Consider the following 56,051-nt stretch of genomic DNA (forward strand, 5'->3'; position numbering starts at 1 on the left):
CTCGTCAGGCTCATAACCTGAAGGTCGTAGGTTCAAATCCTACTCCCGCAACCAATATAAAACATACAAAACAAGCGATTACAGCCACCTGCGGGTGGCTTTCTGCATTTGCGCCAAACGCCCGGTGCTACGGTGGTGCTACAGCAGGGAGCAAACAACAGCACCATAGATAGGGCGTGAAAACACCGAATCTAACGGCTTTGGAATCCTGAGCTTCCTTAGATCCATACTCCCGACGCGTATTCACCGTCGGCACTGTCAGCACTGTCAGCCAACGGGACTTCAAGACAAACCGGTAATTGCGGTCACCTTCGGGTGGTCGTTTGCGTTTGGGCTGTCCGGATCTGTGGAAGCACTGTGGAAGCAAAGGGGCCGCCGTGAAGGTACTTTTGCCAGCAGGTAGTATGCCGAAATGAAAAGCGCCCGACCGTTGCCGGTCGAGCGCATGAGCAGTTTTTGCAATGGAGGATGTCTTAGCTATTGGTCAGCTCTATCATTCTCATTCCAGCTTTGCCGGTGCGGTTGAAGCTGATGTTCAGACCCTGACGGCGCAATACTGGCTGGACCCTACGCAGAGCCGCGCCAAATCGTGCATCAGACCTTGGGAAGCTCTGGCTGTCTTCAGTCATGGCAGGGAAGCGTTCCCGCAGGGTTTGCCGCAGGTCAGTTGCCGTGCCGCTCCAATGCGTACGGCCATCCAAAAGAGACAGGATCGCCAGCGCTACAGGGTTACCTTCAATCGCGGCTTGGTCGCTTCGGCTCCGATTTGCCCCGTAGGAGTCCAGAAACGCTCCCTGAGTCCATCCTAGCGATGGTTCGGCGGCTACCACCCATTTTGCGAAGTCCGCCATTCTGGGGGCTTCTGAGAGGCTCACAGAGTCAATCCGCCCTAAGGCGCAAGACACAGCGTCTAGCAAAGCGCCCAAAATGAAGGGTTTGGCCTTGGCAAAGTCGCGGTTGAAGGCTCCCAGGGTCTTGCGCTTAGCGGCTGGAATTACTGGCAGGTGAATGCCGATAGAACGGTCTGCCAAGTCAGGCCGTGCTGCCAGATCGGGAATGCCGTTCAGCAGGCAGGGCCGGGTAGCGTTGAATAGGACTTCGTCGCTGTCACTGTGTAGCTTGCGGGTGCCGAAGCCGCCACCGGTTGCGATCCGGCAAAAGGCATCGGCCATGGCGGGACGAACGGTTGAGAGGTTGTCAAAGCTTAAGACGTGGTTGTGCATCGCAGCAATCACCAAATCCTGTTCCGAATTTGGCGTGCTGCGGGTACTGGGCTGCGCTGGGTCGATCAGATCACGCAGGGTTTGCGCGGTGGTGCTTTTGGCGCTGCCTTGTTCACCGGACAGGATCAAAATGGGGTAGGGGCCTTTGGGATGGAAGCAGCCAAGCACCCATGCCACCAGCATGCGAAAATCATCCTCGCTGCCGACATTGAGAAACTCACGCAGCAGGTTGATCCCGTCGGGGTGACGTTCCGGTTTGGGGAGCCCTTGCATGGCTGGTGAGCGACGGAACCGGGCGGGCGAGTGGCTGACCACTTGCCAGCCTTCAGAAGTGATCGCGACGGATTGCCAATCATCATCACCGAGGTCGAGGTAGAGCGTACGTCCGATAGAGGCGACACGGCTAAAGACGGGGTGGGTCTCGCCCTCAAAGCGGGCCATGCCTTCCAGCATCCGGCGCTTGTCGTCCAGTGTGGCGTTCGAGGGGGCTTTGCCTTCGGTCTTGTAGTGAGCGTAGGCCAGATAATCCCGAAAGACCTTTGATCCTGTAGCCCAGTTCTCCAAATGCCCTTTCCTGCGTAGGGTTACGTAGGGCTCGCCCTGCGGGTTCTTCCACAGTTCGAGATCGTCCACTTGCGCGGCAGTATCTCCCGTACGTTTAGTTAAAGGGGGCTGCGTGTCATTCGCGGCTGGCTCGGTTCGTTTAGTTAAGTAAACGGCAGTGGCATCCGGCAGATTGCAGAAGGTCTTGTTGACGAGGGCGTCAATCTCACCATTCCCCCAGCCTGCGGCAATCGCGTCGGCAACGTCCCAGCCCTTAGGTAGGTAGTTAGGAATGATCCCGGTTTGATCATGCTCTTTAACAAGGCCTTCTGTGATCGGCAGGATTAGCGGAGTTGCGCTATGTAAGGTCACAAGATCTTCTGCCAGTTTAGCCGCGTAGGCATGTCCCGGCTCGTCGTGATCTGGCCAGATTATCACGGTTCGGCCCGCCAAAGGAGACAGGTCAGTTTTTGCCAGCGCTTTACTGCCGCCAAAACTGGTTGAGGTCAGATAACCCAAAGCTGCGAGCGCGTCGGCGCACTTCTCACCTTCTACCCAGATTACGGGTTGATCAGGTTGAGCCTGTGCAATCCGATCCAGATGATAGATTGGGCGGGATAGTGGTGCTTTCCACGCGTCCTTGGTCACATCATATGGCAGGAAGAATTTGCCCTTGCCGTTACCTTCGTACCGATTGGCGACCAGCATAGGCGCGCCAGTCGTATCAGTGTAGATGTGCCGTGTATCAGCGCGACCCGCAGAGGGGTGTCGTAGGTCTTGCAAGGTGTTCATGCCTGAACCCCCAGACGTTGTGCAAGTGCCCGTGCAGCCTGCCCCTGTTGCAACCCATTCAGGTAGGCAAAGAGGCTGATTGCATCACCGCCTTTGTCGTCCGTGGCAAAGTCAGCCCATAGGCAGTTGTCCATATTGATCCGAAACGAGCCGGGGGAGCGATCCGCACGGGTGGGGTTCAGTGCCACCCATTCGCGTCCGATGCGTCGCCCATCGGGCAGCCATTCGGCCAACAGGTCGATCAGATTTGTGAGGGTCATTCGCTTCTCCTTCGGTTGTGGACACACAAAAACCAACAACAAGATGAGATCGGTGGCCTGCTACGGTTGGTCGTTTACGCCCGCACAGAGAGGATCTGTGCGGGCGTCTCTGTTTGGGCGGCGCGCTGACATCTGTAGCAGCAGAAGGATCGCCAGCGCGCCTGACGCGGGGTGTCTAAGCCCGCGTGTCTCTGAAAATCAAAGGCTCTGACGCAACGCGTCCAAAGCCTCCTGCGCGTGCATCAGGTCGTGCACGGCTTGCAGGGTCTCGTAGAGCTCGAAGAACATAATCATTGCGCGGCCCAGCTCATCCGCCCGCGCTGTTGTGCGCGTCTCCTGCCAGCAGGCAGGTGCCGAAACGTTGCACTCATCATAGTCGCGGTGCTGATGCACAGTTGTGCCCTTGTCGATCTCCCGGGTGAGGAAATCCATCTGCACGTCCAGTTCCTCCAGGATCTCTGGCTTGAAGATCTGGCGGGCTTCGATGATCTTGATCAGCCGCTCAATGCCGACGCGTTCCAGCGGTTGAATGTTGTGCAGCACGTCCATCCTGATCGCCGTGATGCAGTCACGGGATTTGGCAAAAGCTGCCGCGGCGATGGCTTCGATATTGTCATATGTAATGGGCAGAAGTTGGTGGGTCATACGAGACCTCCTTTGAGTTTGGGGGTGATGGCTGCGCGAGATGCGCGGTTCCGCTCCAGGAAACCGCGCTCTTCGCGTAGCCTTCGCGCCTGTTCCTCCCGACGCTCCCGCCGGGCCTCGGCCTTGATGTCTGCCTCGGCCTGCAGGCGGGCGCGCACGTCGTTCATACGGTCCAACAGGGGCGGATCGAGCCGGCCAATGAGGGGGCTGCGCTCCTCGTCGCCCTCAAACCCGGGATGGTTGACACTGACGATCACGCGGCGGGCACAAACAAAGCGGGAGGGGCGATCCAGCCCCGCCGCGTGGCAGGAGGCAGTGTTTCCAACGCGGACCTCATATCCTCTGTTGGCCTTGGTGCGGGCGGAGGTGCCATAGGCGAGTTCGACAAACTTGGTGCCGTTCAGCTCAAAGACATCCAGCACGAGGCAGGGGCGCCGCTTGGGCTGCTCTGCCGGACCTTCGGCATCCTCGTTGGTCGGAAAGGCGAACAGAACAACCTCACCACGCTCGACGAGGTCTTTCCAGTCGAAGTCCGGCACGAAGGATTGGGGGGAGTAATACATCTGGGATCTCCATTGATGTGATTGAAAATCGACACCAGCTTTGGAAACCTAAAAGGCCTCCCGTTTTGCTGCGCGTCACAAAAAACGCGCAGCAAAACGGGAGGCTAAAAGAACAGGGAGAGCGGCGAGAGGGTGACCCTCTCGTCAAATTTGGAACGAGAGGAAGGAAGGGCGGATTCCGGACCTTCTCTGCGAGTGCGAGACAGACATGTCGGAAAGTCGGAAGCCGACATTCCGGCAGCGTCGAAATATGATCTCGTTCTGCGCTGCGGCAGGTCGTTTCAGAGCCCTAACCGAGAGTGTCGAGTCATTGCCGCGAGCGCTTACAGCGCCTACCTTGTCGAAACTGCGCCAAAATTCACGCTGCTCGGCAGGTCGCTATGCGGTCTTTGAGGCCGGGCGCAGCGGAGATTGGGCAAGCGTTGGCCCTATGGCGAACAATGCGGGCTTACGTCACCTGCGCTCCAATGACGTACATGCGACGCAGGCTTGCCGGTTCGCATCAACGTTTCGACGCGCAAAGAACGGCTGTCGTGACCCCGTGGAGGGCCACTCAGCCGCCCGCTTCGATAGAGCGGCGGAAGAGGAGGAGACTGACAACCAAGAACACGGCACCGAGCCCGGCGATTGTCACGATCTTTGGCCAGACCACATCAAGGCCGACGGTTCGCAACAGAACGCTTTCGGCGAGGGCGAGATAGTGCCGCGAGGGCAAGAATCAGGTGATGTTTTGCAGGTACCCAGGCTGGTTTTCGACCGGGCTGACACCGCCGGAGAGGATCAGTCGGGATTTCATGGGGGTTTCTCCTATTCTGGCGGGGAAGCGGGCGGCGAATACCGGGTTTGGCACCCGCCGCCCGAGATCTGTGCTATTCCACCACTGTACCATTCACATAAAACCCCGTTTCGATCGGGGTTTTGTTCTCAAATGCGTCCCCGGCAAAACAGGCTCGCAGGGACAGGCTGAAATACTCCTCCAGCGCCTCCCGGGGCTCAGAGCTGTTCACCACGATCCGCGTCTGCACGTTGTCGGTGAAGCCCGCCATATCCGCTGTCATAAACCCGTCCTGGCGATAGTTGAACTGGTGCTCGACCCGGTAGTCGTCAATATCTAGCTGCAAGGCCATGGGCACAGCAGCCAGCTGCGTCATCAGACAGTGTGAAGTTCCGGCGGTCAGGTAGTCGAGCGAGGTCGGCGCCTTGTCGGTGCGCGTCGCGCCATAACTGTCATCGGCAAAAAGTTCCCATCCGGTATAGCCCTGCTGCAAGGCCCGAACGTTGATTTTCTGAAGATAGGGCTGTTCGGCGTCACCAGCGGAAGTGACGATGGCCACGACCGAGAATTCCACGACATCAGGGGCGCTCTGGAAAATCAACATGTCCAGATCTTTGCCCAGCGTGAAACTTTCCGGGCTTGGAGTCGGGATCTTGTGCGACAGTGTCATGCCGTTGTCGACCGAGACCGGATCGGGGACGTTGCCGGGCACAGCGCCTTTGTGTTCCCAATGTGCACCGTTCACGGCGAGTGCGGTCTCGATCTCGGTATCATTGGCCAGCCCCTCACCAGCGACCCAGCCGCGCAGTGCCATCTCTTTTAGTTCGGTCAGTTTTTCGGGAGGCTCGTCGCTGACGATCAGGATATTGGCGATGACCTTATCGGTGAACCCGTCCCAGTCACGGGTTCCCGGGACGTCATAGCGATAGAACACTTGAACCTCGACCTTCATGTCGTCAATCGATAAATCCATCACCTCGGCTGCACGCTGCAGGCTTGTATAGAGGTTCGCGGAGATCCCAGAGGTCAGGTAGCTCAACGGATTAGGAGCAAGCTGCTCATGTTCGACGCCGCCTTCATCACTGGCAAGCTGCCAGGCGCTAAAGCCCTCGGCACCCACCGGCTGCACTGTGGTGTATTTCAGCATGGGGTTGTCGGGAACAAGAATGCGTTCTGACACCGACAGGACATTTTCGGTGATCGCGCCGTCGCGCGGGGCGGCGGCAGTCGGGACAAGCGCCGTCGGCGCTGCGCTGCCTTCGATCCGGGTTACGACCAGATGATCAACCAATGCTTCTTCGGCGAATGCGATCGTAGAAAGCGCGGCGAGGGAGGCGGCGCTCATCAGCGCAAGTGTCCGGGTTTTCATTGTCTTTTCCTTTTCATCTTACAGAAGGTGGTTGCATTTGTGGGCGCGGGCTGACCGCTCTCCTAGCCAAGCTGACTCACTGGGACGGCTCTGGTTTCCACGTGATATCAAGGTCTTCTCGGAAGGCAAAACGCTCCAGATGTCTTTGAACCACGTCTTGCATCTGCTCCAATTGCTCGGATGTTTGAGCTGTTAGCGACAAGGTCAGCGATGACCCGTTCGCCAGCAACTCCGCGCGCCCCATCGGCAGTTCGACCCAACCGCTTTGGTCGTCATAATCGGCTGGAACCTTGTGTTGAAAATGCTTGCAGAGCTGCTTGAGGTAGCGCTCCGACTTTGGCGTCTCGATATGTGCTTCTGACTTCATGATGACCTCTATGACCTCTCGCTCATCGTCTCACCTCCAGTATATTGACTTCCAGAGTAGTGAGAAATACGAATTGATGAACTTCATTGTTCTGGAATTCGAACAGTATGATTGACCAGATCCGCGCGATGGCCATCTTTGCCAAGGTTGCTGAAACCGGCTCCTTCCGAGGGGCTGCGCGCATTCTTGGCCTATCGCCTTCGGTGGTCAGCCAGCACGTCGCCAATCTGGAAACGAGACTTGACGCGGCGTTGATCTATCGCTCTACGCGCAGCTTTTCGCTAACCCCTGACGGGGTAAAGTTGCTGGGATCGGCGCAAAGAATGGTCGCCTCGGCTGAGGAGGGACTTGGAGCCTTTTCTGATATTTCCAGTGAACCGGTTGGTGTGATCCGCGTGGCTATGCCCGAGCTTCTGAACAATCCGATCATGATCCGCGAATTGACGTCCTTCGCCGATCTTTACCCGGGCATCGCCTTGCGCATCAGTTTCTCGGACATCCAGAGCAACTTGGTCCGAGATGGTATAGACTTGGCTTTTCGTATCGGACAATTCAGGGACAGCACCCTGAAATCCAGGAAAATTTCCGACGTTCCTAGGTGCCTTGTGGCCAGTCCCGGCTACGTCGCCCGCCACGGGAAACCCAAAGAGCCTGCTGATCTGGAGAGTTGGAAGTTCATCCGGCTGGACGCGATACCGGACGAGACGCTTGTGACCCATCCCAGCAAAGGGAAAGTCACCGTCCACGGAGAGGATCAGATTTCCGTGGATAGCTCTGCAGCTCTTGTCGCGTTCACTCTGGCCGGTTCCGGGGTCGCCGCCATGCTGGAATTCGCTGTACGGGAAGACATCGATGCAGGACGTCTGGTGAAACTTCTACCCGACTGGGAGATGAGCAAACCGGGCCTCTATGTCGTTTGGCATCCCAATGCATCCCGCCATGGCCTGGCCCGAAAGTTGCTTGATCACCTGGAACAGGAATTGCCCCCCCCTTAGGGTGCGTGCTCCGAGTTTCAGCGCGCAAATAACGTGCTGAATTCTCGCATGTCGGGCTTTCTCAAACATGCCATACTATCGCCGAGTGCGTCTCGTAGAGGCGAATGTGGCGTTGCGGACTTCGCTGGATCGGCTGCCACGGTGTGCCGATAGTTGCTATTCGGCGAATTCTCACTTCGTCCCGCTCAGTGTGAATTGACTAAACCCTCAGTTTTGCTGGCGCAGCGAATGTCGGCAATGCGGGCTGCTACCGCAGCATGACAGCACCACGTCGAGTGACTGGTATGGGCCGTTCGAGTTGATCGACACCATGGGCGGAGAGCTGCCGTTCGCCGCGAATGCCGCATGAATTCGCAATCCTCGATAAAGCGGACAACAAGAACTACGATTTCTGTGCAACCAAAGGCCTTTTGTCTTTTCGTAGAACGTGCGTTCCGCTTAACCCCGCATAAGTGCCCGGCCTTCGGCCTTGAGCTTCTTGTTCAGGATCTGGCGCACCTTTATGCCAGCTCCGTCAGCCCCCAGAGTGACTTCCAGGAAGTCCAGGCCCTTTGGGTCGGCCTCGACACTCGCCTGGAGTTTCTCCAGCAGGTGTTTGTCCTCGTCAAAGGCGGCGGTTACGCTCTTGCGGGTTTTCTCTGCCACCTCATCCGTCAGGCTGGGCACATCAAACGCCGCCATCCAGAAATAATGCGTTTTGCCCCGTTGTGCCGGTGTCACGATATGGCACCCACGCACGATGAAATCTGATTGCCGCCCCTCTTCCGGGGCGGGGTCGTGGACGTTCCAATCGGAAAAGGAAATCGCCAGCGATGGCATCCGGCCCTTCTGCACCCGTTTGATCGGCTTGTCCTCGGGCAGCCCCATTCCGGCACAAAACAGCGGCGACAGCGGCGCAAGGTCGAACTCTTGCTCGTAACAGATCGTCTCGCCATCCATGTAGGTGTCTGGCGCGGTGATCCAGTCATCCTGCTTGAAGGTATTCTTGTGCAGGAATGCGATATGGGTCAGATCCAGCACGTTCTCGCGGATCAGCACCCAGTTTGCGGCCACTTCATAATAGCCATGGACCGGCGTCCAGCCGGGATCGGTCTGGTAGCCCACCTCGGGCGGGTCGCAGTCAATCGCCTCCCTGTCGCCCATCCAGATCCAGATGTAGGCCCCGGCCTCGCGCACCGCGAAGGATGGGATTTCGGCCGTCTTCGGCTTCATATGCTGTGTCGGCGCCTTGGTGCAGCGCCCGGCGGTGTTGAACTCCATCCCGTGGTAGGGGCAGATGATCTTGTCACCCTCCACATGGCCCTCGCTGAGCGGCGCCCAGCGATGCGGACAGCGGTCATATAGCGCCGCAGGCGTGCCATCTTCGAGACGGTACAGAACGACGGGTGTCTCCAGCAGCCAACGGGCCAGTGGTTTTGTCGTCACCTCATCGCGGTGGGCGGCGACCCACCACATGTTGCGGGGATAGTTGTCCTCCAGCATCCCGTTGGGAATGGTCTGGCCATTTGTCCGCTTTGCATCGTCTTTCATGTCGCATCCTCCCTGTTCAACAGCGCGGCAAACCGCTCGATTTCTTCGGGTTTCATCCGATAGCTGTGGTCAGCGTCCGGAAAACGCCCTGACCGCACATCCTCGGCATAGGCCGCAAAGGCATCTGTCGCATCCTGGGCAAGGCTGGCATAGCGCTTGGCGAACTTTGGCTTGAAGGTGTCAAAAGCCCCAAGCAGGTCGTAGCCATTCAGCAGCTGACAGGTGCCCGCCGCGCCTGCGCCGATGGAAAAGGTAAAGATGTCCACGGCCTCATCCACGGCCTTGCCAACCTCGTAAGGCATGGCTTCGATCTCAAGGCCGATGGCGCCAGCCGCTTCTATCGCGCGCGCATTCTCGACGATCTCCATCGCGGCCTCAGCCGTGCGGCCCTGCATTCTGAAACCGCCCATCTGGTGGACCTTATGCGGCAACAGGCCGACATGGCTCATCACCGGTACGCCAGCATCTGCGACAGCGCCGATGATATGCGCGCCTTCGCGGCCCAGCTGCAGCTTCAGCGCGTCGGCGCCACTTTCTTTCATCATGCGCACCGCGTTTGTGACCGCCAGCTCGGGCGTCGCGTAGGAGCCGTAGGGCATAGACACGAGGCACAGCGTATTGGGCGCCCCGCGCCGGACCGCCTGCGTGTGCATGATCATCTGATCAACGGTCATCGCAAGGGTGTTTTCATGGCCATGTAACGTCATGCCCAGACTGTCGCCCACACCGACAATATCGACGCCTGCGCGCTCGGCCCATGTTGCGGTCAGCACTTCGCCGACGGCGACCATGACCAGCCGTTCGCCTGCGGCTTTCTTCTGCGCCAGCTCGGGCAGAGTTAGTTTTTGACGTGTCTCGGTCATCTGGCTCACTTGCGACAAGGGAGGGTCGTTTTTATTGTTCCATTTGGAACAACATGCGCTAAGAAGATGACCGCTGGCAATAGCAAATCCGGCAGGGAAAGAATCGACAGGCACAAAAATGACCGATGTAAATACCCCAGATCTGATGCAGATATTCGATACCATCGAATATCCCGAAGCCTATCGGATCACCTATCTGGCCAATGCCATTGTGTTCCCGGCCTATGCCGATATCAAAAAGGACTTCGGGCTTGTGCGCGCCGAATACATCCTGCTGGCCTGCCTGTCGCATTTTGATGTTTTGACGGCGCAGGAGGTTGCCCGCATATCTCGTCGCCCGCGCAACACGATCAGTCGTGCGGTACACAGGATGCTCGACGAGGGGTATCTTGACCGCGCGCCCGATCCGCATGATGGGCGTCAGGCACGGCTGCGCATTACCTCCTCGGGGCGCAAACTGCATGACAAGATATCCGGCTATCTCAGCCGCAGACAGGACGAGGTCTTGGGAAATCTCAACGCCGATGAACGTCAGTCTTTAACCCATCTTCTGAAAAAGGCGGCCCTCCATGCCGCCAATCTCGATAACTGAGGCTCTTGCTATGGCTGAAATCGGACCCAACACCCGTCTGCGCGTCTCGCCTTTCTACGAGGCCACAATTCAGGCGGGGGTCACCGCCTTTTCTCCTTACAACTCGATGCTCATGCCGGTGTCCTATGGCGCCCCGGATGCTGAATATGACCGGCTGATGAACGGCGTGTCCCAATGGGATGTCAGCGTTGAGCGCCAGGTGGAAATCAAGGGACCAGATGCCGCGCATCTGGTGCAGCTTATGTCCGTACGAGACCTTTCGACCATTGACGTTGGCAAGGGCAAATACATCCCGATGTGTGACCATCGCGGTGTGCTGATCAATGACCCCGTGGTCCTGAAACACGAGGACGGGACCTTTTGGCTCTCAATTGGGGACAACAATATCCTGATGTGGGCACGCGCCATTGCTGCTGAACGCGGCCTGAAGGTTCAGATTTGCGAGCCCGACGTTTCGCCCATGGCGGTGCAAGGCCCCAAAGCCGAGGACGTGGTTGCAGCGGTGTTCGGCGACTGGGTGCGCGCGCTGAAATACTTCTGGTTCGCCCCGGCGGAACTCAACGGCATCCCGCTGATCATCCAGCGGTCGGGCTATTCCAAGCAGGGCGGTTTTGAGATCTACCTGCGCGACGGCTCCCGCGGCACTGAACTGTGGAACATCGTCAAAGAAGCCGGCCAACCCTGGGGCATTGGCCCCGGCAACCCCAATCCGATTGAGCGGATCGAAAGCGGCTTGCTGTCCTATGGCGGCGACACGGACGATCAAACCAATCCGTTCGAGGTGCGGCTGGGGAAATACGTCGATCTTGACCTTGATGACGATGTGGTCGGCATCAAAGCCCTGCGACAGATCAAAGCCGAGGGGATCAAGCGTCAGCAATTGGGCATCGTGCTGGACAATTCGGAACGCCACCCCGGTCACGCGATTTGGTATGACCTGCTGAAAGACGGCCAGCGCATCGGGCATATGACCTGCGGAGCGTGGTCGCGCCGCGCGCAAACAATGATCGGCTTCGCTCTGGTGGACAGCAAATGCCGCGTAGGTGATGCCATCGACGTCAAACGGGGAGGCTATATGGATCACGCAAGCCTTTGCGAGCTACCCTTCTTTTAATGCTGAAAGAGCAATGTCTCCTTCGACGGGCCGCACCGCAGCACTTGAGCCCCCTATCGGAAGGCCGGTGTAGGCCGAAAGCGCTTATGATGCTCTCGGATTTACCGTCGGAGACGCGGGACAGGGTGCAGGGATAGACGGCGAGTGGTCCTTGCCTTGGAGTGTCCAGAGAGGGGAAGGCCCCTCTTTGGTCCCAGCTGGACAGGCTGCCAAGGGGTGCAGGGGGGGGCTCGGCGAGTGCCTACCTGCGAGTGGGGATGAAAGGGGTGGGCGAAACCTCCCTTTCTCGGGCTGAAAGCCCCGTGAGGGTTTGGGAGAGTTGGACGTCTCCTAAGGCCGCCGCAGGCGGCCAGGGTCCAGGGGCGCGTCCCTGGCGAACGCGCAGCTCGAACGGAGAACCGAAGGGCCGGAGTGCGAGCTGCTTAGTGAGTAAATGACCCGCGCTTTGAACAGGAATACAAGTCACTTACGGCCCGGATTTGCCGTTCGTGCTGAGTGAAAACAATGGCCGGTTTAGAGCCACTGTAGCCTGGTATGCCGGGCGCTGATCGTTATGTGTTCACCTTGCCTCCATCGACGTTCAACGTCTGGCCGGTGACGAAATCGCTGTCGGATGATGCAAGGTAAAGCAGGGTGCCCAGCAGGTCTTCGGGTAGCATGTCACGCTTGATTGACCGGCTTGCGACGGTGGGGCCGCGTGCCATGTCGAAACCGGAATTACCACGCAAGCCTTCGCTTTCGGTCAGACCGGGGGCGATGGCGTTGATCTGAATGTTCTTGTCGCCCAACTCGCGCGCGTGGCAGCGGGTCAGCGCGATGACCGCACCTTTTGAGGCTGTGTAGTGCGATAAGCCCGGAGGGCCGTAATAAAAGGTACCGGACGCGATATTGACGACCTTGCCGCCGCCCTGCGCAATCATGGTCGGAACGATGGCGCGCATGACCTGATGCACGCCCCGCGCATTGACCCGCATGATCGTGTCGAACTCTTCGTCGGTGATCTCGAAAAACGGTTTGGGCGTCAGCGTGGCAAAGATCGAGGCGTTGTTGACCATGATGTCCAGCCCGCCCATGGCCTTGGCTGCCTCGACCATAGCGGCAAGGTCATCATTGTTGGTAACGTCGACTTTCATACCCTGCGCGACTCCACCCGCATCAGTGATCGCCTGAACGGCGGCCCCCGTGTCCTGCACATCCGTCACCAGAACTTGCGCGCCGTGTTCCGCCATCGCTTTGGCCATCAATGCGCCGATGCCCTGTGCAGCACCGGTGATGACGGCGGTCTTTCCTGTCAGTCGTCCCATGGGTTCCTCCTCCTTTGGTGCCTTATCGCTTCGCAGCTTGAGGCCTTGTTCAAATTTCGATTTCAAGGATCTTTGCGACCTCGGGCCAGCTCTTGGCGCCGTTGTTTCGCAGATCGTTTGTCAGGTCTTCGGGCACCCAGTCGATCAGGCACCGTTGGAAATTCGGGCGTGCCCCAATCCGTGCGAACCATTTTTCGACATTGGGCATCCTTTCGCCCTCCCACAACCCACGCATAGACATCATGGCAAGGCGATTGACGTAGGGCGTCATGGCGATATCGGCGATCGAAAACCTGTTGCCAACCAGCCAGTCATTGCCGTCCAGCGCGTCCTCCATCTTGTGCAGATAGCTATCATAGAGCCGGACCTTATCCGCAGCCCCCGGAGCATCGAAACCGTAGCGGACGTAGCTGTCCTTGAGATCCTTCCAGTTCGACGTGACCGAGGCCTTGGGGGTGGACGCGAGGAACGTCTTCACGCCGTCTTCACCAAGATTTTTCAGCACCGTGTGACGGTGCGAACAGACAAAGGTGACCGCGCCGCAGGCCGGGTGCAGGTCCTCGTCCACGGCTTTGGTCCAATAGCGCGCTTGCGCCCTTTCCCACGGGTCGGTGGGGTGGACGGATGTCTCGGGTGCAATCTGGTCGAGGTATTCGATGATCACCGTGCTGTCGGGAATGACGGTGGTGTCATGCATCAGCGTCGGCACGACGCCCTTGGCGTTCAGCTTAAGGTATTCAGGCGTGAACTGCTCACCCTTGAGGATGTCGATATAGACTCCATCCCAAGGCAGCCCCTTTTCATCCATCGCGAACCGTACCTTGGCGGCGCAGACAGAGGACCCGTGGTGATAAAGTGTGAATGTCATAGCTGCACCGTGACCCATTTCAGTTCTGTCATCGCTTCCATGTCGGCATCCGTACCTTCGCGGCCCACGCCGGATTCGCCATTGCCGCCAAAGGGCACATGCGCCTCGTCATGGATGGTGGGGCCGTTGATGTGGCACATGCCGGCGCCGATGTTGCGGGCGAAATGGAAGGCGCGGTCGATGTCTTTGGTAAAGATCGCAGACGACAGACCGTATTCGGTGTCGTTGGCCTTTTCCAAACCTTCTTCATAGCTGTCGACGGGATAAATTGCAGTGACCGGTCCAAAGGTCTCGGTCCTGCAAAGTGTCATTTCTTCGGTCACGCCGGTCAAAAGTGTCGGTTGGCACCGATTGCCTTCCCATTCGCCGCCCGCAGTGACAGTCGCCCCCTTGGCGACTGCATCGGCGATATGATCCTTCACTCTTTGGCGTTGTCTATCCGAGATGATCGGCGCAATCACGGTATTCGGGTCGCGCAGGTTGCCCATACTGACCTTGCTTGCGATCATGGCAAACCGGTTGACGAACGCCTCGTAGATCGGGCGTTCGACGTAAAACCGGCTGGAGCCGATGCAGGCCTGCCCACCGAACATGAAGATCGACCGCGCCGCCAGCGGTACCGCCTTGTCCAGATCCGCATCGGCAAGGATCAGGGTGGGGCTTTTCCCGCCCAGTTCCAGCGTGTTGGGTGTCTTGTTGCGGGCGCAGATCTCGGCGATGTGTTGGCCGACCACCGTTGACCCCGTGAAAGTCACGAAATCCACATCCTCGTGGCCAGTCAGAGCATCACCGATCTCTGCCCCGTAACCTGTAACCACATTGTAGGCCCCCTTGGGGAAGCCAGCCTCTGCCACGATCTGGGCAAACAATACCGTCAGATGCGGTGCCATCTCTGACGGCAGATGCACGACGGTGTTGCCAACGGCCAATGCGTTGGCGACAAGGCGCGTCGTTTTGATCAGCGGCACGTTGAAAGGCGTGATGACCGCAACCACGCCCAGCGGTTCCCGTACCGACATGGAAAATGTGCCGGGCCGGTCCGAAGGAAAGGTTTCCCCCCGCACGTTACGACACATGCCAGCGGCCGCGCGCACCATGGTCAGACCCTTGTCAAATTCGAACATCGCCTTCTGGATGGGCGAACCAATCTCGTCGATCAGGCAATCCAACAGCTCCTGCTTACGGTCTTCCATGATCTCGGCCACGCGGAGCAGCCAGCGCTCGCGCTCTTTTGGCAGGGTGTCGCGAAAGTTGACAAATGCGGATTTCGCGGCGGCAACGGCGCGGTTCATGTCCTCTGCGCTGCCCCGCGCCGCACGGGCATAGGGGCTATCGTCCAGCGGGTTGAGCACCTCGAAGGTCTCACAGGCTGCGGCGTCTGCCCAATCTCCGCCGATGAAATGCTGCAATGATTTGATGTCTGTCTTGGTGTCCATTTCGAGTGTCCTGTGTTTTGCTATCCGCCAACGATCGTCTGCGGCAGGAAAAGCGCGATCTGAGGGAAGAGGATGAGAAGACCGATCATCGCCGCCATTGCGAACCAGAAAGGCCAGATCCCACGAAAGATCGTGCTCATCGGTACATCGGGCGCGATGGATTTCACGATGAAAACATTGATGCCGACCGGCGGGCTGATCATGCCCATTTCAAGCACGATCACGATGATGATCCCGAACCAGATCAGGTCCCAGTCAAGGCCGATGGCGATGGGGATCACGACCGGAATGGTCAGCACCAGCATCGCCATGCTTTCCAGGAACATGCCGAGAAACATATAGGCAAGGATGATGACCAGCAGCACGCCGACGTCCCCAATCGGCAGCGAGGTCAGAAGTATGACCAGATCCGCAGGCAGTTCGGTCAGCGACATGAAGGGGATAAAAACGAAGGCCCCGATGATGATCAGAAACACCGTTGCCGTGGCGTTCATGGTTTGCAGGATCACCGTCCGCGCTGCGCTGAGCGTCAGAGACCGGCGCCAGATGGCGATCAGCAGCGTGAAGAACGCGCCCACCGACGAAGCCTCTACCGGGGTGAAAAACCCGGTGTACATGCCTCCGATAGTGACCAGGACAACACCAAGGATTGGTGCGGCGCGCCCGAGGGAGGCCATGCGTTCGGCCCGGCCAGAGCGTTCGCCGCGCGGCCCGGCTTCTGGGTTGCGTGACACAACGATGTATATCGCACCGATGAACAGCAGCGTCAGGATGATGCCCGGAAAGACGCCCGCCATGAACAGCCGCCCGATGCTCTGCTCGGTCAGGACGGCGTAGATGATCATGCCACCCGACGGCGGGATCAGAAACCCAAGCGTGCCGCCCGCAGCGACCGCCCCCGTGGCAAGGCTGTCGGAATACTTGTACCGCTTCATTTCCGGCAGGGCGACGCGGCCCATGGTGACGGCAGAGGCGAGCGAAGATCCGGACAGAGCCGCGAAGCCCGCACAGGCCGCAATGGTGGCCGAGGCCAGCCCGCCGCGCAGATGCCCCATCCAGCGGTAGGCCGCGTTGAACAGATCATTCGACATGCCCGATACTCCGGCAAGGTTTCCCATAAGCACAAACATCGGGATCACGAGCAGATTGAAATTCGATGCGGCCTCGAAGGTTTCCCCGGCAAGGTTGGAATAGGCGATCTTCCACCCGCGCGCCCATGCCTGGTCCGCGCCCATGCCTACGTTGATGAACTTGTTGGCATTGGCAATGATGGTGCCGACGAAACCAACCCCCAGCATCGACAGGGCAACGGGCATCCTCAGAGCCAGAAGGACGAAGAGAGTGAGCAAGCCCAAAAGGCCAAGGACGGTCATGTCAATCATTGCAAGTCACCGTCGATCCGCAGCAGCGAGACCGCGCGACCGCTCATCAGTCGAACAATGTCCAGCACCAGCACCACGGCATAAAGGGCGATCGAAATCGCCAGCATGTAATAGAATGGCTGGTACGAGATCAGCAGTTGCTGTGTCGTCTCGCCAAACCGTTCGGCGCTGTCGCCCGCATGCCAAAGCTGCTGCGCCATGACGACCAGCAGCGCGAGGCCAAGCAGTTTGACGAAGATCATCGACCAGCGGGCAAAACCCTGCGACATGGCGCTTTCCAATACCTCGATCTCGATATGTGCACCGCTTCGTGCGCCAAACGGAATCGCCAGCGCGACGACCGCAACCAGCGACAGCACCAGTAGATCCTCGGCGCCGACGATGGGGTTGTTCAGCGCCTTGCGCATGATCAGCACGTTCCAGACCGAAAACAGTGTCATAAAGGCCAGCGTCAGTCCGCCGCCGATCAATGCGACCCAGGACAGGACTGCATCCAAAAGCCCGGTCACGCCGGGGGGCCTGTGGTTGAATATCATTGGATTCCCCTCTCTGAGGTGGCTCGGGGCCATGCGGCCCCGACGCCGGTCTTAGCGGTTGATGGCGTTGTAAATCGCTTCTGCATTGTCGATGCCGCGATCAGCGTAGTCGGCAAAGATCATCTTCAGGCCTTTGGTCACCGCTGCGTCCATCTTGGCGCGCTCTTCGGCAGATACCTCGACCAGTTCGTAATTCTTGCCGGTGGTGTCCCGCATCATAGACAGCGACTTTTCGTCCGCCCCGTCAAAGCCTTCTGCCAGCTTGAAGGACGCCGCTTCGCCAGCCAATTCATCGATGATGGAACGGTGTTCGTCGCTCAACCCTTCGTAGCGTTCGCGGTTCATCACGACAAAAATAACGGCGTGTTGCACCGGGACGTTGGTCACGAAATGCGAGGCGACATCCCAGAAATTCCACGGCGGCGTCATGTTGTTGTAGGTGGAATAGGCCCCGTCAACAGTGCCGGTTGACAGGCCGGTATACATCTCTGTCACCGGCATTTGTACCGGCACGCCCCCCATTGCCTCGATGATCGGAGTGGTCAGCGCGGCATAGGGGACCACTTTGGCCCCTTGCAGACCGTCCATGGTCGACACGTCACGGGTGGCGGCAATTCCGATTCCGGCGGCGGTGGTCAGGGCGATCACCTTTACGTCTTCGTATTCGTCTGCAAGGTGTTCATCGAAAACGGCCAGCAGCCGTTCCGTCGCCTCGTGCGAGGTTTCGGCCTTGCCCGGCGGGATCATCAACATGGTCTTGGGGAAAAGCGCTGGCGTATAGGCCGAGACGCCGAATGTTATGTCAGCCACGCCTTCGACGGCACGCTTGTATTGCTGAACAGGACCGGCACCCAGTTGACCCGCTGGGTATAGCTTCATTGTCAGATCTCCGCCCGAGCGTTTCTCAAGTTCCTCCCCGAACCATTTGAACATTACCGTGTTCGAATGGTGCTGCGGTGGCACAAAGGTCGCAACAGATAGCTCCTCTGCGCTGGCGGTTTGTGTAGAAATGGCAAGCCCGGCAGCAAGTGCCAAGGCGGAAGTAAAGCGTGCAAAAGTCATAGTGTCCTCCCTTGATGGATTTACGATGCGACGGTGCATTTGGGATCCCAACCTCGAAACAGCACCACCCACCGCGACCGATTCTCGTCGTGTCATCGGTAGGAAACACTCTTTTGGGATCCCAAATCAAGCAAATTCTGCAATTTTTTGGATCTCAATACTATAACGCCTTGACTTTGGGATCCCAAGTGGAGTGAATGCGTTCATGGATTCAATTGATACAGAACTCGCCGCGCGCATTCGGAACGACATCATCACCGGCACCTATGCCGAGGACGAACGCCTGTCCGAGGCGCAGCTTTGCAAAACACACAACGTCTCACGCACGCCAGTGCGGCTGGCCCTGCGTCTGCTTGAGCGCGAGGGCCTTATCCGAAGGAACGAAGGACGCGGGTATATCGTTCATAGTCCGAGCGTTGACGACATTCTTCAGGCCGTACAGGTTCGGGGACACCTCGAAAGCCTTGCAGCACGCCTGATGGCACAGGCGTCCGATCGTGCCGATCACCTGCCCGACATGGCCCAGGCCATCGAAACAATCGACGCGCTGATCGAGACTGGCAGCGTCAATGACGAGATGATCCGCAAGATGCAGGCGGCAAACCGTCAGTTCCACAGCACCATATTGAAAGCCTGCGGCAACAACTACGTCGGCTACACGTGCGAACAGATCAGTCATCTGCCCATGCTGGCAGTCGGCTCGATGGTCTTCGACCGCGCGGTGTTCGAGACCCCTGAACAGCTCGAACGTGGGTTGTTTCGCCTGCGGTTGGGCAACGCTCAACACAAGGTACTCTATGAGGCCATTGAGAAGGGTGATGCGGTGCGTGCCGAAGGAATGATGCGAGAACATTCGCATACCATGATCGAGTACATCCGAATTTTCGAAAAGCGCGACGCAAATCTGACCGTCGCCGATCTGATCGCCTTTTCCGGGGGCGCGCACTGATCGCCCCGTCATCATCATCCACAAGGAGGACACCCCATGCCACAGGGGCCAAATATTCTTGCCGAAAGCGGTAAGCCGCTTTTCTTCGAATTGCTCAACGCCGCGGACGTGGGCATCGTCCCGCCCGAGACCCGCATGGGGGACAGCCTGCGCACATGGGTGCGGTCCCTGTCGGTCTTCCAAAAAGAGGCACTGGTGGCGTCGTCCAGAACCGGCAAGGTCTGGCGGCTGGCATCTGATGAAGGCCCGTATCTGGACGGGCACGATGAAGCGCCTTGCCCATTGGCCTTCCTCAGCGCCGGGATGGTCGCCAGCTACATGAACGAGATCACCGCGCTGGCGAAGCAGCAGGGCGTTACGATCCGCAAGCTGAAGCTGACGCAAGACAATTATTACACCATGTCGGGTTCCATGCCGAAACGCACCATGGTGGGCGGCGCGCTGCCTGTGGAACTGCTGGTCGAGATCGATTGCGATCTGGACGATGCGGCTCTGAACCAGTTTCTCATGAATGCAGTCCACGCCTCACCGTTGAACGGATTGATGCGGGGGCACCTTGAAAGCCTTTTCTCCCTGTCCAAAAACGGGGTCGAACTGGAACCGGACAAAGCGCTACGCATCAAAGGGCCGGTGTACCCCGATCCCGGCGATCATTTTTCAAAAGCGCGCCCCGTTTCGGACCCCGCGATTGAGCGACTGTCCTGGCCCGAAGGGATCACTCCCAAAAAGCCAGTCACCGGCGGAACAGCGACCGCGGGATCATCATTGGCAAACGAGCAGAACAGGACGCTGAACATCGGCGCGACATGTACCCTGCGTGAGGACGGAATGAAGGAGATCGTCCAACTGCAGTATTCTCCACATGGGACTTCGTTCAATTTCATCTCGGAAGAGGCGCCGGAAAACGGAGGGCAAGGCCGCGCGCCGGATGCCAACACCTATATCAGCGCCGGGATCGGATTTTGCTTCATGACGCAGTTCGGGCGGTTCGTGAAGATGCTCAATCTTGATCTGAATGATTACCGGATTGTTCAAGACAGTCATTTTTCCCTCGGGGGAGCCTCGGGCGGAACCGGCGAGGCCGGTAAGGCGGATCCGCTTGAAACCCATGTCTACCTAGAGACAGGTGAGAGCGACGATGTCGCGCGCGAAATGCTGGATATATCGGAGCAAACCTGTTTCCTGCATGCTTTTTGCAAGACAGATCTGAAGACAAAACTGAAAGTCCAGCGCGTCTGAATAATCACGGGCGGCCCACGAGGGTCGCCCGGTCACTTTCGGTCACGTCGGTTGCACAGGCTTTGGGCGCAGGTACCAATACCAGACGCGGTAGGCCTCCAGCAGCCCGAGCGGGACAAAATGAACAAGCGCCGGGCCAAGCCCACCCCAGTCATGCAGTGCCGCCCAGTGCAGCAGCGTCAGAACCGCCGCGGCATAGGTCATGCGTTGAAGTGTCTTCCAGTTGCGGCCCATCTTCCGCACGAAGTAGTCCGACGAAGTGATAGCCAGCGGCACAAAGATCAGGAAGGCGACCCAACCGGTCCAGATGTAGAGTTTCGGCAGGTCCGCCATGACCTTCTGCACCGTGCCCAGGTCGATCAGGTACAACACCGTATGCGCCAGCGCGTAAAAGAAGGCGGCAACGCCAAAATAGCGGCGGTTCTTTTTCAGCCAACGCGGCCCACGCCAACCCCTGAAAACCAGCGCCAGTGGTGACGCCAGCATGGCAATGATCATGAACCGCGCGCCGAATTCACCGGTGGGATGCAGAGCAGCGTGAATGGCATCTGCATCGGTAGCGTTGTGAATGCCTGCAAAGACTCCAATGCCGGGCAGCGCCAATAGCGCCCACAGCCAATAGGGAGAGAGTCGTGGCAACATGTCGGTCACCTTTCGTAACGTTTACAGCAAAGAGATCCGGGTAGTTAGTTGTTGTACGCCGAGACGCAGTCTTTCCGTCGCGATCAGGCACCAAGCGACGTGAAATAATCCTCCCAGGATTGATGCGGGCGTCCGACAACTGTCTCGAAATCACCGGGACGGTCATAGACACCTTGCCGGATGCCTTCATAGATCCCACCGATGATCGGGCCGAGGAAGTCACCAAGCTCGGCGCTGCGGTCGGCGACGAAGGCTTCGGGCGTCATTTCGCGGTAGTTCAGGTCGGTGCCGAAGGTCTGGTTCATGTATGCGACCAGTTCTGACTGAGTGATCGACGTACCATTCAGATCAAACGTTCTTCCGTTCAGGTCGTCACGCGTCAGCAGGGTGGCATAGGCATGGGCCAGCTCCGACCTTGTGGTGTAGCCGCATTTGCCGTTACCGGCGCTATTGGCGATCTCGCCGCGTGCCTTATAGCTGTCGATATATTCGATATCGGGTTCGATATAGATGCCGTTGCGCCCGATGGCCCAGTCAAGACCGCTGGCCTTGATATCCTCTTCGGTCTGGCGATTGCTCTGCACCACGGGGGAAAAGCCTGTGCCCTCCTCGGGGCCGATGATGCTGGTATAGACCAGTTTTTGCACCCCCGCCGCACGGGCAGCATTGATCACGTTACGGTGCTGCTGGATGCGATCCTCGGGCGCCGCCATGCCGGAGACGATCAGCAGTGCGTCGACCCCGGCCAGCGAGGTCTGCAACTGCTCCGGTTGGTCATAATCGCCCGGGCGCACCTCGATGCCAAGGTCGGTGACCTTGCTGGGCCTGCGGGCCAGCCCGATGACGGGCGTGCCGTCCGGCAGGGCGATGAGTTTTTTGGCGATTGCGCGGCCAAGATGGCCCGAGACGGCGGTGACGGCATAGGTCATGGTCTGTCCTTTATCTGAAATGCGGGTGGACGGAGCCGCGGGATAGCGCGGCTCCGCCAAGGGTGGGCAGGTCAGCCGTGGTAGGCTTGGCTGACGGCAAAGCTGTCCTCGAACCAATGCCACAGGATCACCTTGCCATCTTTGACCTTGGCGCGCAGGGCAAAGGTGAATGGGCCGGTTTCCTTTCCGGAATGCGGGGTGATGCCGTTCATCTTGCCGAAGACGGCGACCGTATCGCCCGAGCCAAATGCATCGGTATTTTCCCATGCGGTGGTCTGGAAATTCTCGGAGAACGTGCCGAGAAAGGCGAAGACGTTTTCCTTGCCTTCCGCGCCGCCGATCCACGGCAGGGTGGCGTCGCCTTCGTTGTGCCAGACCATGTCATCGGCCATCAGCCTGCCCATGGTCTCCATGTCACCCGATCCCATCGCGCCCATGAAGGCCATGACGGTGTCAAAGCTGGCTTTTGTCTGTTCGTCCATTGTCTGTGCTCCTGCATGTTGTCCAACGATGATCGCGAGCGTCGCGCCCAGCGAGGTTTTCAGTAGGGTTCTGCGGTTCATGTCTTGCTCCGTGCTGGCACCCAGAACTGGCCCGGGTGCCGGGTTGCGATCAGAATTTGCCGGCTTCGTTATGCGGGGCATCGGGGGTGGGCATCGGCGCGATGACGTCCCAATGCTCGACGATCAGCCCGTCTTCGAGACGGAAGAGGTCGTAGAAGGCGGTCGGCTCACCCCCCAAAGCCCCTTCGGACAGGGTCAGCACAAAGTTTCCCTCGCCGATCACCTGGTGGATCTCGGTGTAATCCATGGTAATGCCTTGGCTGGCCATCTCGGCCATGAAGGCGCCGAAGCCTTCCAAACCGTCGGCCACCATCGGGTTATGCTGCGCGTAGTTGGCGGGGTTGATGTATTTGGTGTAATCGAGCTGTTCGTGCTCGATCAGCGCCTTGGTGATGAACTCTTCGACCTTGGCCTTGTTCGCCTCGGTCTTGTCCAGGTCGGAAATCGCGGTCGCGCCGTCGATCTGGGTGCGGCCTGAGGGGTTCGCGGGCTGCTCGGGGATCAGGTTGTCCCAGTGCTCGGCGATCTTGCCGTCCTCGACGCGGAACACGTCGAACGCGATCATCGGCGTTTCGCCAAAGCCCTCATAGCGGGCATGCACGGCGACGAGGTTATCATCCGCGATGACGCGCACATACTCGGCCTTGAAGCTGTCATTACCGGCGAGAAAGCCGATGACGCCTTTCTGCGCCGCGATGCCGTTGGCGAACAACTCGTTGTGCTGGATGATATCCTCGGCGAAATACTGATCGACCGCCGACACGTCGCCCGCCAGCAGAGTGTTTTCCAGTGCTTCGAGAACGAAGGCTTTGGTGTCTGCACTGTCGGCTTGCGCCGCAAATGGCAGGGTCGCGACGATTGCCGCCGATGCAAAGAGTTGGGTGAGTTTCATTGTGGTCTCCTCGGGTGTGTTCTGGACATGCCCTCTCTGGTCGCGCTCCGGGATGGGGCGCGTTCGGACATGTCCTGGGGTGAAAGGGTGTTAGCGGGCGGTCCTCAGGCCTTGGCGCCCTCGGTGAAGGTCCATGTCAGCTCGGGATTTTCGCGAAAGGCAAAGCGGTCGAGGTGGCTGGAAATGACGTCGATGATCCTGTCCAGCGTGGGACGGTCGCTGGCCGTGGCGGTCAGGCCCAGCCCCGTGGCATCCGCGCGCAGTTCGCACCGGCCGAAGGGCAGTTCGATGCGGCCTGCGCCGGGCTCCTGGGTGACCGGAACCTTGTGGCCGAAATGCTTGCAGAGGGTGCCCAGATAGCGTGGGGCGTTTTCGGTGGTGAAGAATGTGCTGGCCTTCATGGTGTCGTTCCTTCGTGTTGCAAAATACATCTATCCCCGCCGCATTGATCCGGGTATCCACCCTTTGCGGAAGTCATAATTCGGGCAGGCGGAACAATGATCGAGCATCTGCGCCACATGGCGATCTTTGCGCGGGTCGTCGACGAGGGGTCGTTCCGGGCGGCGGCCAAGGCCATCGGTCTGGCCCCGTCGCGTGTGAGCGAGACCCTGTCAGAGCTTGAGGCGTTCCTTGGCGTGACGCTGCTGTATCGAACGACACGCAAGATCGCACTGACCAACGAAGGGCGCATGTTTTATGCCCGCGTGGCGGAGATGCTGCGCAGCGCCGAAAACGGCTTGAACGAACTCAACGCCCTGTCGCTGGAACCGGTGGGCGCGCTGCGCGTGTCGATGCCGGCCTTCATGTCCTCATCTTCGCTGGCCACGGCCATGGCCGAATTCGTCCGGCGGCACCCGCAGGTCGCGCTTTCGGTCTGTTTCACCGACGGGCGCACGGATCTGCTGGAGGATGGGTATGACGTGAACATCCGGGCCGGGTGGCTGGACGACAGTTCGATGATGTCGCGCAAGCTGGGCGAAAGCCCCCGGGCGCTGGTGGTGGGGGCAGACTACGCCGCGACGCGCCCGCGACCCGCGCATCCGTCACGGATGGAGGATTGGGACTGGATCCGCTACCGGCATCGCTCCGAATACACCAAAATGGTTGGCCCTGACGGTACGGAGGTAAAAATCCTCGGTCAGACCCGTCTGGAGGTCGACAGCGTCGACGCGCTCTATCACTTCACCTGTCAGAATCTCGGCGCGACGGTCCTGCCCGAACACCTCGCCGCCCGGGGCGAGGCCGCGGGCGAACTGGTGCGCCTGTTCCCGGACTGGCGGTTGCTCCCGCTGGGCATCTTCGCCGTCTGGCCGGACACCTCCCGCCGCGAGAGCCTGACGCTGTTGTTTGTGCGCTTTGTCGCGGAATGGCAGGTAGGCATGGTGCCCCAATCAACGGGCAATTGATTGCCCGAGTGATCAAACCCGCATCGACATTGCGCATCCAATACGAGGTGTATGGATGAAACGGCATCAGCGTTTACCTCGTTCCTGACCAGATCTTGCGTCCTCGCATTGGAAGTTTGCCGAACATTCCAGACCTTCACACAAAATGCAGCGAACTTCAGCTTCCCGCCGAATCCACCTGCGTTTGACCGGCCCATGTCAGTCCATCTCTGAGGTGATTTCTTTCACCTGAAAGCTTCGACGTGTCCAAATTATGGTCTCGAAAACCGCATAACCATTTTTTCGTCTCCACCACCAAGGAGATGATAAAATGGATGGTTCACACTTCGAAACACGCTACCCGGTTGTCCTGTGCTTTGAGGGCATCGGGCCTGAACACCTCGCAGGCTATGAGAAACACCGCAAGCGGGTCGGCGGTGACATCGGCCACATTCTTGAACATCCGCCAGCGCCAAATCGCTTGCTGATCGGAGGCGAGGACTGGGCTGCCAATGCCTTGGCGGAGATCGCAGCTATTAAGGCGCAGAACTTTGCGGCAGAACTGGAAGCCCTGGAGCAGCGCAAGCGCAAAAAAGACATTCAGAAACGCTTGGCAGAAGGGCCGCACAACCCCTGGCGGCCAACGCGGCACGGGCCGATGCGCGAGATGATCTTGACGGTCAACAAGGCGTGGTTCGATGCTGACCCCGCAGCTGTATTTGGCGAAGGCGTCGAGCACAATCAACGGATTGCGGATTTTGAAGAGCGGTCCATCGCCTGGCTGAAGGATGCATTTGGCGATGATGTCATCCACGCCCGCGCAGACCTTGATGAAGAGGCCTACCACATTCACGCTGTGATCATGCCGCGCGTGCAGGTTGAGATGACACGAACGGACAAAAAGACCGGCGAGAAAAAAGTCATCGCCACCCGGCTGATGCTGCAGCCTTCCAAGTTTGATGTGATCGAAGATTATGAGCACGCCCAAGATAGCGTTGGCGAATGGTTCTCCGAGATAGGTCTTGACCGTGGGGAACGGCGTAAGGCGGCATACCGCGAGGCCATCGCCAAGGGCGAGACACCGCCTCCAAAGCGGATGCACAGTAAAACACGCGACTGGCGGCGCAAGAAGGACCTTGAGCTGGCCAAGCGTGAGCGTGACCTTGAGACCCGCTCGGCCGTCGTCGAAGAGAAAGCGGCGGAGGCAGAGACCATCATTGAAATCACCGAGGCAGTGGCGCAGGGCGCGGTCGATCCTGTTGCGCAAACCGCTGAGGGGGCGTTGGCTCCGGTCAAAGGGCGTGAGCAGGACGAAGTGTTCTTGCGGGCGCAGCGACATGCGCAACGTTCACCCAAAGGGGCATCGCGCATTGCAAAGGCGTTCCGCTGCGGATGGGGCGCGATGTTCGAGACGGCGCGCAAAGAAGCGCTTGCGCGGGTCAATGCAGACTTCCGCGCCGCCAATAAGACGCTTGAAGAGGTGAGGGGGCTATTGGCCAAGATTGGCGGGACTTTGGGAGCCGATCTGTCGGGCAATATCAGCAAGCTTCCAGACCTGGCCCGACGCCTGAAAATGACGATTTCGGCAGGAAATCTTTCACATGAAAGATCCACGGAGAGCCGACGGACAGTGCGGAAAAAATATTGACAATACAGAGGGTTGATCCGAACACAGCTGATTTTCTCGGAGAAAAACGATTACCCGCAGAAAATCGTTTTTATCTAATTGTTACGCCGCCGGGCAACCCCGCCCCAAGGTGAAAACACCAAACCAAAGGACCCTAAAATGAGCAAACGTATGTTCCGCAAGCCCGTCAAATCTACCCGTAAGAACCGCGCTGCGGCTCCGATGACCCCGGCGCTCCAAGCTGCCGTGTTCCAGGTCGCGAATGTCGCGGCGAATATGTCCAGAAAGGACGAGGCCACACAACAGGCCGCCCGCAAGGCGATCGCCGAGACGATCGAAGATTGGATCGGGTTTTTGGCCGAGGACCAGCCCGAAGTCGTTGAGGTTTTTTACTACGAGGTCTGCATGCTGGCGACCGCCGGCAATCGCCGCCGCATCGCAAAACACAGCCCTATGCCTGAGGGCGTCTTCGAGCGGGTTGAAGATGATCTGCGCGAGCAGAAGGAAGAAGCAAAACGCGAGGCTGAACAGCAGAAAGGCACTGAAGACGATACCAAAGAGCTGGTCTCGGAATAAGTCTCAGCCACCGATAGTCAGAAAAGTTCGCCAAAGTCCAACTCCACCTCCCGCAACCAAAAAATATAACAATATCAAATGCATAGAGCCCCAAGGGGCGCATTGTGCGTTTTGGGAACCAATTCCGTGGAAGCACTGTGGAAGCATTTGGAGGCAGCTCGCGTTGTGGTAACCCTGCCACATGGGGAAATAGTCGGATCAAGGGACGATCCTCGCTTTGCGGCCATCCGCCAAATTTTCAGAGAGCTTTAGCTCCTCTAGAGCTGCCGTTCAGGGGGCCTCAAACACTGGCCCCTCGAACCATTCATGCTGAACCAGCCCCAATTCAGCTTCTGGTCCTGTCGACAATCGCAGGAACAATCCGTTTCGGTATCGCAACTGCCAACATAGCGCACGAAGCTTAGCGTGGTCATGTTCATCACCGATGGGATTGGTGGATTTCTTCACCTCGATGACCAGGAGGTTGCGAAGGTTATGTCCTCGTTCATGCACTATGATGTCTGGAAGAACTCGACCGGTCGTCAATACGCCGTTCTCATCTGGCATTTCGATGTCCTTCGGCTCCAGGCCTAGGCCCTTGCGATTGTATTCAATGTCCACGCTATATAGAGGGAACATTGGGGCCATAAGCATTGCCAGTCGCCCGCATATTGCTTGCTCACCGATGTCTTGAGCTAGGATCTGCCCATCTTGATTGTAAAGCTCTTGCAAGCATTTTCTCACTATTTCATCGAGCTGATCACGGTTCAAATCTGTGTTTCCTGTGAATGCTTGTAAGGTGTTTGGGGGGAGAAGGGGCTAGTTCAATTGATCAAGTGGGAGTTCTTCAACCCCTTCTGGCCCAAATAGATGCGTCGCTGCCTTCAGCGCAATTTCAGACATAGTCTGGGTCGCAAGTACCGCTAGACGTTTCCTTGGGCGGGATATCGACACGTAGAACAGGTTTCGAGAGCGGTAGTAACTTTTGGATTTGTTTTTCGGTATCTTTTTTGTCTCCAAAAACTCGAGCAATTGGGGCCAGTTGTAGTGGTTCCATCCGCCCCCCAAGACAACGAGAACATTCTCGAACTCGGCACCTTTAACGCTGTGCTGGGTGGCGAAAGGAGTGGCCCCCTCAACGAACTTCGCAACTTCAAGGATCTCCGAATAGGGAACTTCTCGCAACGCGGCATGCCTTTGTAACGCCCCCATTTCTTGAGGGATCGATTCATCCTTAAGTACATCAAGATCGTTCTCCCTCCTTACTATGCGTGACGCGAGAACCGGTCGTCCTGTCTTCTTAAGATGATCAAGGACTTGGCCGATGCTTCCCTCTCTTCGCAGTTTGACGAGTTGATCCATATCGGCGCGCCAGGACAGTTTGTCTGCATGGCACTTAATGGATGGGGCGGCCCCTTGAATTTGGAACATTTCCCCATAATTTCCTGCCAAATAGGCTGCGCACATTGGCTCGATGACCTCGGCAGAGAACTTGACGACAGGATCCTCTTTCCTAACGAACTGATCATTCCTGCCCTTGAAGACTTCGGCAATGCCGGGATAGCCCTGCTCGGCGGCAAGCACGCTGTGGGTGAGCATCAAGACTTTTGTCTTTTCTGGCACCCAACCTTCGGCTTCCAAGCGCGCCATAAGCTTGATCCTTACAGCTCTTGCCATTTCGGAAGGCAAGTCCTTCTTAGAATGAGCGGAGTTAGTTCTCTCTCCTTTGTAGGCATTTGTGTGGAAAAACCGCGCCTCCCCAGGGAGTTCAGGGTGACTAACTACCTGAGGTAGCTCAGGGTCGAGATGACCCTCTCGGGATCATGATCATGCTTCGCATAACCCTGCCGGGCAGAGGATACATTGTGTGAAACAGCTCGGGCAGAGCGTCATGGCCCGGGACTTCGACCGGCAGGTCGCAGAAATCCAAGTCCGCATGGCCGTGCTCAACCGTTACACTGCTCTTGGAATACCCGTCACAGAGGCCGTAGGATAAGTCTGTCCGGGGAAAGGGGGAGTACGTTCAAAACCCGATTTGTGCTACAAAGCCGAGCGGTGACCTATTTCGGTCACCGCCAAACAAAGGATTGAACTGTCCCAAATCAGCGACCTATTTCAGTCGGTCAATAGAGCCGCAGAACCTGACCTGTTCCTGGTATTGGAAGCGAAACTTCAGCAACACAGGGTTTATGAAGTTTCTTGAAACGATGGGTCAAGGCCACAGGGGAGGGTGAGAAATGGCTTAGGCTGTTTTCACCATTGGCCCGTCATCGCCCAGAATGTACTCGTCATCAATGGTCTCCGCGATGGTCTCGTCAGTTGAAAAACCACTAGCCAGCTGATCGACGTGATCGTCTTGAACGTAGTCGGTTTCGGCGTTCAGTTCGTCATCAAAATCGTCGTGTTCAGTGCGCAGCACAAACTGTCCAACGAGCTGATTCAGACCGAGAGTTTCGCTGTTCATCGACTGAATTGCGCTGCTGGAGTCTTCGACCATTGTCGCATTTTGCTGAGTGACCTGATCCAGCTGAGAGACACCGATATTGACTTCGTTGATACCGTTAGCTTGCTCGACCGAGACGTTGGAAATGCCGGAAACCAGTTCTGAGATATGGGCGACCTGACGTACAACTGCCGAGAGTGCCTTACCGGCGCCATCTACCTGCTGAACCCCATCCTGAACGTGTTTAGAACTGGTGCTGATCAGGATCTTGATTTCGTTCGCGGCTTCAGAAGAGCGCTGTGCCAGCCCACGGACCTCCGAGGCTACAACTGCAAACCCTCGACCTACTTCTCCGGCACGTGCCGCCTCGACGCCTGCGTTGAGAGCCAGAAGGTTGGTTTGGAAGGCGATATCATCAATGACGCCGATGATCTGCGAGATGCGGCTAGAAGAGGCCTCAATTTCATTCATCGCTTCGATTGCGCCTTCGACAACCCGTCCGCTGTGTTCCACATCAGCCCGGGCTTCTATCACGGCTGCTTCGACGTCTTTGGTGTTCTGGGCGGCGGTATTGACACTGTTCGTCATCTGCTCCAACGCAGCCGCAGTTTCTTCGAGTGTAGCGGCTTGGCTGGCGGTGCGAACCGACAGGTTTTGCGAGGCTCCGTGAATTTCTCCGGACCGCGCCTGAATGCCGTTGCTGGACTGGACGACCTGTGACAGCAGCTCGTTCAGTTTGTCGACGGTTTCATTGTAGTCTACCCGCAGTGATTCATAGTCATCGTTGAAGGTTCCTGAGATCCGGTCGCTGAAATCACCTGCTGACAGTTTGCGAAGACCGGTTCCCAGCCGGGTGATCACACGCTCGCTTTCGCTCCGCAGTACATTCTGCTCTTCGAGGGTTTTGAGAACACGTTCCGAGATCATATCGATATCATGCGCAATCTCGCCAAAGTCATCAGCTCGCATGCGATCAGAGATCTTCAGGCCAAAGTCTCCTTCGGCGACGTCTCTCAGGGCAGTGCGCAGACGTTCAATTGGTCTTGTGATCGTCAAAGTCACTTTGCGGGCATTATGCAGAACTAGAGCAATTGTAACCACGGCGACTGCCAGCAAAAGGTAGAGCATTTGCATATCGTGGGCGCGAGCTGCAAGGGCAGATTCAGCAGCAAATTTTTTCAACTCACGGCCAAGCGGGTGCAGCATTTCATCCAGAGCTTGGAAAGTCCGGTCAAACTCGGGCAGCGCCTCGAGACCCTGATCCCGACCGGAGAAACCAATCAGCAGGGTCTTCTGGCTGGCAGCAATGAATTCCTCACCCAAGGGTATTGTCTGATCTACCAGCGCAGTGATTTCAGGAGATATATCCATGTTTCGCAGTGCGATCAAAGCGGAGCGGAAAACCTCGATGTCTTCTTCGAGGGCGGTCTGTATAGAGGCTCGCTTGGTCGCAGAAGCCCCCGGGCCCTTCAACAGCCCGTAGATGACCCGCGCGTCCATGGATTCGTGCTTCAAATCTGCAGTCAGTTCGTGGTGAGTCGCCTCGGTCATTTCGATCTGGCGCTCCAACTCCAATTCACTTTGCCAGAGGCTATATACCGAAATGGTCGCTAACGTGACAATTGCCAGAATTGAAATTACGCCGGAAAGAACCAGCCGCTTTTTGATGGGGAGAGTACGAAACATAACTAATTACACCATACAGTTGTTTTGAGTGACTCTATGGGTTGTTCATTAAAAAAGTGAAAATGGGATTTCTGAAAGAAAGTTTGCGGGGCGCCAGAGGGCTCTGGATCGGTTGGAACGGGCCGGACGAAAAGACACGAAAGTTGATGACGAAGCGCGTCGACAATTATTTTGATCCGGATAAGTCACTCGGATGCACAAGAAAATATGCACCGCGAGAGAGTGGACCTCTCGTGGAATACCACACCTCGACGGAACTGGAAGGCGCCCTTTCTCTCTTGGCCAAGCAAGATATGAGCATAGTTGCAGGTGGCACGGACCTACTCCTAAAGGAAGGGGGAACTCCGGCTGGAGGCTGCTCTTGCCAGTGTGCTGCCCAGGTGTACCGGTCATCAAATAGTTCTGGCGGTAGTATGGGTCGCAGGAGGGCCGAATGCGGGCCACAATCAGGTAGAAGAGAACCCGGTGCGGCCTTATACTTCGGGGCAGGTGGTATCTCCGTGATGGATGATGTACCCAAATTTTTTGCAGCGTCTTTGGGCTATGTGTCGGCGCAGGCCTTGGTCACTCCGATCGAACTCACCATGCGGGTCGGTGACTATACCGCTTGAGGGCCAAAGGGATGAACTCAGAGCCGTAGCGACGGTGACCTGCGAGCGAATTCGCATGGTGGTCCCTGACAGTGACCTTGGCGCAGGCCTCGCCACCCCCTATTGCCCGCTGCTTGCCGCTCTGGACATTGCGTCAGCCCTCGCAGTCGGAGGTCAGCGGGGGCAGTCTCTTGTTAGGGCTGGACATATCCATGCCGCTGCTCTTTTCCTGAAGGGAGAGACCCATGCCATTGGGTGTGCAGGGGTCACCGTAACAGATAGGACATGTCTACATGCCTGAGGTCATTGTTAGAAAAACGGTTTTCTCGCTTGAAGAGATCTTTCACGAAGGTGGTCCCGTTGCCAATCAGCCTTTGATGCGCGGCGCGGTGCTGGCGATCATCAAAAACCCATTTTCCGGAGGCTATGAGCCAAGTATTCAGGGGTTCATGGAAGATTTGAAACCGCTGGGGCTAGAGATGGCGCGGCGGTTGATCGATCTTTTGGGCGGTGCTGACCGGATTGAAGGTTACGGCAAAGGGGCGCTGGTTGGTGCGAGCGGCGAGCTGGAGCACGGCGCACTCTGGCACGCGCCGGGCGGCTATGCCATGCGCCAGCTATTGGGCGATGCCAATGCCATTGTGCCGTCGTCGAAAAAAGTTGGCGGTTTGGGCGTAAGACTTGATGTGCCGATCACCCATATCAACGCCTCCTATGTACGGGGTCATTTTGATTCCATGGAGGTGGGCTGCAACGATGCGCCACGGGCGGATGAGCTGGCATTTGTGCTGGTGATGACGACGGGCGCGCGTATCCATTCGCGGTCCGGTGGGCTGGAGCTGCAGGACGTGAAAGGTGAGGATGGTTTGCGATGAACGCGAGCAGCCGCAACGATCGCCGTCGTTGATAGTGGACGCCGATTGCCGCGTGTTGGCGAGATGACGACAGCACAAGCTGTCGGCAAAGACGGACAGAAAAAAGCATCCAACGTCTAACCGCCTGAGGTGCAACACCCAAGGGGCCAACAAGGAGAAATGAAAATGAGCATGCGTCGTTTGCTGCTCGGGTACTTTCCTGTCCAATATTGCCTTGCGGTGGCGGATTTTGCCAAACAGAAACAGGTGCTTTTCCTGGCATCAGAGCCGCTTTCGGATGCGATCTTCAACGTGACCTTTGGTGGTGATCTAGCCAAATTCGTGCGCGAAGGCTCGATCCGCTATCTGTTTGAAGACCGCGCCGTGGTCTCGCTGTTGACGGGGGAGCCGGAATACCTGACGCCGCTGGGCGCGGAAACACCCGATGGCTGGATCGTCACCGGCTATCCCGGCGCCGACATTGCAACCGAGACGCACGAACGTTTTGCCAGCGCCTATGTGGCAAAGTTTGGCGAAGATCCCAAAACAGGCTCAATCCTGGGCTATAACTCAGTGCTGACGATTGCAGCAGCCCTGTGCAAGGCGGGTTCGACTTAGACCGAAGCGCTGCTGGCTGCCATGGGCGGTTTGCAGATTGAAACCAGCCCAACCGGGCCTTTCATGTTCCGCGCGGCAGATCACCAATCCACTATGGTGGCCTATGTTGGCAAAACTGCCCTGGTCGATGGTAAGTCCAAAATGGTCGACTGGAGCTATGCCGATGGTGCCGCTTATCTGCCTTCAGAGGCTGAGGCGGCAAAACTGCGCCCGGCTGACTAAAACGACCCAAGAACAATAAAACAAAAAGCGTTGGAGCGGGGAGCCCGCTCTGACGCGGATTGCCAGCACAGCAGGGACAGCACGGCATGGGTTAATATTTCGCACAATTACTGACCGGGCTGGCGAATGCATCGTCGTTGTTTCTGATCGCCTCGGGTCTTTCGATCATCTTTGGCGTCACGCGGATCGTGAATTTCGCCCATGGCTCTTTTTACATGGTGGGGGCCTATCTGGCCTATTCCCTGGTCACCACGCTGAACCTTGGTGTTTTTGGCCTTTGGTTCTCTGTCCTTGCGGCGGCGCTTTTTGCGGTCTCGTTGCATTTCATGATGGGGATTGGTGGCATGGTCAGCTTTGGTCATGCCGCCTATTTTGGCGTCGGGGCCTATGGGGCTGCACTGGCCGTGAAGGTTCTTGGGCTGGGCATGCTACCCGCCCTGGCCCTAGCCCCGGTTGCGGCAGCCGCTGTGGCCCTGTTCTTTGGCTGGTTCTGCGTGCGGCTGTCAGGGGTCTATCTTGCGATGCTCACCATGGCGGCCGCGCAGATCCTGTGGGGAGTCACGTTCCAGTGGCAGGATTTCACCGGCGGCGATGATGGTATTCTGGGCGTCTGGCCTGCCCAATGGGCCAGATCGGATCAGGCCTATTTCTATGTGGCCATTGTTTTGTGTATCGGCGATACTTGGTTCTTACACCGTGTCGCTCATTCTCCCTTTGGCTACACCCTGCGCGGCATTCGCGACAGCAAGATCTGGCGCATGGGGGGCGGGCGCACCTTTCAGATCACCGAGACGTTTCAGTCGATGACAGTGCTGGAAAACATCCAGATGGCGCTGATCTCGCATCATCGCCGCAGCCTTGATCTGTTTGCCCGCGCCACCCGGCTCTATCTCCAGGAGGTCGAAGAGCTGTTGGCGCTGGTATCGATGCAGGAACACGCGGCACGCTCCTGTTCAGAGCTGGCTTATGGTGACCTGGAACGGCTGGAACTGGCCATTGCCCTGGCGCATGGGCCGGATCTTTTGCTGATGGACGAGCCAACTGTTGGTATGGCGTCCGCGGAACGGCTTGCCTTGATGGCCCTGACGGCAAAGATCGTCGCCAGTGGCAAGGTTAGCGCGGCCTTTTCCGAACGCGACATGGATGTGGTCTTTGCCCATTCCCACCGTACTCTGGTGCTCAACCGTGGTGAGTTGATTGCCGAAGGCATCAGCGCCGAAATCCGGGCCGATCCACTGGTGCAGGAGGTCCATCTTGGCGGTGGTTCGGTGTTTGAGGCCAAGCAGGAGGCGAGCTATGCTTGAGGTCGAAAATCTAACCTCTCGCTACGGACGAGCCCAGATTTTGCATGATATCTCGCTGACCGTTGGGGAAACCGAGGTGGTGGCCTTGTTGGGGCGCAAGGGCGCCGGGAAATCTACCACGATGAAATCGCTCATGGGGATAGTGCGACACAAAGCCGGGCGTATTCGCTATGATGGGCAGGATATCATCGACCGCTCCAGCCACGTGACTTGTCGCGCCGAGATCGGCTATGTGCCTGAGGGACGCCGCATCTTCAGTGGCCTCACGGTCGAAGAAAACCTCGAAGTGGGGCGACGCGACAAACGTGCGGACACGCCGGAATGGACGCTTGAACACCTGTTTGTGCTGTTCCCCAATCTGCGCGAGCGCCGCCGCAACCTTGGCAAACATCTCTCTGGTGGCGAGCAGCAGATGCTGACGATTGCCCGCACGTTGATGGGCAATCCAAAACTTGTGCTGCTGGATGAACCCTCCGAAGGGATCGCGCCGGTGATTGTCGAACAGATGGCCACTGTGATTGCGGAACTCAAACGCGAAGGTCTGTCGGTGCTGATTTCAGAGCAGAACCTGCATTTTGCCCGGCTGGTTTCAGATCGGGCCTATATCATCGAAAAAGGCGCGTTGCGCTATGACGACAGCTTTGCAGATCTTGATCACCACCCAGAGGTGAGCCAGAAATATCTGGCAGTTTAGGGGATCAAAGTCTCGCGAAATCGGCTTGGTTAAACCCCGTTTCCGGTCGCTGCCAAGTGTCCAGTTTCCGCAGCTTCCCTCTACGGGCCACATAGCCACTGGCGAAATTGACAGCGTATTCGTTTGAAGGGCGGGCGGTGTCAGGAAAAACTGGCTTTGAATAGCCACCGTTTTATCGGGATTCAGGTGCGCCACTTTGCAGGGTCATGGCGACAAACTGCAGGTGTGTCTGCATGGCATTGGTTGCGGCATGGCCGTCGCCGCGCAGAATGGCCTCTGCCAGGGCCCGGTGTTGTTGCCCCAGACGGGCGGTCACTTCAGGAGAATATGTGGCGGCGCGCTGCTGCGTCCAACCCGCTTGGGCACGGACAGATCGAATTGCCTCGTAGACGGTCAGAAACAGAGGGTTCTGTGCCATTTCTGCGATCATGTAGTGAAAGATGTCATCGGCGGCATCGTAGGCCGCCTGATCGGGCGCAGCCCATGTGGCGTCTGCAGCCTGTGCGAACTTGCGGCGGGCCTGATCATCTGCGCGCAGTGCGGCCAAACGGGCGAGGGCGGGTTCGATTTCTAGCCGAACTTCCATCACCTCCTGTGCGGTAACACGTCCCGCCAGGCTTTTGAGCCGAGCCGCATCGGTCGCGGGCGGTGGCTGGACGAATGTGCCCTGACCGCGACGACGAAACAGGCACCCGTCGCCTTCCAGCTGGTCCAGAGCCTGACGCAGGCGGGCGCGGCTGACGCCGAACTGAAGCGCCATTTCTCGTTCTGGCGGCAGGCGGTCGCCCCTTTTCAAGACCCCGGCAGCAATGTCGCGCCGCAAAATTGCAGCGAGATCATTCTGCGCCGAGACCGCATCAGACGGGGGCGACGCAGACTTGGAGGGCTTCTGTTTGGCTGGAGGCATCAGAAGGCTAAAACCCGATGAGATCGCTGAACATACGCAGGGAGGTTAGCATCAGGAACAGGCCAAAGGCCAGCCGCAAGGCGCGGCGGGGAATGCTATGGGCCAGCTTCACGCCGACGCGTGCAAAGCTGGTGCTAAGCGGGATGATCACAGCGGCGCAAAACAAGTTTACATACCCCAATGAAAACGGCGGCAGTCCTTCGGCGCCAAATCCCGTTGCCATGTAGATCAGCGCACCTGGCACGCCGATGACAAAGCCAATGGCGGCAGAGGTGCCGACGGCCTTGCGAATGTCATAGCCCAGAAAGTTAAGCAGGGGCACGCAGACGGTGCCGCCGCCAATGCCCATCATTGCTGAGATTGCGCCGGCAACAACGCCGAAGGCCGCCCAGACCGGCTTGGAAAAACTCTTTGGTGTGGCGCTGTCTGCGGCTTTGCGAAAGATCATGTCCAGCGCCACAAGGGCCGCGACGCTGGCAAAGACCGCGATCAGCACCTTGCCCGACACAATGCCACCGAGAATGCCGCCGATGACCACCCCAACCAGGATCGAAGGGGCCCAGAGTTTCAGCAGCGCCATGTCGATGGCGCCTTTGCGATAGTGACCGTAGCCTGATGACAGCGCAGTAAAGACGATTGTTGCCAGCGAGGTGCCGACCGCGACCTGCATGGTCAGCGCGGCCTCCATTCCGGTGAGCGAAAGCGCCAGATAAAGGGCGGGGACAATAACAATGCCACCACCAACGCCCAGCAGCCCGGCCAGAATGCCGCCCGCAATACCAGACCCAGCGGCGACGGCGGCCAGGGTGATCAGGGTCTCGGTCTCAAACATGCGGGTTTTTCCTTTTAGTCTGTTCTAGCGGCTTGTGAAAAACGGTCAACATCTAGCGTCCGACCGCATAGGCCTGCATCAGGCGCGGTGTTGCAGCCGCCTGCAGGCTGCCATCGGGGTGGCGTAGGGCAGCCGTGAGACGACCGACTGTCCAGTCATCCGCCACGGTGATGATATGCCCACGGGCGCGCAGATCGGCAATGACGTCCTTGCCTACTCCGCGTTCGATCATCATCTCGCCGGGCAGGGCGGCACGGGGGAAAAAGCTGCCCTGAAAGTGCATCGTATGAAACAGCGGCGCGTCCAGTCCTGCCTGCAGATCCAACCCGTGATGTACAAAGCGCAGGAACCAGATCAACTGCCATTGGTCCTGTTGATCCCCACCGGGTGTGCCAAATACCAGCTGTCTGCCGTCGGCGTGTTCCGCAAGGCTGGGCGTCAGGGTCGTGCGTGGACGTCGCCCCGGTGCTAGCGAGGTCGGCAGACCTTCCTCAAGCCAAAACATCTGCGCACGACTGTTCAGCGGAAAGCCGAGGCCGGGAACTACCGGATTGGACTGCAACCAGCCCCCCGAGGGTGTCGCTGAAACCATATTGCCCCAGCGGTCGATCACATCGAGATGCACGGTATCGCCGCGTTTTTCGGTCAGATGCGCCATTGTTGGCTCTTGAGGCGGGGCGTCGGTGATGCCGAAATCCCGCGCCGCGCGCGCCATATAGGCCTCTGCCTGCTGTTCAAATCCAGCTAGGCGCCCGGGGCGTTGTTCCAGCGAGGCCTGATCTGTGATCAACCCGGCGCGCTGGGCGTTGTAGTCATCCGACAGTAGCTGCTCCATTGGCACCGCGCTGTGATCGGGGTCGCCATAATAGGCCTCGCGGTCGGCATAGGAGAGCTTCATCGCCTCGATCACCGTATGGGTGAACTCCGCGCCCATGGGATCCATTGCAGCGAGGTCAAAATGCTTCAGGATGGCTAGGCTTTGCAGCAGGACCGGTCCCTGCGACCAGCACTGGGTCTTGTGCACGCGCCAGCCATGGTAATCGTAATGCAGCGTTTCTTCATAACCGGCACGCCAGCCTGCGAGATCCTGACGAGTGAGAACGGCGCGGTTCTTTTGCTCGGAGACATCATGGACATTGGCGACGTCCAGAAATTCGCCAATGGCCTCGGCGACAAAACCTTCGGCCCAGGCGCTGCGGGCGGCGTCGATTTGCACCACGCGGTCGCTGCCTGCGGCCTCGGCGGTATCGACGAGACGCTGATAGGTGGTTGCAAGATCGGGGTTTTTGAAGTTGGCGTTTGGTGCGGGCGGTTTTGCACCGGGGCACCAAACTGCTGCTGAGCTGGGCCATTCACGGGCAAAATAATCTGCTAGCCCAGCGATGGTATGGGCCACGCGGGGCAGAATGGGATGGCCGTCGCGGGCATAGGCAATAGCCGCTTCCATCACTTGCGCCAGAGTCATGCTGCCATGATCACGCAGCATCAACATCCAGCCATCAAAGGCGCCCGGAATGACGGTCGACAACAGGCCCGATCCGGGGATCAGCTCCAGTCCCTGGGCACGGTAGTGTGCGATGGTTGCCGCTGCTGGTGCCGGGCCTTGGGCCGCCAGCACCTGTGTTTTGCCGCTGGCGTGCACATGAAAAATCGCGGGCAAATCACCGGCTGGCCCGTTCAGGTGTGGCTCGACCACCTGCAGCACCAATCCGGTGGCGACGGCCGCGTCAAAGGCATTGCCGCCCCGTTCCAGAATGCCAAAACCGGTGGCCGAGGCGATCCAGTGGGTCGAGGTGGCAACGCCAAAGCTGCCGCGAATTTCCGGGCGGGTAGTGAAGTCTTGCATGCAGGCACCCTGTACGTCGGTCTGAACCAATTCAACATTGGTTCAATGCGCACCAGAAATCGCTCTGGATGTCAAGCTTCGCGCAATTGGCAGGCAGCCTTTGCCAAGGCTTCAATCGCGGCCCAGTCCCGTGCAACGATCAGATCCGCTGGGGCCACCCAGCTGCCGCCCGCACAGATGACATTGGACAGGGACAGGTAGCTTGCGGCATTGCTGGGGCTGACGCCGCCTGTGGGACAAAAGGAGATCTGCGGCAGGGGCGCGCCAATGGCCTTGAGAGCGGGGGCGCCGCCAGAGGCTTCGGCGGGGAAGAATTTCAGCATGTCATAGCCCCGCGCCAGAAGCCGCATCGCTTCGGTGGCGGTGGCGGCGCCTGCCAACAGGGGCAAGTCGGCCTCTTCACAGGCGTCGAGCAATTCATCTGTTGCACCAGGGGAGACGCCGAACTGGGCACCGGCTTCGACGGCGGCAGTGACATCTTGGGGCGTGATCAATGTACCGGCCCCGACAATGCCCCCCTTGACCTGTGACATCTCGCGGATCACCTCCAGCGCGGCAGGGGTGCGCAGGGTGACTTCGAGTGCGGGCAAGCCACCTGCCACCAGAGCTTCGGCCAGAGGGCGGGCAACTGCGGCGTCATTGACGACCAGAACCGGGACGATGGGGGCCAGCCCACAAATCTCGCGGGCGCGTTTACTTGCGTCCTGTGGTGTGATGGGCATGAGGGCAACGCTCCTTATGATTCTGGGAGGTCAAAAACTGTGGCGCCGGTATCAGCAGAGGTCACGGCGCGGCGAAACAACCCGAACATCTCGCGGCCTGTGCCATGCTGATAGGCGCTGAGGTCTGCGGTGATCGCCACGCGATCCTCTACGCCGGGTGTCAGGATCTGCAACGTGCCTGCCTTGGCATCCAGCCGGATGATATCGCCGTCGCGCACCTTGGAAATAGTGCCGCCATCCAGCGCTTCGGGCACGACATGGATCGCGGCAGGAACCTTGCCGGACGCGCCAGACATGCGGCCATCGGTGACCAAGGCCACCTTGTGGCCCTGTCCCTGCAGGATCCCCAGCATCGGTGTGAGACTGTGCAGCTCTGGCATGCCGTTGGCTTTGGGGCCCTGAAAGCGCACAACCACGATGACATCGCCGGTCAGATTGCCAGCCTTGAAGGCCGCTTTGGCCTCGTCCTGGTCGTGAAAGACACGAGCCGGGGCTTCGACCACATGATGGTCTTCGCTGACGGCAGAGACTTTGATCACGGCGGTGCCAAGATTGCCGGTGAGCCGTTTCAGCCCGCCGGTTTTCTGAAATGGTGCATCGGCGGGACGCACGATCGCCTCGTTGAGTGAGATCTTTGTGCCGGGTTGAAAGATCAATCCATCATCGCCCAGAAACGGCTCTTGTGTGTAGTTTTCCAGGCCTTCACCTGCGACGGTTTTGGTATCTGCGTGCAGAAAGCCTGCGTTCAGCAGCTCGCCTATCATGAAGCCAAGGCCGCCCGCTGCGTGGAAATGGTTCACATCTGCCAGGCCGTTTGGATAGACCCGCGCCAAGAGCGGCACCACGTCAGAGAGATCTGCAAAATCCTGCCAGTCGAGGATAATTCCACCGGCCCGCGCCATGGCGATGAGGTGGATCAGCAGATTGGTTGAACCCCCTGTGGCCATCAGGCCAGTGATCCCATTGGCATAGGTTTTTTCGTCCAGCACCTCGCAGACGGGCGTGTAGCTGTTGCCAAGCGCACTGAGGCTGAGGGCGCGTTTGGCCCCCTCCAGCGTCAGAGCCTCGCGCATCGGCGTGCCCGGATTGACAAAACTGGAGCCAGGAAGATGCAGTCCCATGAACTCCATCAACATTTGGTTGGAATTGGCGGTGCCATAGAAAGTACAGGTGCCGGGGCCATGATAGGCGGCCATCTCGGCCTTGAGCAGCTCATCGCGACCGATTTCACCGGCGGCGTATTTCTGGCGGATCTGCGCCTTTTCGTCATTGGCCAACCCGCTGGTCATCGGCCCTGCAGGCAAAAACACGGCGGGGATATGGCCAAAGGCCTGCGCACCGATCACCAGTCCGGGCACGATCTTGTCGCAGACCCCCAGATAGACGGCGGCGTCAAAGACATTGTGGCTGAGCGCGATGCCGGTGGCCATGGCAATGGTGTCGCGCGAAAACAGGCTCAGCTCCATGCCGGCCTCGCCCTGGGTGACGCCGTCACACATGGCAGGCACCCCGCCGGCCACCTGTGCTGTGGCACCGGATTTGCGCAGGGCGTCGCGGATCAGGGCGGGATAGGTCTCGAACGGCTGATGCGCTGACAGCATGTCGTTATAGGCAGTGACAATTCCCAGATGACCTGTCTCGGCTGTGGCAAGCCTGTCCTGATCGGTGCCGGTTGCGGCATAGGCGTGGGCCTGACCCGAACAACTGAGGTGGGCGCGGGCCGGGCCTTTGCCGGTCGCGGCTGCCATTCGGTCCAGATAGGCGCGGCGTGTCGGTGCGCTGCGGGCGATGATCCGGTCGGTGACCTCGGCGAGTGTAGTGTTCAAGCGCATCAGAGGGACCTTTCGGGTGTCAAACGATGGGTGACATCAAGAGAAATGCCAACAGAGGGAGACCGGAGCGTCATGTGCCAATGCCCCGCCAGCGGCGGTGATCACGGTGCATCAGCAGCAAAGAGTCATCTGGGCCAGAGCTGCCGGGATCATAGGCCTGTGGTGCCAGATCGCCGGACTGCTCCCAACTGGCAATAATGGGGTCGGCCCAGGCCCAGGCGGCTTCGACCTCGTCGCCGCGCATGAACAGGGTCTGGTTGCCGCGAATGACATCCATGATCAGGCGTTCATATGCATCCTGCGGGCGGCCCGCTTCCGGCAGGGAGTCGGCGAAGGTCATGTCCAGATTGGCAGAAGTCAGACGCATGCCGCCGGGGCCGGGATCCTTGATGGTGGTGCGCAGCGTGATGCCTTCGTCGGGTTGCAGGCGGATCACCAGAACATTGCCATGCACGCCTGTCGCGCCTGCAAAGATGTTATGCGGCGGGTCGCGAAAATAGACCGCGATCTCGCTTTCGCGGGCCCGCAGGCATTTGCCGGTCCGCAGGTAAAACGGCGTGCCGGCCCACCGCCAATTGGCCACTTCGACCTTCATGGCAACAAAGCTTTCAGTTGTGCTGGTTGGATTGCCCGCGTGATCCAGATAGCTGTCTTGTTTGGTGCCGCCAGGGCTGGCGCGGTATTGGCCGCGGGCGATATTGTCCAGTGAGACAGGCTCTAATGCTTCGATCACTTTGACCTTTTCGTCGCGCACCGCGTTAGGAGTGAACCGTGAGGGCGGCTCCATCGCGGTGAGACACAGAAGCTGCATCAGATGATTTTGCACCATATCCCGCATCGCCCCGGAGCGATCGTAGTATTCTCCGCGCCCCTCGACGCCGATTTTTTCGGCGACAGTGATTTGCACATGATCCACATGGGTGGAATTCCACAGCGGCTCAAACAGGGAGTTGGCAAAGCGCAGCGCCATCAGGTTTTGCACGGTTTCTTTGCCAAGGTAGTGATCGATCCGGTAGATCTGGCTTTCCTGGAAATGTGCCCGAAGGGCACTGTTCAGGGCCTGTGCCGAAGCCAAATCATGGCCAAAGGGTTTTTCCAGCACGACGCGGCTGTCTGCCGTGGCAATCTCACAGGAGCTAAGCCGACTGGCAATCGCAGGAAACAGGCCGGGACCTACCGACAGATAGAAGGCGCGGACCACATCCGGGCGCAAGAGTGACTTTAGCGCGCTCCAACCGGCATCCCCCTTGGCGTCCACTGGCACATAGTCGAGCAATTGCACAAATGCTGCGATGTCGTCCTCGCCAGTTTCCCCCGCCTGGCCAAATTCGCGGATCGCCGAGGCGACAAGATCTTGAAAACCGGCACGGTCAAGCTGGCTGCGGGAGGTGCCGATGATACGGCTTTGGGCATCGATCTGGCCGATCTGAAACCGGTGAAACAGGCTGGGCAGGATCTTGCGCCGGGCAAGATCACCGGTGGCACCAAAAAGAACCAGATCAAAGGGGTCAACGGGGATGACGCGGGAAACCATAACGAGATCAGATCCTAGAATGAGCGGAGCGCCGCAGGCGCGCCCCTATGTTGCAGGTTTGGGCGGGGTCAGTTTGGCCACCAGCCCCAGCGTAGAGCCGTCCTTGCTCTGGTCCTGGGCCCCTTGCACCAGCGGCAACAGGCTGAGCGCCAGCTCTTTGCCCAGTTCAACCCCCCATTGATCAAAGGAGTTGATGCCCCAGATGGCGCCTTCGGTGAACACGCGATGTTCGTACATCGCGATGATCTGGCCGAGGGCAAAGGGGCTGAGCTGCGGGTAGGCGAGGGTGACAGAGGGCCGGTTGCCCGGAAAGGTCAGGTGCGGAGCCATGCGATCCAGTTCGCGGCCTTCAAAGCCCCGGCTCAGGGCCAGAGCACGGGCTTCCTGTGAGGAGCGACCTCGCATCAGGGCTTCGGATTGTGCGAGGCAATTGGCCTTCAGCAGGTCATGATGATGCGCCAGTTCCGGGGTGTGACCGGTGGCGGCGATCAGGAATTCAGCAGGGACTACATGTGTGCCTTGGTGCAGCAGTTGGTAAAAGGAATGTTGGCCATTGGTGCCCGGCTCGCCCCAGATAATCGGTCCCGAGGCACGTTTCACCGGGGTGCCGTCATGGGTAACACCCTTGCCATTGCTCTCCATGTCGAGCTGTTGCAGATAGGCGGGCAGCCGTGCCAGATTTTGATCATAGGGCAGAACAGCGCGGGTGGCATAGCCGCAGATGTTGTTATGCCAGATGCCGACAAGGCCCAGCAAAACTGGCAGGTTGTGGCGCAGGCCGGTGGTTTGAAAATGCTGATCCATGGCTGCAGCACCGCTGAGAAAGGCGCGGAAATTGTCGCGCCCGACTGCAATCAGCACCGGGAGGCCGATAGGCCCCCAAAGCGAATAGCGCCCGCCGACCCAGTCAGAAAACCCAAAAACGCGCTCCGGCGGGATGCCAAAGGCCGCAGTTTTATCCAGCGCAGTGGAAACTGCGGCAAGATGCCTGTCGGCCTGATCCCCGAGATCGGCCCGCAGCCATTTGAGCGCGGTATCAGCATTGGTCATCGTTTCAATCGTGGTGAATGCTTTGGAGGCGATGATGATCAGGGTTGTCTGCGGGTCCAGCCCTTTGAGGGTTCCGGTTATGTCAGCGTCATCCACATTCGAGACAAAATGGCAGCGGGGGCCGTCGTGGTAGGGGCTAAGCGCCAGAGTCGCCATTACGGGGCCCAGATCCGAGCCACCAATGCCGATATTCACCACATCGGTGAATTTGGCTCCGGTTACCGATCTGTAATCGCCGCTGCGCAGAGCGCCGGCAAAGCCTTCCATACGTTGCAGCGTGTGGTGGATCTCGGGCATGACGTCTTGCCCCTCCACCAACAGGAGCTGATCGCTCTGGGCGCGCAGGGCGCTATGAAGCGCGGCGCGGTTTTCGGTAGTGTTAATGGCCTCGCCGCGAAACATCGCCGCGATCTTGGCTTCCAACCCGGTGGACGTAGCCAAAGAGACGAGCAGATCCAGCGCGGTTTCATCCAGGGAAGTTTTGGAGAAATCCAGTAACAGCCCATCGCTGTGAACAGAGAAAGAGGCGAACCGGGTGGGGTCGTTCTGGAATAGTTCGGCTATCGAGGTCTTTGAGGTTTTTCTGCGATGAGCGTTTAACTCTGTCCAGACGTCGTTCATTGAAGAATACCCTTTGAGAAACCATGTAGCCGAATCATACCTCCTGTTCTTATGCAATACAGTTAGCGCTAACAAAAAGGCAAGGTGTATATTCGTTTCCGCTTTTTCCAAAGGGTTGTTCCCAACGCGGTTCTTACTGCGGCAGATACAAGGCGGCAGAGGGAAGGAGATCGAGAAAAAATCGGCCGCAGACTTGAGCTGGGGATCAGAAGTGAATTTCCGGATAGGACGCTGAGATCAGCGGAACAACTGGTCTTACGGCGCTCTCTGTGTCCCTTCTTTGACCCTGTTTTCTGTCAGAGAAGGGACACAGAAAACTCGGGTTAAGAACTCAGGCCGAAAACTCAGCCTGGGATGCCCGGGCTAGGTCAACGTCAGAAAGGACAAAAGGCGACCCGTTACAGATCGCCTAAATATCAAGATATCAACCAGAGTGAGCCTAGCCTCGTTTCAGAGATAATAGCTGTCTGAAAAGACATGGTGAACCAACTCATCGCGTTTCAAACCGCGTCTGGCCAGCTCAGCATCGCTTTGGGCCATCAGACCGCGCAGCGTCTGGTCGCGGTGGTTGGCTTCGCCAATAGCGACAAGCAGGTTGCCAAAGGCCACGAATGGCTTGGCAAGAAAGCTCAGAACGTCATGGGCGACGGGATGTTGTGAGACGGTATGGGCCATTGGAGATCACTCCTGTTTTGTTGCTGTCTCCCTTGAGACACAACATAGGGATGAACTGCTGACCCAGCTAGGGGGTCCTGGGTATAGCCGCCATGCGTGGTTCGCAAAGGCAACTAATTCACCTCGATCATGCTGCGCAATTGATCCCGGCGCTGGCGGGTAAGTTCGGCCTTGCAGATCGTCACCATAAGGGGCTCGAAACTGCCACCGCGAAACTGAAACCCTTCGGCGATGCAGGCGGCATCGCGAAAGGGAATCCAAGCGCGCTGTGCCTGCAACAAGGCATCTTCTGCGCCTCTCAGGGTATCCGGCAGATCCCTGTCCAGATCATGCATGGACTGGCGGGCCGCCTTATAGGCGCGGTTCAATTCTGCGTCAGCAAGGTCAAAATCCTGCCCGGCGCAAATGCGCATTTCTCGGGTGGTCTGGGCGTCATCGCAGGCGGCCAGTGCAGCAGTTGCGAGAAGGCCGCTCAGTGGCAAGGCCAGACAAACCTGGATCAGGCCAGAGGTTGAAAATCGGTGGGGCATCAAAAGTTCCTGTCTGAAATACATAGGATGACATGCCCTGAAACAGCATGCTTTGGCACTGAACAGGACAGATTTCGCCTGCGTCAAGCCATGATTACTGTGGTTCTTACTGTGGTTTGCCGTGAGCGGCTGGCAGGCAAGGAATGTGCCAGGGGTGATGAGACATGCAGGATTTTCCCGCTTGCACTCTCGTTCTGGCTGTTGAACTTGGGGGCATGAAGGAATTGCATTGCCCAAACTGCGGCGCGTTGGTCAGCCCGGCGGTGGCCAGCGTCAAGATGATCACCTGTACATCCTGCAGCACGACATTGCTGTTGCAGGACGGGGGTCTGCGTCTGGCCGGGCGGCAGGGAGTTCTGCATGATGGGCCAATGCTGTTTGGGCTGGGTGACACCGCCACGATTGCCGGGATCGACTATCACATCTTAGGCCAGGCACGGTTCTCGTATGAGCGTGGTAGCTGGGATGAGTTCTGGGCTACGGATACCGTCGGAGCTGCTTTCTGGATCTCGGTGGACGAAGGCGACCTGATCCTGCAGCGCAGCCTGTCGCGGCAGGATTGGCCGAAATATGATGGCTACCTCTCCCTTGGCAGCACTTTGCGCCACCGGGATGAAGAGTTCACCGTGGCCGAGCAGGGAGACGGAACCTGTACCGGCCTGCGCGGCAGCTTTGGTCATGCGTTGAGCGTCGGGGAAAGCTATCGTTTTCTGAACCTGCAGGGCGAAGATGGCAGTGTTCTGTCGGCTGAAATCGAAGCCAGGCAATATGAATGGTTTCTGGGCCAATGGATCGACCCGTTTGATGTCACGGTGAGACGATCATGAGCCTAAATCCTGAGTTGAAGAGCATCAATTGCACGGCCTGTGGTGCCGGGCTTGATGTGCTGGGCGGTGGCCGGGTCACCACTCATGTCTGTGCCTATTGCGGCAGCGCATTGGATACGCTGGACAACTATCAGGTGCTACAAAAGTTCGATCTGCTAAACCGTCCGGAAAGCCCTTTCAAGATTGGCATGACCGGCACGCTGTTCGGGGTCGACTATACCGTAATCGGCATGTTGGAGCATGAAGAAGTCTGGGGCCCGCGTCGCTGGACCTGGGTTGATCATCAGTTGTTTTCCCCCACCCATGGCTATGCCTGGCTGACGCTTGAGGATAGCCATCTCACCTTTTCGCGGCGCTATCGAAAACCGGTGGGCTGGATGTCCGTGACCTGGGTCGAGACGGCGGAAACTCGGCCAAAGCTGCATGCGGGCGGGGTGGTCTACAAATACTATGAGACCTCCAGCAGTTCGGTAATCTTTGCCGAAGGGGAATTCACCTGGTCGCCAAAGACAGGCGAGAAGACCACCGCAGTCTCTGCCATGTCCGAGGATGCGGTCCTGTCGTTTTCACAGACCGGACAAGAGCGCGAAATCTACCGCACGGTCTATCTGGATTGGTGGGCGACGGAACAGGCCTTTGGGCTTGCAGCAGCGCGCGCGCCGCGCGGTGTCCATGCGCTGCAACCGGCCAAGTTCGGCCCCAACGCTCAGTTTCTAACCAAATCCGGCCTGCTGATGATGGCGCTTTGCTTGGTCCTGGGGATCTTGCTGTCAGCCTTTCAGGGCAGTTCAGCCTTTGGCACGCAGCGCTTTGACATTGCAGATCTGCCAGTGACTGTGCCCTTTAAGGTGGTGCAGCCAAGGCGCTTGACGCGGGTGCACCTGAAGGGATCTGCCCACAACAGTTGGGGCTATTTCGCAGTCGAGCTGGAAGACCCCGAAGGTGAGCTGCTCTTCGAAACCGGCCGTACGGTTGAGTATTATCAGGGCCGGGACAAGGATGGCAGCTGGAGCGAGGGCAGCAACCACGCGATGCTTGGCTTCTTTCCACCTGTCGCGGGCACCTACTCCCTGTCGCTGGCCCTGGAAGAGGGCGGGCTATGGGGGCCGAATTCAAGCGATGTGCATCCAACTGATCGTCCCATGCAACAGCTGGAGGTTTCCATTCGCAATGGGGTGTCCAGTGGGTATTGGCTGTATCTGCTGGGGCTTGGATTTGGTGTGATTGGCGGTCTGCCACTCATGCGTCGGTTTTTGCACTACAAAGCACGTTGGCGGGGCAGTGACTGGGTAGAAGAGGGGGACGATTGAGATGACTGTTTTTCGCCTGGTCTTTTTGCTGCTGTCAGCCTCGGCTGTCGGTGGAACCAGCTATGTGGCCTACCTGGGGCATGGCGGCGAAAGCCGTGATCTGGATCGCTCTATCCGGGCTGTCAGCGCTGGGCGGGGATTGAATGGAAGTATCAAATAGAGAGGGCTCTGATGGAGTATCTTGCTGCAATTCAACTGGCTGAGCTGATCAGCACCGTGTTTTACACCTTTGTCGGTGTGGCCCTGATGGGGGCAGTCTGGAAGGTGGTCGACTGGCTGACGCCATTTCCGATCATGAAAGAGATCGAGCAAGATCAGAACATGGCACTGGCGGTACTGATCGGGATGCTGTTCATTTCGATCGCCATTATCATCGCCGCCGTCATTGTCTCCTGATCCGGACGTGACTGACAGCAAAGCAGACGCATCGACGCAGGCGCAGGTGAACAGGGCAGCCCTGCGTCTGCGCGAGACCTGGCTCTTGGTGGCGACCTTTTTGGTGGCTGTGGCAGGCCTCATCTATGAACTCATCGCGGCGACGCTGTCGAGCTACCTGCTGGGCGATTCCATCCGTCAGTTTTCCTATGTCATCGGTATATTCCTGTCGTCGATGGGGCTGGGCGCCTGGCTGTCGCGCTATGTGGCGCAGCCGGTGTCCGGCTTTGTCTGGGCGCAGATCCTGCTGGGCATCGCGGGGGGCTTCATGGCGCCGCTGGTGTTTTTCACCTTTGCCTGGATGGAGAGCGTCACCCTGCCGCTATATGGGTTGCTGATCACCGTGGGGCTGTTGTCGGGCATGGAGATCCCGCTGATTGCCCGGGTTCTGAAAGAGATCGGCGCGCCGGAGTTTCGTTTTGAGAATGTTCTCAGCGTGGACTACATCGGCGCACTGGCGGCCTCGTTGGCCTTTCCGCTGCTGATTATCCCGCACCTGGGACTGATGCCGGCCAGCCTCACTTTCGGGGCGCTTAACCTGGTGGTGGCGGGACTGTCGTTGTGGATCTTTCGAAGCCAGACCAGTGCCCTGCAGGTTGCTGTCTGGGCACTGGCGCTGACAGGCACATTGGCAGCCCTCTGGCAGGCAGAACGTCTGGTGTCGGCCAGCGAGGCGGCCTTGTTTGAGGATGATATCATCTTCAGTGAGGCAACGCCCTATCAGCAGATCACCGTGACCCGCTATCGCACCCGCACCCGGTTGTTTCTGGACTATTCCATCCAGTTCGACAGCCTGGACGAGCATCGCTATCACGAAAGCCTGGTGCACCCGGCGATGGCGCAGGCGCCGCGGCGCAAATCGGTGCTGATCCTGGGCGGCGGTGATGGGATGGCAGCACGTGAGGTACTGCGCTGGGCTGCTGTCGAAGAGATCACGCTGGTGGATCTGGACCCCCGCGTGACGGAATTGTTTCGCGACCATCCGGATCTGTCGGCCCTGAACCAGGACGCGCTGCGCGACCCAAGAGTAACAATTCACAACACAGATGCCTGGCGTTTCGTCGAGGACAGCACCGCAGTCTTTGACGTGATCATCATTGATCTGCCGGACCCCAAAAACCTGTCCCTGTCCAAGCTGTATAGCCGCCAGTTTTACGGCACCCTGGTGGAGCGGCTCAGCGCGCAGGGGGTGATGGTTACCCAGGCAGGATCTCCGCTATTTGCCCGTGAGGCCTTCTGGTCGATCAAAACCACCCTCGCGGCAAGTCGTAATCCGAACCGTCCCGGACAGGGGTTATATACGCGCCCCTACCATGCCTATCTGCCGAGCTTTGGCGACTGGGGTTTTGTGATGGCCAGTGTAATGCCCCTTACAGACCGTCCAATTGGGCTTCCTGCGGGGCTGAAATATCTGTCACCCGAGGTCTGGCAGGCCGCGCAGGTCTTTGACCTTGAAACCGGACCGCTGGAGGTTTCAGCCAATACGCTGCAATCGCATGCGTTGGTGGGCTATTACCTGGATGGCTGGGCGCGCTGGTTCGAATGAAAACTACCTGTTCTGTCCAAAAAGCTGCCCCCGAATATGAGAAAGGCCCGGGCTGTTGCGCCGGGCCTTTTGTATTTTTTTTTGTGGATGTCAGGCTGAGCGCGCAGCCAGATCGATCCGAGCCTGCGGCAGCAGAAAGGGGATCTGGGCCGGTGGGGTGGTATTCACGGGTACCGGGCAGCCATAGGTGCGGGCCAGGGTTTCATCCGTCAGCACCTCAAACGGGGTGCCGGTTGCCGCAATCAGCCCTGCCTCCATCAGCACCACATGATCGGCAAACATGGCGGTGAAGTTGAGATCATGCATCACTGCCACCACGCCACCACCGCGTGTCGCATAATTGCGGGCCAGATCCATCACCGTGAACTGATGCCCGATATCAAGGCTCGCTACCGGTTCATCCAGGATCAGCCAGCGCGGAGTGCCGTCAACCACAGGCTCCCAGACCTGGGTGACAACGCGAGCCAACTGCACCCGCTGCTGTTCGCCGCCTGACAGATCCTGATACATACGCCCGGCAAAACCAGCCAGCCCCACGGCTTCGAGCGCCTGTAGGGGCACTGTGCTATCCGCAGCTGACAACCCGGCGCTGAGGCCAAGGCGCACGATTTCGAGCACGGTAAAGGGAAAGGCGATGCTGCTGTTTTGCGGCTGCACCGCGCGGATCGCAGCCAGTTGCCAAGGCTTCATATCGGTCGTGTCTGCACCATTCAGGCGGACTTTTCCCCGATGGGCTATCTCCCCAGTCATGGCGCGCAACAATGTGGTCTTGCCAGACCCATTTGGGCCGACAATTGTAGTGACACGACCAGCCGTGGCGCTGAAATCCACATCCTTCAGGACTTGGCGGCGCCCCAGTTTGACGCTGATGCCCTTGGCTTGCAGGGTGAATTCTTGCGTCATATCCCCAATCCTCCGCGGCGTTTCAGCAGGATCCAAAGGAACACAGGCGCGCCCAGGATGGCGGTAACGATGCCGATGGGCAGTTCTGCCGGGGCCACAATGATACGGGCGATCATATCAGCAGCGAGCAGCAATGTTGCCCCGAGCAGGGCCGCGTTGGGCAGAAGGCTGTGGTGATCAGGGCCAGTGGCCAGACGCAGCAGATGCGGCACCACGATGCCAATGAACCCAATGCCACCTGAAACCGCAACCGCAGCTCCGGTGGCCCCGGCAACGGCCAGAATGGCGATATTCTTGACGCGTTGCACGGCTATGCCGGTGTGACCGGCGGCGGCCTCTCCCAGCGCCAGCGCATTCAGGCCGCGCGCCAGAAATGGCGCGGTGGCCAGCGCCAGACCGATGATTGGCAGGGCCGTCAGAACCTTGACCCATGTGGCCCCGGCCAGGGATCCCATGCCCCAAAAGGTCAGATCGCGCAGCTGGGTGTCATCTGCGATATAGACAAGAATGCCAGAGGTGGCCCCGGACAAAGCCCCCAACGCGATCCCGGCCAGCAACATGGTGGCAACCGATGTCTGTCCACCACGGGTGGAGACCCGATAGAGGATCAGGGTCGAGGCCCAGCCGCCAAAAAACGCAGATAATGGCACAAGCGCAGAGCCTACGAGTTGCTGCACCGTCGCAGGCAGCAGGCTGCCCAACACGATGGCAGTGATCGCGGCGAGCCCGGCGCCGGCACTGACCCCGACAATGCCGGGATCAGCCAGGGGGTTGCGAAACAGCCCCTGCATCACCGCGCCAGAAACCGCCAGAGAGGCCCCGACGAGGATCCCCATGCACAGCCTAGGCAGGCGTATATCCAGCAGAACCACCCGCTCCATTGTGGACAGCTCCCGACCGGCCAGCAGATCCTGCAGCACCGCCCACAAGGAGGTGCCAGAAGCACCAGTGGTGAGCGACAACAGCGAGACCAGTCCCAACAGCAAAACCAGAAGTAGTGTGAGCTGCCGCGCCCGAATGCGGCGGTCCACTGCGGGGCTGATGAGCTCTGGCTTGGATGCTCCCGCCTCTGGATTGGCGATATCAGTGGTGGCGAGACTCACTGTGCTGCTCCGTAGATGGCTGTGGAAAGCTCTGCTACAGCAGAGGCCGTGCGCGGCCCGAAGCCCAGAAGGTGCAAGCCGTTCATCCGGATCAGGTGCCCGGATTGTGCGGCGGGTGTCAGGGCAAGGGCTGGCAGCTCCAACATGGAAGTTTTGGTCAATCCGTGATCCCCGCCGCGATCCATCGCCAGGATCACATCTGGCGCGGCAGCGGCAATGGCCTCGTCTGTCATTTGCTTGTAGCCACTAAACTGAGTGATGGCATTGATCCCGCCAGCCATCTGGATAATGCCATCTGCGGCGGTGTCCCGACCGCCGACCATGACGCGGCCACCCTGCGTTGAAAGCACAAACAGGATGCGTTTCGGGTGATCCCCTGCGGCCGCTGTTGCGCGCCTCTGCGCGTCAGCCAACTCGGTGGTGACACGCGCACTGAGCGCCTGCGCGGCTTCGTCCTTTCCCAGAGCTGTGCCGACGGTTTCGATCTTGGTCGCAACTCCGGCGGCTGAATAGATCTCTGGTACCTCGACATAGATGACATTGGCCTGTTTCAACACATCAAGCGTGGCTGGCGGGCCGGACCCTTCGGTGGCAATGATCATGTCGGGGTCCACCGACAGTACCCCTTCGGGGGACAGGGCACGGGCATAGCCGACATTGGGCAGCTCCTCTGCCGCTGCTGGGAAAGAGGAGGTTGTATCGCGCGCCACCAGCCGGTTCTGTTGTCCTAGTGCGTAGACAATTTCGGTGACGGAGCCACCAATAGACACAATACGGGTGGCACTCTCGGCGCGCCCCATCTGGGCCGCAAAAAGCGTGAGAATGACTATGTTAAGCCCGGTGAACAGACGAGAAAACAGGCTCATTCGGCGGCCTCCGAAGCGGTGGGTGTTGCTGAAAGATCGGCCACGACAGAGCCGTCCAGCGCAGGCAGGCCGGCAACGAGGTCATTCCAGGCGGGAGGGTGATCTTTGGCCTCGGTGCGGCGGCCAAAGACCTGCAGGATGATGGTCCCGTCCGCATCAAAGGCTTCGACCGAGATTGCCGCGCCGCGCTGCGTGGGTTTGTTGATGGCCCAGACTTCGGCAATGTGATCAAGACGCAGATGCAGATCAAACCCAGGATCGAGGATGTTTTGCCAGGGGCCCATGCTGCGCAGGTTTTTGATCGGGCCGGTGTGGATTTCGATGCAGCCCATATTGCCGACAAAGATCATAACCTCGATGCCCTGATCCTGTAGCGCGTGCAGCATGTCATCCACGGAGGTTGGGGCCAGCGCACGTGCCAGGGGTTCGCCTGCAATGCGGTAGGCGCCAAGCCGGTTCATTTTCAGCTTCGAGGTCAGCTGGCGGAACTGATGGGTATCCGTCATCTTGGCCCACTGGCGGCGCAACTCATCGGCCTTTTTTGGGTCCGCCTTGGCTGTTTCCGGTGGGGTGCGGGTTGCAACATCCAGCTTGTCATCCTGATCCGGCAACGCCAGGTCAGTGACCAGCGCCTGCCAGGCGGTCAGATCTGACGCGTCACGCAGATGCACCTTGTGGACGGCGTCGCCTGCGGCATCAAAGAACTGGATCGAGCGGCGGATGCCGGCATCGCTGCTGCGCTCGACCGCAAAAGCGAATTGAAAATGGCGGGGAAACAGGCGCAGGGCGATGGCGTCAGTCAGAAACATCGAGGCGTGGTTTCCTGGGGGGGAGTCATCATAGACGCCGAATTTTTTGATCACGCAGGATGCGTTGCGGGTCAGCGCCCTAACCTCACCCAGGGCTGCGAGCCTTGGAAAGACCTGATCGATATCTGAGGTGATACAGGTGACGCCTTCACCAACGAAGGCAGCGACCAGCTGGCCTTCGGTGATACCGAATTGACCGGCAAAATCGCGGTCGCGCAGCTTGGCGTTTTCATTGCGTGCTTGACGGATCGCCTGCGGTTCCAGGGTGGGGGACTGGCTCATGTTGGCCCTTTCGAGAGTGCAAGGTTTTGCGGGAAAGGGCTGGCTTTGGCCGCGCTAAGGGGCGCGGGTCAGGCTGGCAACTACATTTGTAGCAGGGTGGAATTTATGTTGACTGTTTTTATCACCTTTACTATCAGGCTCAAGCGGAAAGTGACGATTCCGCCAGGAACATAACAAACAAACTACCGCGCCAGCCTTTTGCAAGCACTCGGTCAAGAACGTGATGCAAAGGGACATGTGATGGGGAAAATACGGCTGAATCAGCATTTGCTGGGGACCGTTTCCATTTTGGGTTTGACCATGGGGTCAGGCCTTGCGGCGCAGGAATTGGCGGCAGACCAGTCGGAAATTCTGCCTGCAGAGATCCAGGAAGACGGGTTTCTGGGCACGGTTGAGCTGGGGCAGGGCAAGCGCGAAGTGCAGGTCAGCACAGCGGTGCCTGTGACGGTGATCAATCAGGAAGAAATCGACGATCGCCAGGCGGGCACAGTGGCAGAGCTGATCGATTCCGTTCCGGGGGTATCGCTGGTGAACGGCTCGCGCCCCGAAGGGTCAGGCATCAATATTCGTGGCTTTGGGGCCAATGGCACCTACGGCACCGACCAGAAGGTGGCAATTGTCATTGACGGGGCAACGACGGGATCAGAAGAGATCTACCGGATCGGCACGCAGCTGTTCACGGATCCATCACTGTACAAAAGCGTTTCGGTCATTCGCGGCACTGTCGGGTCCTTTGAGTTCGGTTCGGGCATTGTTGGCGGCGTGGTGCAGTTTGACACCAAGGATGCGTCAGATTTCACCGGCGGCGAGCTGGGCCTGCGCCTGCGCCAGACGCTAGGCTATACCTCCAATGGCCAAGGCTATCACAGCTCGACAATTCTGGCCTGGCAGCCGCTGGAAAACCTTGAGGTTCTGCTGAACTACACCAAGCGCGACAGCGATGCTTACAAGGATGGTGATGGCAATCTGGTCACCTATTCCGCAACCGAGCCATATTCCGGTCTGGCCAAGTTGAAATACACCTTTGGGGAGGCCAACGAACACGGGCTGACCTTCAGCTATCAGAAAACAGCGACCGATGAATTTGACGCGCCTTATGATGCTTTCAACGTGGTCAATTTCGGCAATGTGAACCGTCAGACGGAATCCGAAGTCGCCACGCTGAAGTACGAATACAATCCGGTCGGCAATGATCTGATCGATTTGTCGGTGCAGTACTCCTATTCGGATATCTATATCGAAAGTGAGCCGACCAACCCTGGTGGGTTTGCCGACTACCTGCTGGATGGGGATCACGACTATACCGTCGACAAGCTGACCTTGAAAAACGCGATGTACTTCCAGACCGGGGCGATCTCGCATGATCTGCGCTTTGGTGTGGAATGGATCAAGAAAGACCGACTGGAAAGCCAGGTGAGCCCGACCTCTGGCAGTGTTTCCGTCCCCGGCGGCACGGATGAACGCATTGCTTTGTTTGTGGTGGATGAAATTGATCTGGGCAACAACTGGTCAATCAGTCCAGCCCTGCGCTGGGAAGACCAGACCATCAAGGGAGCCCAGACCTACGCAGGCGATACCTATGACAACTCGGCCCTGATGGGTGGGATCTCTGCACGCTACGAATTCAATTCGGGTTTGGCGCTCTTTGCCAGTGCAGCCTATACCGAAAGCCTGCCGATCATCGATGATCTGAGCAACCCCACCTACATGACGCAGCCTGAAAAATCGCGCACCTATGAGGTCGGCGCTTCCTATGTGGCGAGCGATATCTTCACCGGCGAGGACAGCCTTCAGGTCAAGGCGAACGTCTTTGTGAGTGAACTTTGGGATATCACCTCCTATTCGGGCACCGGTATCGTCGAAAGCCAGGGTATCGAACTCGAAGCTACCTATGCCTTGGCAAATGGTCTCTATTTCGATCTCAACGCGGCCTATGGCGACTACGAGGCAACAAGCACGGCTGGTGTCACTGGCGACTGGGGCAACGCGCCTGCAAACTCAGCCCGTTTC

Annotated in this window: 54 protein-coding genes and 1 pseudogene (1 of these 55 running past the window's edge); 20 read left to right on the plus strand and 35 right to left on the minus strand. The window is 58.5% G+C overall.

All coding sequences use genetic code 11. The annotated features are described in order from the left end of the window. Window positions 1-473: 473 nt before the first annotated feature. The 6 genes from PH5382_RS20150 to PH5382_RS13810 all read right to left on the minus strand — a co-directional run bounded on the left by PH5382_RS20150 (window position 474) and on the right by PH5382_RS13810 (window position 6,537). A complete protein-coding gene (locus PH5382_RS20150; RefSeq protein WP_231751880.1) occupies window positions 474-2,558 on the minus strand; it encodes a hypothetical protein in 2,085 nt (694 codons plus the stop codon). Further along, window positions 2,555-2,818: a hypothetical protein gene (locus PH5382_RS13790; protein ID WP_058334981.1), complete on the minus strand. Its 264-nt coding sequence runs from the start codon at window positions 2,816-2,818 to the stop codon at window positions 2,555-2,557. Before PH5382_RS13790 ends, PH5382_RS20150 begins: the two co-directional genes overlap by 4 nt. A gap of 198 nt (window positions 2,819-3,016) precedes the next feature. Beyond that, entirely contained in the window at window positions 3,017-3,463 is a 447-nt protein-coding gene (locus PH5382_RS13795; protein ID WP_058334982.1) for a hypothetical protein, read from the minus strand. Then, the gene (locus PH5382_RS13800) at window positions 3,460-4,026 is read right to left on the minus strand and encodes a type II toxin-antitoxin system PemK/MazF family toxin (protein WP_058334983.1); all 567 of its coding nucleotides are present in this window, start codon (window positions 4,024-4,026) and stop codon (window positions 3,460-3,462) included. Before PH5382_RS13800 ends, PH5382_RS13795 begins: the two co-directional genes overlap by 4 nt. 869 nt (window positions 4,027-4,895) lie before the next feature. Next, window positions 4,896-6,170, minus strand: a complete 1,275-nt coding sequence (locus PH5382_RS13805; protein WP_058334984.1) for an OsmC family protein — start codon at window positions 6,168-6,170, stop codon at window positions 4,896-4,898. Window positions 6,171-6,246: 76 nt separating this feature from the next. Continuing rightward, complete coding sequence (locus tag PH5382_RS13810; protein WP_058334985.1) at window positions 6,247-6,537, minus strand: DUF2218 domain-containing protein; 291 nt, start codon at window positions 6,535-6,537, stop codon at window positions 6,247-6,249. Between the two features lie 107 nt (window positions 6,538-6,644). Between PH5382_RS13810 and PH5382_RS13815 the strand changes: the two genes are divergently transcribed. Then, window positions 6,645-7,532 (plus strand): LysR family transcriptional regulator, encoded by an 888-nt coding sequence (locus PH5382_RS13815; protein WP_058334986.1) that lies wholly within the window; start codon window positions 6,645-6,647, stop codon window positions 7,530-7,532. 438 nt (window positions 7,533-7,970) lie between these two features. Here PH5382_RS13815 and PH5382_RS13820 read toward each other — a convergent pair whose 3' ends face one another. Next, window positions 7,971-9,062 carry an aromatic ring-hydroxylating dioxygenase subunit alpha gene (locus tag PH5382_RS13820; protein ID WP_058334987.1) on the minus strand — a complete coding sequence of 364 codons (1,092 nt, stop codon included), beginning with the start codon at window positions 9,060-9,062 and terminating at the stop codon, window positions 7,971-7,973. Further along, window positions 9,059-9,925 carry a 3-methyl-2-oxobutanoate hydroxymethyltransferase gene (gene panB / locus PH5382_RS13825; RefSeq protein ID WP_058334988.1) on the minus strand — a complete coding sequence of 289 codons (867 nt, stop codon included), beginning with the start codon at window positions 9,923-9,925 and terminating at the stop codon, window positions 9,059-9,061. The genes PH5382_RS13820 and panB overlap by 4 nt, the downstream gene beginning before the upstream one ends. A 118-nt stretch (window positions 9,926-10,043) precedes the next feature. Between panB and PH5382_RS13830 the strand changes: the two genes are divergently transcribed. Together PH5382_RS13830 and PH5382_RS13835 are read left to right on the plus strand one after the other, a co-directional pair. Continuing rightward, window positions 10,044-10,517, plus strand: a complete 474-nt coding sequence (locus tag PH5382_RS13830; protein ID WP_058334989.1) for a MarR family winged helix-turn-helix transcriptional regulator — start codon at window positions 10,044-10,046, stop codon at window positions 10,515-10,517. A 10-nt stretch (window positions 10,518-10,527) separates the two neighbouring features. Continuing rightward, window positions 10,528-11,631, plus strand: a complete 1,104-nt coding sequence (locus PH5382_RS13835) for a glycine cleavage T C-terminal barrel domain-containing protein (RefSeq protein ID WP_058334990.1) — start codon at window positions 10,528-10,530, stop codon at window positions 11,629-11,631. Between the two features lie 551 nt (window positions 11,632-12,182). Here the strand turns inward: PH5382_RS13835 and PH5382_RS13840 are convergent. From PH5382_RS13840 to PH5382_RS13865, 6 genes are read right to left on the minus strand one after another with little or no spacing between them, the layout of a single operon-like run. Continuing rightward, window positions 12,183-12,935 (minus strand): SDR family NAD(P)-dependent oxidoreductase, encoded by a 753-nt coding sequence (locus tag PH5382_RS13840; RefSeq protein WP_058334991.1) that lies wholly within the window; start codon window positions 12,933-12,935, stop codon window positions 12,183-12,185. A 49-nt stretch (window positions 12,936-12,984) separates the two neighbouring features. Beyond that, window positions 12,985-13,803: a glutathione S-transferase family protein gene (locus PH5382_RS13845; RefSeq protein ID WP_231751881.1), complete on the minus strand. Its 819-nt coding sequence runs from the start codon at window positions 13,801-13,803 to the stop codon at window positions 12,985-12,987. After that, on the minus strand, window positions 13,800-15,239 hold the full coding sequence (locus tag PH5382_RS13850; RefSeq protein WP_058334993.1) for an aldehyde dehydrogenase family protein: 1,440 nt from the start codon (window positions 15,237-15,239) through the stop codon (window positions 13,800-13,802). The genes PH5382_RS13845 and PH5382_RS13850 overlap by 4 nt, the downstream gene beginning before the upstream one ends. A gap of 20 nt (window positions 15,240-15,259) precedes the next feature. Beyond that, on the minus strand, window positions 15,260-16,621 hold the full coding sequence (locus PH5382_RS13855; protein WP_058334994.1) for a TRAP transporter large permease: 1,362 nt from the start codon (window positions 16,619-16,621) through the stop codon (window positions 15,260-15,262). Continuing rightward, window positions 16,618-17,157, minus strand: coding sequence for a TRAP transporter small permease (locus PH5382_RS13860; protein WP_058334995.1), 540 nt, complete (start codon window positions 17,155-17,157; stop codon window positions 16,618-16,620). The genes PH5382_RS13855 and PH5382_RS13860 overlap by 4 nt, the downstream gene beginning before the upstream one ends. Window positions 17,158-17,208: 51 nt before the next feature. After that, complete coding sequence (locus PH5382_RS13865; RefSeq protein ID WP_058334996.1) at window positions 17,209-18,219, minus strand: TRAP transporter substrate-binding protein; 1,011 nt, start codon at window positions 18,217-18,219, stop codon at window positions 17,209-17,211. A 205-nt stretch (window positions 18,220-18,424) separates the two neighbouring features. Here PH5382_RS13865 and PH5382_RS13870 point away from each other — a divergent pair, with 205 nt between their 5' ends. Further along, window positions 18,425-19,168, plus strand: a complete 744-nt coding sequence (locus tag PH5382_RS13870) for a GntR family transcriptional regulator (protein ID WP_058334997.1) — start codon at window positions 18,425-18,427, stop codon at window positions 19,166-19,168. 36 nt (window positions 19,169-19,204) lie between these two features. After that, window positions 19,205-20,407: an OsmC family protein gene (locus PH5382_RS13875; RefSeq protein WP_058334998.1), complete on the plus strand. Its 1,203-nt coding sequence runs from the start codon at window positions 19,205-19,207 to the stop codon at window positions 20,405-20,407. A 42-nt stretch (window positions 20,408-20,449) separates the two neighbouring features. On the opposite strand, the gene PH5382_RS13880 is transcribed toward PH5382_RS13875, so the two are convergent. The 5 genes from PH5382_RS13880 to PH5382_RS13900 all read right to left on the minus strand — a co-directional run bounded on the left by PH5382_RS13880 (window position 20,450) and on the right by PH5382_RS13900 (window position 23,834). Beyond that, a complete protein-coding gene (locus PH5382_RS13880; protein ID WP_058334999.1) occupies window positions 20,450-21,049 on the minus strand; it encodes a protein-methionine-sulfoxide reductase heme-binding subunit MsrQ in 600 nt (199 codons plus the stop codon). 83 nt (window positions 21,050-21,132) lie between these two features. Beyond that, window positions 21,133-21,978: an SDR family oxidoreductase gene (locus tag PH5382_RS13885; protein ID WP_058335000.1), complete on the minus strand. Its 846-nt coding sequence runs from the start codon at window positions 21,976-21,978 to the stop codon at window positions 21,133-21,135. Window positions 21,979-22,049: 71 nt separating this feature from the next. Continuing rightward, entirely contained in the window at window positions 22,050-22,541 is a 492-nt protein-coding gene (locus PH5382_RS13890; RefSeq protein ID WP_231751882.1) for a nuclear transport factor 2 family protein, read from the minus strand. A 49-nt stretch (window positions 22,542-22,590) separates the two neighbouring features. Next, entirely contained in the window at window positions 22,591-23,433 is an 843-nt protein-coding gene (locus PH5382_RS13895) for a nuclear transport factor 2 family protein (RefSeq protein WP_082645677.1), read from the minus strand. A 104-nt stretch (window positions 23,434-23,537) separates the two neighbouring features. Continuing rightward, window positions 23,538-23,834, minus strand: a complete 297-nt coding sequence (locus tag PH5382_RS13900; RefSeq protein ID WP_058335001.1) for a DUF2218 domain-containing protein — start codon at window positions 23,832-23,834, stop codon at window positions 23,538-23,540. Window positions 23,835-23,930: 96 nt separating this feature from the next. On the opposite strand from PH5382_RS13900, the gene PH5382_RS13905 reads away from it, so the two are divergent. From PH5382_RS13905 to PH5382_RS13915, 3 genes are all read left to right on the plus strand, one after another. After that, complete coding sequence (locus tag PH5382_RS13905; protein WP_058335002.1) at window positions 23,931-24,839, plus strand: LysR family transcriptional regulator; 909 nt, start codon at window positions 23,931-23,933, stop codon at window positions 24,837-24,839. 310 nt (window positions 24,840-25,149) lie between these two features. Beyond that, entirely contained in the window at window positions 25,150-26,466 is a 1,317-nt protein-coding gene (locus tag PH5382_RS13910; protein WP_058335003.1) for a plasmid recombination protein, read from the plus strand. Window positions 26,467-26,604: 138 nt separating this feature from the next. Then, complete coding sequence (locus PH5382_RS13915) at window positions 26,605-27,021, plus strand: hypothetical protein (RefSeq protein ID WP_156414917.1); 417 nt, start codon at window positions 26,605-26,607, stop codon at window positions 27,019-27,021. A 270-nt stretch (window positions 27,022-27,291) separates the two neighbouring features. Here the strand turns inward: PH5382_RS13915 and PH5382_RS13920 are convergent, their stop codons facing one another. After that, window positions 27,292-27,771 carry a hypothetical protein gene (locus PH5382_RS13920; protein WP_058335005.1) on the minus strand — a complete coding sequence of 160 codons (480 nt, stop codon included), beginning with the start codon at window positions 27,769-27,771 and terminating at the stop codon, window positions 27,292-27,294. Between the two features lie 48 nt (window positions 27,772-27,819). Then, a complete protein-coding gene (locus PH5382_RS13925; RefSeq protein ID WP_156414918.1) occupies window positions 27,820-28,650 on the minus strand; it encodes a hypothetical protein in 831 nt (276 codons plus the stop codon). Between the two features lie 205 nt (window positions 28,651-28,855). Between PH5382_RS13925 and PH5382_RS19775 the strand changes: the two are divergent. Then, window positions 28,856-28,996: pseudogene (locus tag PH5382_RS19775) on the plus strand (IS5/IS1182 family transposase); the annotation flags it as partial. A 246-nt stretch (window positions 28,997-29,242) separates the two neighbouring features. Here PH5382_RS19775 and PH5382_RS13935 read toward each other — a convergent pair. Then, a complete protein-coding gene (locus PH5382_RS13935) occupies window positions 29,243-31,129 on the minus strand; it encodes a methyl-accepting chemotaxis protein (protein ID WP_058335008.1) in 1,887 nt (628 codons plus the stop codon). 883 nt (window positions 31,130-32,012) lie between these two features. Between PH5382_RS13935 and PH5382_RS13940 the strand changes: the two genes are divergently transcribed. The 5 genes from PH5382_RS13940 (at window position 32,013) to PH5382_RS13960 (ending at window position 35,411) form a co-directional block, all read left to right on the plus strand. After that, a complete protein-coding gene (locus tag PH5382_RS13940) occupies window positions 32,013-32,594 on the plus strand; it encodes an amino acid synthesis family protein (protein ID WP_058335009.1) in 582 nt (193 codons plus the stop codon). A gap of 165 nt (window positions 32,595-32,759) precedes the next feature. Beyond that, window positions 32,760-33,191: an ABC transporter substrate-binding protein gene (locus PH5382_RS13945; protein ID WP_058335010.1), complete on the plus strand. Its 432-nt coding sequence runs from the start codon at window positions 32,760-32,762 to the stop codon at window positions 33,189-33,191. Window positions 33,192-33,254: 63 nt separating this feature from the next. Beyond that, window positions 33,255-33,413: a hypothetical protein gene (locus PH5382_RS20015; protein ID WP_197410050.1), complete on the plus strand. Its 159-nt coding sequence runs from the start codon at window positions 33,255-33,257 to the stop codon at window positions 33,411-33,413. A 119-nt stretch (window positions 33,414-33,532) separates the two neighbouring features. Continuing rightward, complete coding sequence (locus PH5382_RS20305) at window positions 33,533-34,717, plus strand: ABC transporter permease subunit (protein WP_255354106.1); 1,185 nt, start codon at window positions 33,533-33,535, stop codon at window positions 34,715-34,717. Further along, window positions 34,710-35,411: an ABC transporter ATP-binding protein gene (locus PH5382_RS13960; RefSeq protein ID WP_058335013.1), complete on the plus strand. Its 702-nt coding sequence runs from the start codon at window positions 34,710-34,712 to the stop codon at window positions 35,409-35,411. Before PH5382_RS20305 ends, PH5382_RS13960 begins: the two co-directional genes overlap by 8 nt. A gap of 172 nt (window positions 35,412-35,583) precedes the next feature. Here the strand turns inward: PH5382_RS13960 and PH5382_RS13965 are convergent, their stop codons facing one another. The 9 genes from PH5382_RS13965 to PH5382_RS14005 form a co-directional block, all read right to left on the minus strand. Next, a complete protein-coding gene (locus tag PH5382_RS13965; protein ID WP_058335014.1) occupies window positions 35,584-36,318 on the minus strand; it encodes a FadR/GntR family transcriptional regulator in 735 nt (244 codons plus the stop codon). A 7-nt stretch (window positions 36,319-36,325) separates the two neighbouring features. After that, window positions 36,326-37,150 (minus strand): sulfite exporter TauE/SafE family protein, encoded by an 825-nt coding sequence (locus tag PH5382_RS13970; RefSeq protein WP_058335015.1) that lies wholly within the window; start codon window positions 37,148-37,150, stop codon window positions 36,326-36,328. 52 nt (window positions 37,151-37,202) lie between these two features. Beyond that, entirely contained in the window at window positions 37,203-38,996 is a 1,794-nt protein-coding gene (locus tag PH5382_RS13975; protein ID WP_058335016.1) for a gamma-glutamyltransferase family protein, read from the minus strand. Window positions 38,997-39,067: 71 nt separating this feature from the next. Further along, entirely contained in the window at window positions 39,068-39,718 is a 651-nt protein-coding gene (eda, locus tag PH5382_RS13980) for a bifunctional 4-hydroxy-2-oxoglutarate aldolase/2-dehydro-3-deoxy-phosphogluconate aldolase (protein ID WP_058335017.1), read from the minus strand. A 14-nt stretch (window positions 39,719-39,732) separates the two neighbouring features. After that, complete coding sequence (gene edd / locus PH5382_RS13985; RefSeq protein ID WP_058335018.1) at window positions 39,733-41,550, minus strand: phosphogluconate dehydratase; 1,818 nt, start codon at window positions 41,548-41,550, stop codon at window positions 39,733-39,735. A 70-nt stretch (window positions 41,551-41,620) separates the two neighbouring features. Next, complete coding sequence (gene zwf / locus PH5382_RS13990; protein WP_058335019.1) at window positions 41,621-43,084, minus strand: glucose-6-phosphate dehydrogenase; 1,464 nt, start codon at window positions 43,082-43,084, stop codon at window positions 41,621-41,623. Window positions 43,085-43,129: 45 nt separating this feature from the next. After that, window positions 43,130-44,755, minus strand: coding sequence for a glucose-6-phosphate isomerase (gene pgi, locus PH5382_RS13995; protein WP_058335020.1), 1,626 nt, complete (start codon window positions 44,753-44,755; stop codon window positions 43,130-43,132). A gap of 450 nt (window positions 44,756-45,205) precedes the next feature. Next, a complete protein-coding gene (locus PH5382_RS14000) occupies window positions 45,206-45,430 on the minus strand; it encodes a hypothetical protein (protein WP_058335021.1) in 225 nt (74 codons plus the stop codon). A gap of 113 nt (window positions 45,431-45,543) precedes the next feature. Beyond that, entirely contained in the window at window positions 45,544-45,960 is a 417-nt protein-coding gene (locus PH5382_RS14005) for a lysozyme inhibitor LprI family protein (RefSeq protein WP_082645679.1), read from the minus strand. Window positions 45,961-46,124: 164 nt separating this feature from the next. Between PH5382_RS14005 and PH5382_RS14010 the strand changes: the two genes are divergently transcribed. Genes PH5382_RS14010 through PH5382_RS14030 form a run of 5 tightly spaced genes read left to right on the plus strand, consistent with a single transcriptional unit; the run spans window position 46,125 to window position 50,078 of the window. Next, window positions 46,125-46,787, plus strand: coding sequence for a DUF4178 domain-containing protein (locus tag PH5382_RS14010; RefSeq protein ID WP_231751883.1), 663 nt, complete (start codon window positions 46,125-46,127; stop codon window positions 46,785-46,787). Next, window positions 46,784-48,097 (plus strand): DUF4178 domain-containing protein, encoded by a 1,314-nt coding sequence (locus PH5382_RS14015; protein WP_058335022.1) that lies wholly within the window; start codon window positions 46,784-46,786, stop codon window positions 48,095-48,097. Before PH5382_RS14010 ends, PH5382_RS14015 begins: the two co-directional genes overlap by 4 nt. Window position 48,098: 1 nt before the next feature. Next, the gene (locus PH5382_RS20020; protein WP_058335023.1) at window positions 48,099-48,257 is read left to right on the plus strand and encodes a hypothetical protein; all 159 of its coding nucleotides are present in this window, start codon (window positions 48,099-48,101) and stop codon (window positions 48,255-48,257) included. 11 nt (window positions 48,258-48,268) lie between these two features. Then, entirely contained in the window at window positions 48,269-48,493 is a 225-nt protein-coding gene (locus PH5382_RS14025) for a DUF350 domain-containing protein (protein ID WP_058335024.1), read from the plus strand. Window positions 48,494-48,500: 7 nt separating this feature from the next. Continuing rightward, window positions 48,501-50,078: a polyamine aminopropyltransferase gene (locus PH5382_RS14030; protein ID WP_255354105.1), complete on the plus strand. Its 1,578-nt coding sequence runs from the start codon at window positions 48,501-48,503 to the stop codon at window positions 50,076-50,078. Between the two features lie 90 nt (window positions 50,079-50,168). Here the strand turns inward: PH5382_RS14030 and PH5382_RS14035 are convergent, their stop codons facing one another. Genes PH5382_RS14035 through PH5382_RS14050 form a run of 4 tightly spaced genes read right to left on the minus strand, consistent with a single transcriptional unit; the run spans window position 50,169 to window position 54,041 of the window. After that, window positions 50,169-50,981: a heme ABC transporter ATP-binding protein gene (locus PH5382_RS14035; RefSeq protein WP_058335025.1), complete on the minus strand. Its 813-nt coding sequence runs from the start codon at window positions 50,979-50,981 to the stop codon at window positions 50,169-50,171. Further along, on the minus strand, window positions 50,978-52,024 hold the full coding sequence (locus PH5382_RS14040; protein WP_231751889.1) for a FecCD family ABC transporter permease: 1,047 nt from the start codon (window positions 52,022-52,024) through the stop codon (window positions 50,978-50,980). Before PH5382_RS14040 ends, PH5382_RS14035 begins: the two co-directional genes overlap by 4 nt. Window positions 52,025-52,080: 56 nt before the next feature. Beyond that, window positions 52,081-52,950 carry a heme/hemin ABC transporter substrate-binding protein gene (locus PH5382_RS14045; protein ID WP_058335026.1) on the minus strand — a complete coding sequence of 290 codons (870 nt, stop codon included), beginning with the start codon at window positions 52,948-52,950 and terminating at the stop codon, window positions 52,081-52,083. Further along, window positions 52,947-54,041 carry a hemin-degrading factor gene (locus PH5382_RS14050; protein WP_058335027.1) on the minus strand — a complete coding sequence of 365 codons (1,095 nt, stop codon included), beginning with the start codon at window positions 54,039-54,041 and terminating at the stop codon, window positions 52,947-52,949. Before PH5382_RS14050 ends, PH5382_RS14045 begins: the two co-directional genes overlap by 4 nt. Before the next feature lie 300 nt (window positions 54,042-54,341). Here PH5382_RS14050 and PH5382_RS14055 point away from each other — a divergent pair, with 300 nt between their 5' ends. Beyond that, window positions 54,342-56,051, plus strand: the 5' portion of a protein-coding gene (locus PH5382_RS14055) for a TonB-dependent receptor domain-containing protein (RefSeq protein ID WP_231751884.1). Its footprint extends 255 nt past the window's final position; 1,710 of the gene's 1,965 nt are visible here — the first part of the coding sequence; its start codon is at window positions 54,342-54,344; the stop codon falls past the right edge of the window.

Source organism: Phaeobacter sp. CECT 5382, assembly GCF_001457775.1.
GTDB lineage: Bacteria > Pseudomonadota > Alphaproteobacteria > Rhodobacterales > Rhodobacteraceae > Pseudophaeobacter.

Bases quoted from the DNA above. Each gene is read 5' to 3' on its own strand.
- PH5382_RS13880 (WP_058334999.1), bottom strand. From the start codon at position 21,049: ATGTTGCCACGACTCTCTCCCTATTGGCTGTGGGCGCTATTGGCGCTG.
- pgi (WP_058335020.1), bottom strand. From the start codon at position 44,755: ATGAACGACGTCTGGACAGAGTTAAACGCTCATCGCAGAAAAACCTCA.
- PH5382_RS13905 (WP_058335002.1), top strand. From the start codon at position 23,931: ATGATCGAGCATCTGCGCCACATGGCGATCTTTGCGCGGGTCGTCGAC.
- PH5382_RS13840 (WP_058334991.1), bottom strand. From the start codon at position 12,935: ATGGGACGACTGACAGGAAAGACCGCCGTCATCACCGGTGCTGCACAG.
- PH5382_RS13900 (WP_058335001.1), bottom strand. From the start codon at position 23,834: ATGAAGGCCAGCACATTCTTCACCACCGAAAACGCCCCACGCTATCTG.
- PH5382_RS14025 (WP_058335024.1), top strand. From the start codon at position 48,269: ATGGAGTATCTTGCTGCAATTCAACTGGCTGAGCTGATCAGCACCGTG.
- PH5382_RS13970 (WP_058335015.1), bottom strand. From the start codon at position 37,150: ATGTTTGAGACCGAGACCCTGATCACCCTGGCCGCCGTCGCCGCTGGG.
- PH5382_RS13910 (WP_058335003.1), top strand. From the start codon at position 25,150: ATGGATGGTTCACACTTCGAAACACGCTACCCGGTTGTCCTGTGCTTT.
- PH5382_RS13815 (WP_058334986.1), top strand. From the start codon at position 6,645: ATGATTGACCAGATCCGCGCGATGGCCATCTTTGCCAAGGTTGCTGAA.
- PH5382_RS13800 (WP_058334983.1), bottom strand. From the start codon at position 4,026: ATGTATTACTCCCCCCAATCCTTCGTGCCGGACTTCGACTGGAAAGAC.
- PH5382_RS13870 (WP_058334997.1), top strand. From the start codon at position 18,425: ATGGATTCAATTGATACAGAACTCGCCGCGCGCATTCGGAACGACATC.
- PH5382_RS14045 (WP_058335026.1), bottom strand. From the start codon at position 52,950: ATGAGCCTGTTTTCTCGTCTGTTCACCGGGCTTAACATAGTCATTCTC.
- PH5382_RS13860 (WP_058334995.1), bottom strand. From the start codon at position 17,157: ATGATATTCAACCACAGGCCCCCCGGCGTGACCGGGCTTTTGGATGCA.
- edd (WP_058335018.1), bottom strand. From the start codon at position 41,550: ATGCGCTTGAACACTACACTCGCCGAGGTCACCGACCGGATCATCGCC.
- zwf (WP_058335019.1), bottom strand. From the start codon at position 43,084: ATGGTTTCCCGCGTCATCCCCGTTGACCCCTTTGATCTGGTTCTTTTT.
- PH5382_RS13915 (WP_156414917.1), top strand. From the start codon at position 26,605: ATGAGCAAACGTATGTTCCGCAAGCCCGTCAAATCTACCCGTAAGAAC.
- PH5382_RS13790 (WP_058334981.1), bottom strand. From the start codon at position 2,818: ATGACCCTCACAAATCTGATCGACCTGTTGGCCGAATGGCTGCCCGAT.
- PH5382_RS13875 (WP_058334998.1), top strand. From the start codon at position 19,205: ATGCCACAGGGGCCAAATATTCTTGCCGAAAGCGGTAAGCCGCTTTTC.
- eda (WP_058335017.1), bottom strand. From the start codon at position 39,718: ATGCCCATCACACCACAGGACGCAAGTAAACGCGCCCGCGAGATTTGT.
- PH5382_RS13945 (WP_058335010.1), top strand. From the start codon at position 32,760: ATGAGCATGCGTCGTTTGCTGCTCGGGTACTTTCCTGTCCAATATTGC.
- PH5382_RS14035 (WP_058335025.1), bottom strand. From the start codon at position 50,981: ATGACGCAAGAATTCACCCTGCAAGCCAAGGGCATCAGCGTCAAACTG.
- PH5382_RS13935 (WP_058335008.1), bottom strand. From the start codon at position 31,129: ATGTTTCGTACTCTCCCCATCAAAAAGCGGCTGGTTCTTTCCGGCGTA.
- PH5382_RS13830 (WP_058334989.1), top strand. From the start codon at position 10,044: ATGACCGATGTAAATACCCCAGATCTGATGCAGATATTCGATACCATC.
- PH5382_RS13820 (WP_058334987.1), bottom strand. From the start codon at position 9,062: ATGAAAGACGATGCAAAGCGGACAAATGGCCAGACCATTCCCAACGGG.
- PH5382_RS13895 (WP_082645677.1), bottom strand. From the start codon at position 23,433: ATGAAACTCACCCAACTCTTTGCATCGGCGGCAATCGTCGCGACCCTG.
- PH5382_RS14015 (WP_058335022.1), top strand. From the start codon at position 46,784: ATGAGCCTAAATCCTGAGTTGAAGAGCATCAATTGCACGGCCTGTGGT.
- PH5382_RS13975 (WP_058335016.1), bottom strand. From the start codon at position 38,996: ATGCAAGACTTCACTACCCGCCCGGAAATTCGCGGCAGCTTTGGCGTT.
- PH5382_RS13890 (WP_231751882.1), bottom strand. From the start codon at position 22,541: ATGAACCGCAGAACCCTACTGAAAACCTCGCTGGGCGCGACGCTCGCG.
- PH5382_RS14000 (WP_058335021.1), bottom strand. From the start codon at position 45,430: ATGGCCCATACCGTCTCACAACATCCCGTCGCCCATGACGTTCTGAGC.
- PH5382_RS20150 (WP_231751880.1), bottom strand. From the start codon at position 2,558: ATGAACACCTTGCAAGACCTACGACACCCCTCTGCGGGTCGCGCTGAT.
- PH5382_RS13940 (WP_058335009.1), top strand. From the start codon at position 32,013: ATGCCTGAGGTCATTGTTAGAAAAACGGTTTTCTCGCTTGAAGAGATC.
- PH5382_RS13865 (WP_058334996.1), bottom strand. From the start codon at position 18,219: ATGACTTTTGCACGCTTTACTTCCGCCTTGGCACTTGCTGCCGGGCTT.
- PH5382_RS13965 (WP_058335014.1), bottom strand. From the start codon at position 36,318: ATGCCTCCAGCCAAACAGAAGCCCTCCAAGTCTGCGTCGCCCCCGTCT.
- panB (WP_058334988.1), bottom strand. From the start codon at position 9,925: ATGACCGAGACACGTCAAAAACTAACTCTGCCCGAGCTGGCGCAGAAG.
- PH5382_RS13810 (WP_058334985.1), bottom strand. From the start codon at position 6,537: ATGAAGTCAGAAGCACATATCGAGACGCCAAAGTCGGAGCGCTACCTC.
- PH5382_RS13885 (WP_058335000.1), bottom strand. From the start codon at position 21,978: ATGACCTATGCCGTCACCGCCGTCTCGGGCCATCTTGGCCGCGCAATC.
- PH5382_RS14005 (WP_082645679.1), bottom strand. From the start codon at position 45,960: ATGCCCCACCGATTTTCAACCTCTGGCCTGATCCAGGTTTGTCTGGCC.
- PH5382_RS13855 (WP_058334994.1), bottom strand. From the start codon at position 16,621: ATGATTGACATGACCGTCCTTGGCCTTTTGGGCTTGCTCACTCTCTTC.
- PH5382_RS13845 (WP_231751881.1), bottom strand. From the start codon at position 13,803: ATGACATTCACACTTTATCACCACGGGTCCTCTGTCTGCGCCGCCAAG.
- PH5382_RS20020 (WP_058335023.1), top strand. From the start codon at position 48,099: ATGACTGTTTTTCGCCTGGTCTTTTTGCTGCTGTCAGCCTCGGCTGTC.
- PH5382_RS13835 (WP_058334990.1), top strand. From the start codon at position 10,528: ATGGCTGAAATCGGACCCAACACCCGTCTGCGCGTCTCGCCTTTCTAC.
- PH5382_RS13960 (WP_058335013.1), top strand. From the start codon at position 34,710: ATGCTTGAGGTCGAAAATCTAACCTCTCGCTACGGACGAGCCCAGATT.
- PH5382_RS13850 (WP_058334993.1), bottom strand. From the start codon at position 15,239: ATGGACACCAAGACAGACATCAAATCATTGCAGCATTTCATCGGCGGA.
- PH5382_RS13795 (WP_058334982.1), bottom strand. From the start codon at position 3,463: ATGACCCACCAACTTCTGCCCATTACATATGACAATATCGAAGCCATC.
- PH5382_RS13925 (WP_156414918.1), bottom strand. From the start codon at position 28,650: ATGGCGCGCTTGGAAGCCGAAGGTTGGGTGCCAGAAAAGACAAAAGTC.
- PH5382_RS20015 (WP_197410050.1), top strand. From the start codon at position 33,255: ATGTTCCGCGCGGCAGATCACCAATCCACTATGGTGGCCTATGTTGGC.
- PH5382_RS14010 (WP_231751883.1), top strand. From the start codon at position 46,125: ATGCAGGATTTTCCCGCTTGCACTCTCGTTCTGGCTGTTGAACTTGGG.
- PH5382_RS13805 (WP_058334984.1), bottom strand. From the start codon at position 6,170: ATGAAAACCCGGACACTTGCGCTGATGAGCGCCGCCTCCCTCGCCGCG.
- PH5382_RS14050 (WP_058335027.1), bottom strand. From the start codon at position 54,041: ATGAGCCAGTCCCCCACCCTGGAACCGCAGGCGATCCGTCAAGCACGC.